The sequence below is a fragment of the Leptolyngbya sp. Heron Island J genome, from assembly GCF_000482245.1.
GTDB lineage: Bacteria > Cyanobacteriota > Cyanobacteriia > Phormidesmidales > Phormidesmidaceae > Leptothoe.
In genome coordinates, this window is the sequence record NZ_AWNH01000045.1 from 1 (window position 1) to 57,671 (window position 57,671).

Consider the following 57,671-nt stretch of genomic DNA (forward strand, 5'->3'; position numbering starts at 1 on the left):
GGAATTGACTTAGGACCTATGGTCCGTAAACAGTTTGCCGATGGTGAACTCTATGTGCAAATCCAGGAATCTATCCGTGGGTGTGATGTTTATCTGATTCAACCCACCTGCCGACCGGTCAATGATCATCTCATGGAGTTACTGATCATGATCGATGCCTGCCGACGGGCTTCCGCGCGGCAGATTACAGCCGTGATTCCTTACTATGGCTACGCTCGAGCGGACCGTAAAACCGCTGGGCGTGAATCGATTACGGCTAAATTGGTCGCTAATCTAATCACCAAAGCCGGGGCTAGCAGAGTACTAGCGATGGATTTACATTCATCGCAGATTCAAGGGTATTTTGATATTCCCTGTGACCACATCTACGGGGCTCCCGTACTCGTTGATTATCTCGCCAGTAAGCGGCTAAGCGACCTGGTTGTCGTCTCTCCCGATGTTGGTGGAGTCGCACGAGCACGCGCCATTGCTAAACGCCTCAATGATGCACCTTTGGCCATTATTGATAAACGTCGGCAGGCTCACAACGTTGCTGAGGTGATGAATCTGATTGGGGATGTCAACGGCAAAACCGCTGTATTAGTCGATGACATGATTGATACAGGCGGTACCATTTCTGAAGGAGCTCGATTGCTCCGGGCACAAGGAGCCCGACAAGTATATGCCTGTGCCACCCATGCCGTATTCTCTCCACCCGCCGTTGAACGGCTATCCAGCGGTGTCTTTGAAGAGGTGATTGTCACCAATACGATTCCTGTGCCATCAGAGCATCAGTTTGCCCAGCTCACCACCCTAACCATTGCCAATTTACTCGGCGAAACTATCTGGCGCATTCATGAAGAAAGCTCCGTCAGCAGCATGTTTCGATAAAGTGTAAAAATCGATATTGATAATAATTAGTGTGTAAGGGAGAGGTTTACTTAGACTTCTCCTTTTTTGCTAATTACTTATATCTGTAAGTAGCTGATGAAGGCTGGCAATCTTTCTCTATCTCCGGAAACTTTAGGATGACGTCGATGGACTGTGTAAGTAAGTTGCCGCTTAGAATCCATGGTTAAAAGCACATCTATTATTCAATTGGTTAGTGCTCTGCTGGCTATAGGTATCTTTAGTCCTAGCCTTGTTCAAACGCAATTAGAGCGTGCTACGTTCGCTGTGTCTGGGTCTATTGCCCAGATAGAGTCATTGAAGGCTGGGCTGCCTTCCCTTGACCAGCAACTGATTGAGGCCGTCCACAGTGGCGACATACAACAGGCAGAACGTGTACTCAAGCGGGGCGCTAGCGTAGATGCTGGCAATCGCTATGTGGGCTATCCGATAGCGATCGCAACTGAGCATGGCAATCGCGCTATGGTCCAGCTGCTAGTGGCCAATGGCGCAGACGTGGATGTGGTCAGTGCCGGGGGACAAACGCCTCTAGGCAGGGCCGTTGATATGGGTAATCTAGATCTGGTGCGCATCTTAATCAATGCGGATGCTTCGCCTGACCGTCGCACTAACTATGGTGTGCCGCTGCTTTACCGTGCAACTGAGATGGGCAATCTCGAGATTGTGAGACTGTTGCTACGGGGTGGAGCCAATCCCAATGCCCAGGTTGCTGGTACCACGTCGCTCTATAAAGCTGTAGAAATGGGCAATGTAGCGATTACTCAGCTATTGCTGGAGAGCGATGCCAATCCTGACCAAGCAACACCCTTATATCGGGCAGTAGAAGTTGGCAATGCCGATCTGGTCAGATTGTTGTTAAACCATGGGGCAAATCCCCAAATCAGTGAACGGGGAGTAAGTGTCCTAAGTTTGGCTCAATCCCAAGGAAACCGTGCGATCGCAACCATGTTACGACAGGCTATGTAGCGTTTTTATCCCATGAAGCATGCACATAGGGATGGCAGGTTTTAGGTACTAAATTAAGGCCCTCTGGCCTAATTTGCTCTATGGGTATCCAAATCGCGTTGTGTTTGTCCTTACCTTCCAGTAGGGTATAGACTTTGTTCACATCGTAGAATCCTTGATCCACAAAATCGCAGCGAAAAAGCTGGATCAGCTCATGCCCTGATTTGCCATGGCAGGTAAAGATATTTTCCAGACACGCTAAATACTCAACATTTGTAAGGTCTGCCTGGAGTTCTTCTTGAAATTCACGTTTTAGAGCATCAATGCTCGATTCACCAAAATCAATGCCACCTCCTGGAAAACGATAAAATACCTCTCCGCTAGCTGAGTCATTGCCTTGACTCACAAAAACATGCCCCTGGTGCTCAATCAAACCGAGGGCGATGGGTCGAATACGTTGTTTTCCCATAGTCTCTCCCTACTCATTAGGGTAAAACCCAAGACCAGAAAGATGATTATGGCTAACCTTTCTGGTCTCAAGCAGACACTTATACGTTTGCAGTGAAACGCGTCACCGTATGCAGCGCCTCTCGGAGGCTACGGACAGCCGCAACCATGGCAACTTCGTTGTTTAGTTTATTGACAGCAGACCCGACACCCACGCCAGCAGCACCCGCTGCGATCGCCATCGGCGCAGTCACATCCGAAATCCCTGATGCACAGAGAACAGGCATAGGCACAGCTCGCGAAATAGCATGGGCCGCCGCTAATGTCGGCGTCGCTTTTTCAATCAAACCAACAGTTCCAGGATGAGCAGGTTGGCTACTAACGCCTCCCTCAGTTTGAATGATGTCGGCCCCCGCTACGACCAAGTTTTCGGCCAATTGCACTTGTTCATCCAGGGGTAAAGTATGGGGCACAGTGACCGATAGAGTGATGTGGGGTAAAAGCTCACGGGTTTGCTGCGTGAGGGTCAACACATCAGCAGCTGTAAACGTCAGCCCCTGGGCGTAGAACATATCAAAGTTCCCAATTTCGATCAGGTTGGCACCTGCCGCAACAGGAGCGAGAAACGCTTTGGGATCGATGGCTGAAACACATACAGGCAGACTAATTTGCTGACTGACCTGCCGAACCAGATCGGCATCTGCGGCAATATCAACAAACGTGGCACCTCCTTGCTGAGCGGCTTTAGCCACGGCCAAAACATTAGCTGTATCAAAATTGGTCAAACCGCTAATAATCTTAAGTGCATGGCCTTGGGCAAATGCAGTCTGGAGGTTGGGGTGGATAGTCATAGGTCTTTTTCAGACAAGATCGATTCAGGGCTATTGTGCCAGAGGTTGGGCCAGACAATGGTAAAGAATCGATCTAATGAACTAGCGAAGCCTGGCCAAGATATCCCGTTTGACATCGTCGGGTGGCTGATTGCCATCAATCCGCAAAAGTCGTTGCCGATACTCGTAATATTCGAGCATAGGAATCGTGGTCTCAGCTAAAGTCTCAATGCGACGACGCAGAGCTTCAGGATTGTCATCGATCTCAGCTCGATACTCAGAACGTTCAATCAGACTATGGGCAGGCACTTCTAGCCAAACAGCATAGTTAACTTGAGTATTGAAACTCTCTAAAAAAAAGTCGAGCTCTTCAGCTTGAAAAGCTGTACGGGGATATCCATCCAAAACCCAACCGTTGGTAGCATCCGGCTGCTGTAACCGCTCTTTAATAAAATTAATCATCAGGTTATCGGACACCAATTCCCCTTTGGCCAGAGATTCTGCAACTTCCTGACCGAGTTGTGTGTCAGCGGCGATTTCTGCCCGTAGCACATCCCCGGTCGAAATCCAGGGAATAGCAAAATGTTCGCCGAGTTTCTGAGATTGCGTCCCTTTACCCGATCCTGGTCCCCCCAAGATGATTAGTCGCATAGCTAATGTCCTTTCTCTTGCTCTGCGTCTACCGTAGTCCGTTTTCTAAAGAAAATTACGATTAGTTCAGATGATTTTTACCTGGATGATTGAAGCAAGCCTGGCTGACATAGTAGACTGGTAGACCGTGTAAACATAAACACAAAATCATGCCCAAGCTTAAGACTCGCCGGGCCGCTGCTAAGCGCTTTCGCCGTAGTGGAAGCGGTAAAATCATGCGTCGTAAGGCGTTTAAAAACCATTTGCTGCAGCACAAGTCAACTTCTCGCAAGAGCCGTTTATCTAAGAAAGCGGTAGTCGTAGATGCTGACGTTCCCAACATCGAAGGAATGATGCCCTATTTGTAGAGGGTTTGACGTTCTTCCGAACGTCTGTACATGTTCAATAGTTTCTCAAATTAACGACCTAATATGGCACGTGTAAAACGCGGCAATGTAGCTCGCAAGCGCCGCAAGAAAATTCTCAAGCTTGCGAAGGGATATCGGGGAGCCCATTCTAAACTCTTCCGCACAGCTAACCAGCAGGTGATGAAGGCCCTGCGGTATGCTTATCGCGATCGTCGAAACAAAAAGCGTGATTTTCGTCGGTTGTGGATTACTCGTATTAATGCGGCGGCTCGTCTCAACGGCACTACCTACAGCCGTTTAATTGGCGATTTGAAGTCTGCAAATATTCAGATTAACCGTAAGATGCTGGCTCAAATGGCGGTTCTAGACCCCGACACCTTTACAAAGGTAGTTGAGCTAGCGGGCAAGAAAGGCTAATATCGCCGCATGTGGCGACTTATTGGGCGGTATTTGCTGGGTATAAGTTTACTTTTGGGGGCGCAGGTGACTGTGCCCCCAATTGTTGCATCTGCTGAATTAGCTGAGATTGAGTCACGCGGTCGGTTGATCATTGCAGTTAAGGACAATCGGTTTCCGCTAGGATATCGCGATGTCACGGGCGAGCTAAATGGGTTTGAAATTGATATTGCCCGCCGTCTAGCTCTTGATTTGCTAGGTGATGAAACAGCATTAGAATTGCGACCAGTAAGTAATTTGGATCGGATTAATGAAGTCGTTGATGGTGAAGTGGATATTGCGATCGCAGCCATCACCGTGACCGCCCAACGGCAGCGAATTGCTAGCTTTAGTGAGCCTTACTACTTAGACGGCACCGGGTTTATTACCACCTCGCCCCAAATCAATACCCTTGACGAACTTGCTCTGAGTCGTCTGGCTGTTCTGGCCGATTCCAGCACATTGGCCCATTTGCGCTATCGGCTCCCCAATGCAACGCTAGTGCCCGTATCGTCCTATCAGCAAGCCGTCACTGCATTAGACAGTGGTCGGGTAGATGCGTTTGCTGGCGATGTATCGTTGTTGACGGGATGGCAGCAACAGGACAGTCATTATCGACTGCTAGATGCCATCATTTCAGTAGAACCAGTTGCGATCGCAATTCCCAAAGGCACTCAATACAACGATTTACGTAGAGCCATTAACGCGGCCATTCGGCAGTGGGATGACGAAGGTTGGTTACAAGATCGAGCTACCTATTGGGGGTTACCGTAGCTACCATGGGAGAATAAAGCTACCGTACGCACTAATCGATTGAGCGAGTTCATGGAAAATAGCACCCTATTTTTGACATACCTGGGCATTCTTATCGCCCTACTGGGGCTTTCAGCCTTTTTTATCATTCGCCAGGTATTTAAGACTCGCCGTATTGAGAGCACCCTTGGTCGTTTACAAAAGAAGCTCACCAAAGAAAAAGGTACCGCTCAGGAATATTACGAGCTAGGCAGTCTACTGCTAGATAAAAAGCTCTTTTCCCAGTCGGCTTTATACCTGCAGCAGGCCCTAAAAGCGATGACAGACGAGGAAGAAACTGAAAACGCTCCGCTCATTTATAACGCGCTAGGGTATGCCTACTTTGCTCAAGGGCAATTTGACTTAGCCATTCGTCAGTACAAGGCAGCTTTAAAAATTGCCCCGGGCTATGTGACTGCCCTAAATAACTTAGGGCACAGCTATGAGAAAAAACAGCTAACCGTGCAAGCGCTCGAAAGCTACGATCAGGCCCTTAAGATTGAGCCAGATAATGCAACAGCCAAACGTCGAGCACAGTCCTTACGTAAGCGCGTTGCTATCCCCATGAAGCAGTAGGGCTTAAAGCGATTTACAGATCACAAGATGAGGTCATATCGTTACACGTATCACCGATATGACCTCAATTATTTAAGCGCAATCTAGACTCAGCGAACTGTCTATGAGCGCTGAGATTATGACAATACTGGGTGGCTCAAAGCAGCATTAACCTCCCTTAAGATACGGTCGTCATGCAAATAACAAAGCTGCCCTAGACCGCAGCTAACTCAGGTGTTCCCACAGATTGTGTAGCGGCAGGCTCCATCACCTCCTCGCAATAAACTTCAGCCGAGTTATTAGGACTCTCAATCAGCTTCACTTTATGTAAGCTGGCACCAATCTCTTTAATCGGCTCACGCAGCAAATCACGGATATGTACCGCAATATTTTCAGCCGTGGGCACTACCTCAGCAAAGTAAGGAATATCTTTGTTCAAAAATGTGTGATCAAAGGGCTTTACAACATGAGTGTTGACCGCATTCTGGAACTCCACCAGGTCAGCAATCATACCCGTACGAGGGTCCATTTCACCCTTGATAGTGACTTCTAGATGATAATTATGACCATGGCCATTGACACGAGCACAGAGGCCATAAGTTTCACTGTTTTGCTCCAGCGTCAGATGGGGCAAAGCCAAGCGGTGAGCAGCACTGAAATGGGTGGAGATGGTTAAATAAGCTTCCATGGCGTTTCCTTGATAGTCAGCCCAAAGGGTAGAGGTTTCAAATAGCTGAACGTTGGTAATGGGTAAGTGGGGCGCAAGCCGCTGCCAAATCACACGAGCAATGTTCTCTGTGGTCGACAGCCCTGCCTCAGGTCGATCAATCTGAAATTCGGGCCAGACGTCATTTAAGTAGGAAAAATCCAACTGGCTAGTAACTTCACGCTTAATCACTTTTTTGACATCAGACAAATTGAGCACCATGCCGTATTCGTCTAAATCTCCTTCCATAGAGACGAATAACTCATAGTTATGACCATGACCTGGAGCACGGGTACATAGTCCAAATTGGGCCTGATTTTCAGCGTCACTCAGCTCAGGCAGCCAGTATCGATGGCTGGCGGAAAACTGAGCCCGACGGTTAATGGTGCATTTCATAGCAATACCCAAAACTGCAAATATTAATTTTTGCTAAGTTCTTTTCTCTAAGCATAGACCATTGGCAGAGAAATAATGGTCTCAAGCATAGCTAAATCTGCTGAGAACAAGCCTGGCTAATAACAGGATAGCTTGGGTACAAACTCCGTAGGAGAAGCAGGAGCGCCACAAAAAAGTCATGAAGTTTTGACACAATTTTTAGAATCAAAAATACACAAAGCTGTAAAGCCTTGATAAGCCTGCTGTTCAGGATTTTCAATCAAAAATATCAGGAGTTGCTAATCTAAGCTGAAAACGGTAAAAATAGATACAGAACATATCCTCGTTCATCTCCAAGAATTCGTCCCTTGGTCGACGATGAGACGGAAGTAGGGGGTCCTGTACAGCTATTGTCCCATAGGTTGTATTGGTCTGCCCGAAGGAACGCACTAATACCAGTGCTTATTCAGGAGGAGATCACTCTGATGAAACTTACTTATCGTGGTGTTGAATATGACCACAACCCGCCTATGTTAGAGGTTTCTGAAAGCGATATTCTTTGCAAGTATCGTGGTCGCACTCATCACTATAACTATGTGCGCCACATGCCTTTCCCACAGCCTCAAGTGGCGTTAACCTATCGCGGTGCCACCTATCAAACTAATCGTCATGGTGAGCGTCAGACTGTTGCTCAGGCTGAACCAAAGTCAGTATTTTCAGCGTTTCAACGTAAGCTCGCTGAGCTCACCCCATTAATGGATGAGCGTCGCCAATTACTGCGTGAAGCAGCTCGCAGTCATAGTGAAAGTATTCAACGTTCGTTGGAGCATCGAATTGCAGTTGCTCGTGAGCAAGGAAATGCAAGTTTGTTGCAGCAATTAGAAGATGAACTGCGTCAGATGGCCTAGGGTGCCAGCTTTACGCCTGATTTCTCTGATTCGTGGCTAGAATGATTTGAGGAGGAGCTGATAAAGTTCCTCCTTTTTGTTTTTCCCCATGATGTTTCACAATAAGTTTGGTTTGATTATTCAGACCACAACTTATTTTTTCGAAGGGTGTTATGGGGCTATTTGATAAGGTGTTTGACCCGTCGCCAGAGTCGCTACCCTTAAGTCCAGCAGAAGCGCTGGCAGCGATTTGTTTAGTTGCGATCGCAGCAGATGGCTATCTCTCCGATCAAGAAGGCCGAGAAATGGACATGCTTCTTAGTCGTATGCGTCTTTTCAAAAGTTACTCCATAGAGATGGTCAACCGAATGAAAGACGAACTACTACAGCAGCTGCAGCAGCATGGTCCTGGTCGTCTCGTAGAAGCTGCTAATGCTGTCCTTCCTGCTGAATTAAAACCAACAGCCTTTGCCCTAGCAACCGACTTGGTCTTAGCCGATGGTAGTGTTACGCCTCAAGAACAAGCTTTTTTGGATGATCTCTACCGTATTCTTGAAATTCCCAGCGATCGAGCTCTGGCCATTGTTGAAGTCATGACAATTAAAAATCGAGGTTAATGTAACTTTGTGTCCACAGCCTTTGCTTCGTTCGGTAAAGCCTGGCCCTCATTCTCTGACAAATACGAGATAATAAACTTTGCATAGTTCCAACCGAATCCACCATTAACATTCTATGACTGCCACGATATCAGCCCCATCCAAGCAAATGGATGACTCCAAGCATGGCTTACCTGTAACCATCATTACTGGCTTTTTAGGTAGTGGCAAAACCACCTTGCTCAACCATATCTTGACCAATCAAGACGGGCTTAAAACAGCGGTGCTAGTCAATGAGTTTGGGGAGGTCGGTATTGATAACGACCTGCTCGTCACAACAGGGGACGACACCATGGTGGAACTCAATAACGGCTGCATTTGTTGCACCATCAATAATGACCTGTTGGAGGCGGTTTACAAGATACTCGAACGTAGAGACAAAATTGATTATCTAGTCGTCGAGACCACTGGTCTAGCCGATCCCTTACCTGTAGCCCTGACATTTCTTGGCACTGAGCTACGGGATCTAACTCGATTGGACTCCATTGTGACGCTGGTGGATGCAGAAAACTACAGTGTTGATTTGTTCAACAGCCAAGCAGCCTACAATCAAATCGCCTACGGCGATATTATCTTGCTCAACAAAACAGACCTGGTAGATGAAGGCGATTTGGATTCGTTAGAGCTGAAAGTTCGGGACATTAAAGAAGGGGCTCGCATTTTACGGACCAATCAATCTCAGGTTCCCTTGCCACTGATTTTGAGTGTAGGTTTGTTTGAATCCGATAAGTATTTTGAGCCCAATGAAAATGAAAAGGAGGCTCACCACGGTCATGACCATGGACATTCAGCCCACGACCATCATGATCACGAGCATGATCACGGACATTCAGCCCACGACCATCATGATCATTCCAACTGTGATCATGACCATGACCATAGCGAACATGAGCACGAGCATGGCCATGACCACAGCCACTCTCATCTAGATGTAGATGGGTTTACATCGATCTCCATTGAGCGAGATCAACCTTTAGCCATCCGCAAATTTCAGTCTTTCTTGGACAATAAGCTGCCAGAAAATATCTTTCGAGCTAAGGGCATTTTGTGGTTTGACGAAAGTGAAAAGCGTCATATCTTCCATCTCAGCGGTAAGCGCTTCTCCCTGGAGGATGAAGAGTGGAATGGCCGAGTTCGCAAAACTCAGTTGGTGTTAATCGGCCAGAATCTTGATCATGATGTGTTAGAAGCTGAAATTGAAAAATGCTTTTGTCTAGAATCTAACAAGCGTGGCAGAGGGTTTGGGGACTAGTGCGCGTTGTTATTCAGCGGGTTACAACCTCCCAAGTAGTTATAGACAGCCAGGTGATGGGTCGTATTGGCCAAGGCCTGAATCTGTTGGTGGGGATCGCTGAAACCGATACAGAAGCAGAACTAGATTGGATGGTATAGAAGTGCCTATCCCTTAGGCTATTTCCGGCTGACGAGTCTGGTCGATTTGATTTATCAATTCAGGACATTCAGGGATCGTTATTGGTGATTAGCCAATTCACGCTCTATGGGGACTGCCGTAAGGGTCGACGTCCTTCATTTGTTCGAGCAGCTCCACCCGCCCAAGCCGTTAAGCTATATGAACAGTTTGTAGCGAAACTCCAACAGAGTGGGTTAAACGTAGAGACAGGGCAATTTGGTGCTCACATGCAAGTCACCATTGACAATGATGGCCCGGTAACTTTGGTGTTAGAACGAGATGCCGGGTAGTCTAAATTTGGTACTGACCGGCATGTTGCGATCGCACAGACATCAATTTGTCAGAGTGTATCGGGGGACCCAAGGGGGATCGTTATTCTCTAGTCGAAAGAGTCACTACATAAGTAATACAGATAACGTGACACTTTATTTTCTTTTAATGCGATTGTGCAGGTTCCGGTGTCCCTTGATAAGGTAAAGAAACATTAAGCAGACTAGCAATCATCCATAGAGACGATGCCGGAGTACAACTATCCCAATTCCCTTTATGCTGCACAGTATTAATCCAATGTCCTCGTTTCAAGCACCTTCTAGGCAGGTGTTGTTCTGTGATTTTGATGGTCCGATTGTGGATGTTTCAGAGCGCTACTATCGCACTTATCGGTTGGGTCTTTCGACTCTGGAGGCAAGCCATCAGGAAAAGCACGGTGAAGTACTATCACTGCAAGTGCTGGCTAAAAATCAGTTTTGGGCTATGAAACGAAATCGTGTAGCCGATACTGACATTGCGATTCGCTCCGGCGTACCGACGAGCCTAGTGGAAACATTTTTACAGCAGGTTCAGCGTATTGTGAACCATCCTCACCTACTGCAGTGGGATGCGTTACAACCCGGTGCTGACAGGGCCATCCATCAGCTCAGACAGATGGGCATACGACTAGTATTAGTTACACTGCGTCATCCGCGTCAGGTACAAGCGTTTTTACAATCCCATGATCTTAGTCAGTATGTTGATGAGATCTTTGGGGCATCGGATATGAATGCAGCTCATCTCAACCGGGCTGAGCAAAAGGTAACGTTGTTGGAGCGCGCGATCGCAGCGCAGCGTGGTCAAGGCTATCAGACAGAGCCTACCTGCATGATTGGGGATACCGAGGCAGATATTATTGCTGGGCAGCGAGCTGGGATCACCACCGTAGCCTTAACCAGCGGCGTTCGTAGCCATGCTTATCTTGAACGCTATCAACCCACATCGATTGAATCGAATTTACTTAAGGCTGTGCAAAGCAGGCACATGACTCAAGTTTTGCAGGCAGCCTAAAACCAGCAGTCATTTCATTCCTAGGGCAATATTTTAGAAAACCATTAATCTGGACTGGCAGTTTAAAATTAAACGAAAAAAAGGAGCTGAGCACACCAAGTTATCTTTTCCACCAGCGGTGCAGTGGATAATACAGCGCTGGTGTCCAAAGACTACTGAGGATAGCTGAACTGAGGGCAACGCGCTGATGGATACGCCAAATTTGCCAGAGACTCAGATAGGGTGAATCAGGCCAAAGCAAGTGGCGAGCACTCATTTGCAGGGCTATGACGGTAGCAGCAACCACAGCCATACCAAAGACAATAAAGGCAATCAGAACAACATTTTCTTGAATGATGCGTTGACGCTGAAGACGGGCAGTCAACATGCCAATAATGGCCAGACTCAAGGCATGGGTAGGAAAGGGCCCTGTCAGACCATCTTGTAATAGACCTAAAACAATACCTGCGATCGCACTATCAAAAATGGGGTGATGGATACTCCAAATCACAACCCATATCAGCAACCAGTTAGGGGAAACACCTAGGAGTTCAATTCCAGGGAACCGCATCGGTGATAAAAGTAAGCAAAGCAATCCCGACCCCACCACAATTAAGACATTGAGGCACGTTTTTTGAAAATCGGAAAGGGTTTCCTTGCCTTTAGATGCAGTCATCGTCAATTAGCCAAAACTAGGGTAGCGACTCGCTATCTATAATTTCTGCTGGGGGAGCATTTACATCAGTTTTGGCTTCAAACGGATGAATCGTCACCCACTCAAGGATACTGAGTGGAGCAGAAAGTTGGATAACCGCTTCAGGAGCAGGACTCTTCTTCAAATCCATACTCTCAATACGGCCAACGGGAATCCCCTGGGGAAATAAACGGCTGTAGGAAGATGTCACAATAACATCACCAGGCTTAACATCAGGCGTTGTTTCAAAAAACTGCATCACAACACGCCCATCCACATTGCCCCGTACCACACCTAGAGAACGGCTACGGCTAACTTTTACCCCCATTTGACTGGTCGGATCAGTGATTAGCAAAATCTGACTCGTATTGGGAGAAGCACTAATAACTCGACCAACCAAACCTCCTGGGCCGGTAGCCATATCTCCCTCGGTGATGCCATGTGAGCTGCCCTTATTGACGGTAATTTGCTGCCACCAATTATCCGCACTGCGGCCAATCACAGCAGCTACTGCCACTTTGCCTTGACCATCAGCATAGTCAATATTCTCTCGCAGACTTTGGTTTTGATTTTCTAGCTCAATAACCCGCTGCTGCAGCTCCAAAATATACGCATTTTCCAAACGTTCTGCCTGAGTTAGACCAGGTTGTAGCGGTGCCGTCAACACCTGATAAATCTCATAAATGACTGCTCCCTGACTCTGACGCATCGCCCAGGCTAAAACGATAACAAGGGTAGCAATACCTGCCCTTGTCGCGTATCTATCCCACCAGCGTCTCAGTGCAAACATAATTTGCAAACAGTAGTCATCAATCGCCTACGGAGCCTTTACAGATCGCGAGAACGAGCACTGAAGACCCGTTCCATCTGACTAAAGTTCTCAAGGACACGACCCGTTCCCAATACAACACAACTCAGCGGGTCAGCTGCAACATGAACCACAATTCCCGTTTCATGGCTAATCAGAGTATCCAGGCCTTTGAGCAAAGCTCCGCCTCCCGCCAGCATTATGCCCCTATCGATAATATCAGCTGCTAACTCCGGAGGAGTTCTTTCCAAAGTCCGTTTGACAGCCTCAACGATGACCGACAGTGGCTCTGCCATGCTTTCGCGGATTTCAGCACTTTTTACAGTGACTGTTCTCGGTAGCCCGGATAATAAGTGCAATCCTCTAACGTCCAAAACAATTTCGCCATCGTTGGGACTTGGATAAGCAGAACCGATATTAATCTTGATTTCTTCAGCAGTGCGTTCACCAATCACCAGGTTGTGCACTTTTTTCATGTATTGAGAAATAGAGTCACTGAGTTCGTCGCCAGCCACACGCACCGACTCACTCAGTACGGTACCTTGCAAACTCAGCACAGCCACCTCTGTAGTGCCGCCACCAATGTCGATAATCATGTTACCTGTGGGTTCAGCAACTGGTAACCCAGCTCCGATAGCAGCCGCAACGGGCTCATCGATCAGGTAAACCATGCGAGCTCCAGCCTGTAGTGCTGCATCCATAACGGCTCGACGCTCAACCCCAGTAACACCGCTGGGAATACCAATCACAATGCGAGGCATTCCTAGGGCACGACCTTCATGCACTCGTTTGATAAAGTGCTTAAGCATTAATTCGGCCGTGTCAAAGTCAGCGATAACACCGTCACGTAAAGGACGTAGGGCGGTGATATTACCCGGAGTACGCCCTAGCATACGCTTTGCTTCTTCACCAACGGCTAAGGGTTTACCATCCTTATCCCTAGCTACGACGGAGGGCTCTTGCAAGACAACGCCTTTACCCGAGACATAAACCAGGGTGTTAGCTGTCCCCAGGTCTATGCCCATGTCACGGGAGAATGAAAAGCGATCGAGTAAACTCACTGTTAGACGTGCCCCCAAACGAGCTATGAAAAGACAAATAAACGGTTGATAAGCCGATGTGGATTTTATTACGTTTTATATATGTACGTCCAGTCCGTAGTTCTGAACTTACATAGAGGCGTCTCCACTGAAGTGATATCCCTTAGCATCCTGAGGGCACGCTGATAATTGATCACTCCGTACCAGTCAACCATACTCCAAGGTTACACGGTCTGAAGTTTTAATGGATAGGGAGATGGGGAGAGCTGCTCATGATTACAAAGAGGATGAAATTAAAAGAATAAGGCTAGATAGTCAGTATATCTCCCATATAAAGTAGTCCTATTAGGAAGTTATCGGTAAAAAGCGATGAGTCTAAATGTGGTAAATCTGGTAGGCCGAGCCGGACGAGATCCTGAAGTACGTTACTTTGAGTCGGGTAATGTACTTTGCAAATTCACTATTGCCGTCAACCGACGCACTCGTAATAGTGATCAGCCGGATTGGTTTAATTTAGAGCTTTGGGGGCGTAATGCTGAGGTCGCTGCTAACTATGTTAGAAAGGGTAGCTTAGTAGGTATAGTAGGTGCGCTTAAGCTTGATAGTTGGCAGGACCGAACAACCGGTGCGCAGCGCTCCAGCCCTGTAATTCGTGTTGAGCGACTCGATCTTCTAGGGTCCAAACGGGACAATGCAGCCCCTATGCAGGGAAATTACGATGATGAGCAGTTTTAGGTAACCCTTCATCCAAAGGAACCCCAAGAGCAAAGCTATAAGCGAGCAGTGCAGCTCAACAGCATTAACTCGCTAACCGCTTGCTCCTGTCTCTTTCCTTATCACTGGCTTCCCCATCAACTTTAATATTCGCCTGAAAGCCGCACCAGGCAGATCCTGGCACCACTTCAATCTTGCCACGATTAGGGAAGTCCAATTCTTCCACAGAAGTTACACCGTTTGTGTAGAGGTACTCACGCAGAAGCTGATAGGCTTCATCCACACTTTTGACAGTGTAGTTAGCCGCATATAAATAGGGCTTTAAACGGTCGTGATTACGAGGCGCAGTTTCTCTAAAAGTTAGGCGAGTAGCCTTGTGGGAGTTATGTTGGCAGCTAATACGATACTTGATGGTGTGGCAAGCTGTGTTCGGGAACATTTCACTATGGAAAAACGGCGTTCTGTAAAGGCTGCCAAGACTGACAAACTAGTTAAACGAAATATAGGGGGTTTCGAGAATATTCTTCCTAGCACTCAATAAATGAGTACAAAACCAGTACCAATAAACGAACCCTAGTTCATATTGTCTAAAGTTGTCAAAAGTAACATTGAGTTGATGGTTACTTTTGATCACTTTTGCCGATGCACCGAGTGTTCATTATAACGTGCATTTAATTTGATATCTAGCCTTTTTGTTTGATTGGATCTCCTCACCTTAGTATTGATTGTAATTAGATCACGACCATAGTTCTAGTATTTGGCGGTTTTAGTGTTTATCCTTTCTGGATTTAAGACTGTGGGTCAAATGTAGGCCAACGTAATAGCTAGCAATAGCGAGCACAATGCCAACGATAGTGCTGCCTGTGAGTAGAGCAATAGTGATGTCAAAGCCCAGGCTCATCCACTCTTGAGGAGAACGACTAGCCAGGACTGTTTCAGTGGATTGTCCAAGAATGAGACGGCCAATTTTATAGTTGAAAGCATAAATAGGAACGTAGGTGAAAGGATTGCTAATCCATGTTCCTGCCGCGGCTACAAGCTTATTCCCACGGACAGCCGCTGCGATCGCAATACCAATAATTGTCTGTAACCCAAACAGGGGATAGCTACCGGCGAAAACCCCTGCTGCTAGACCTCTCGCGATAGCTCTGGGATGGCCTCGGAGACGGATAAAACGAATATAGATATATCTAAACAGACGCTGAAGTTTTGCTCGTTTACGACGTGTAGGAAAATGTGATCTTTTGTGAGATCGAGAGGGGCTGGATTGTTTGTAGTCAAAATGACCGTTGGGAGCCGCCACGGCTGGATTCCTTATAAGTGATTCTGTAATGAGGCAGGGCCGCCGTCTAATCGGCTACTAGCATCAATTATGACAACATAGGCAATTTTGGTCATTCCTGATGGGCCTGATGGGGAGGCGGCATAGGGTATCGTTACAACTTGAGACCGCACTCCAGGAGCAAATACGTGATAGAGGCAGGAGCAAAAATTATCCAGGGGGAGACGATTGCTGCGATCGCAACTGCGATTGTGCCTCAGCAGGGCAGTGTCGGCATTGTGCGGCTATCGGGCACCACCGCTATAACCATTGCTCAGGGATTATTCCAGACATCAGCCTCTTGGGAGAGCCATCGTATTCTCTATGGTTACATTACCCATCCTGATACCCAACAAACTATTGACGAAGTACTGCTGCTGCTAATGCAATCCCCTCGCTCCTACACCCGTGAAGACGTGGTGGAGTTTCACTGTCACGGTGGCATCATGGCAGTGCAACAGGTGCTGCAGCTATGTATTGCCCAGGGGGCACGCCTGGCAGAACCTGGGGAATTTACCCTAAGAGCATTTCTCAATGGTCGTTTAGATTTGACCCAGGCCGAGGGTATTGCTGATTTGGTCGGGGCCCAATCGCCTCAAGCTGCGCAAGCCGCCCTTGCGGGCATTCAAGGCAAACTCACTAAGGTAATTCGACACTGTCGTAGCCGTTGTTTAGATGTACTGGCTGAAGTGGAAGCTCGCATTGATTTTGCGGATGATCTGCCCCCGTTAGACGAAGGGAGTATACGCTTACAGCTAGAGGATATTCTGGCCGAAGTTGGGCAAATTTTGTCAACAGCACATCAGGGCGAACTGCTGCGTACAGGACTCAAGGTGGCGATTGTTGGTCAGCCCAATGTGGGGAAATCCAGTTTACTCAATGCCTGGAGCCGTTGCGATCGCGCCATTGTAACAGCCTTACCAGGAACTACTCGCGATGTCGTCGAATCTCAGCTAGTGGTGGGGGGAATTCCCGTTCAGGTACTGGATACGGCTGGGATTCGAGATGCCACCGACCAAGTAGAGCAGCTTGGAATTGAACGGTCGCAGACAGCAGCTCAAAGTGCCGATTTGGTGTTGCTGACCCTGGATGGAACCCTAGGTTGGACTGGAGCCGAAGCCACTCTTTACAACGACATCCGACACAAGCCTCACATTCTAGTCGTCAACAAAGTGGACTTAGGTGCTCCAGTGAACCTGCCTCAGTTTGATGCACCCATGGTAGAAACAGCCGCAGCTCAGGGTCAGGGAATTGAGGATTTAGAGAACGCCATTCTCAAGATCGTGCAAGCAGGTGACGTCAGCGCTGCCAATTTGGACCTGGCTATTAATCAGCGTCAGGCTGCTGCCCTGACGCGTGCCCATAGCTCACTGCAACAGGTGGAAGCAACCATTGAGGCACAGCTGCCGCTAGATTTTTGGACCATCGACCTTCGGGATACGATTCACGCTCTGGGGGAAGTCACAGGGGAAGAAATGACTGAGTCTATGTTGGATGAGATTTTTAGTCGTTTTTGTATTGGCAAATAATGATTAGGGATGACTCATATTAAATCTGGGCGTTAGTGAGGCAGGAAAAGTGGGCAGTATTCACCCAATTAAAATTCAAGACGCGTTCATAACGCTTGCCCATGAAGATCTACAGACTCTGGTGGAGTTTTATCAAGGTCTATTGGGTCAACCCCCTCAGGTTTATATACCTCAGCGCTATGGGGAATTTGGGCTGCCAGGGCTCAAGCTGGCGTTGTTTAAACCGAGCGATATTCAAGAATTTGCCGGGTCAGCAGCCAGTATGAGCATGTGTGTAGAGGTGGAGGATTTGGAGGATGCGATCGCAACTCTGACACAGCTCGGCTACCCACCATCGGATAATATTATCCATACCAGCCACGGGCAAGAAATCTACGCCTACGACCCTGCTGGCAACCGCCTGATTCTGCATCAGTCTCCTAAGGTCGTATGAAAATCACCAAAGATACTGGTTGGTCCCTGACCATCCAACTTTGAGGAGCTGTAGTTATGAGACACTCAACATCTAAAACATTTGCCGTTAATCCATCTGGCTAATGCGCTTAAGTTTGAGAACATCGGTCATTTTACGCAGCTTTTTAACTGTTCGATCAAAATGAGCATGGTCTTTCACATCAATCCCCAGATCAATTTCAGCAATTTGATCCGGAAACGTAGTCACTGTGGCTCGGTGAACATTAATTTTAAGGTCTGATAGATGGCTCAAAATATCTTTTAGCACACCCACTCGATCGATCACTTCAAGCTTCAGCATGACCGGGTAGGTCTGAGGTCTGCCAGTTGTAGAGTCGGCTGAATTCCAACACACTGGTATCAAACGATCACCAGGCACAGAGGACACATTTGGACAGCCTTGACGGTGAATGGCAATACCTCGCCCTGCTCTAGAAACAGCTCCAATAATCGGTTCACCCGGTAGAGGGTTACAACAACCTGCAATATGATGCAATAGCCCTTCAACACCCATGATGGAACTATCAGAACCGCCTTTACCAGCGTCTCCACCCCAGCGAGTGCGTACAACCGCACCTTCGTTAATATTTTCTGCAAGGGTATCATCATCGATATCGGCTACGGGCTGTAGCTCTTTGGTAGCCTCCTGGAGCCGGTTCACCACCGCATTGAGGGTAATTTCGCCATATCCCAGAGCAGCTAACATATCCTCCACACAAGGATAATTACTGCGTTGGGCGGCAGCTTGGGCTGGCACTGATTTAAGTAATGAGTCCAGTCCATCTCGTCCCATGACCTTCTCAAGCATGGCATGGCCGCGGGCCATATTTTCTTCATGATGAGATTGCTTATACCAGTGACGAATACGATTACGCGCACCCGCAGAAACCACAAAATTTAACCAGTCGAGACTAGGGCGACAATTTTTATTCGTCAGAATTTCAACAATATCACCGTTATTGAGTTGCGTATCCAGGGTAACGATGCGCTCATTAACCTTGGCACCAGCGCAGTGATGCCCAACCTCAGTATGGATACGATAGGCAAAGTCAACCGGGGTAGCACCTTGACTGAGGGCAAAGACATCACCACGGGGACTAAAAACATAAACCTCTTCATCAAAAAGGTTGTCTTTGACATCGCTGAGATACTCTTGGGCATCTTTTAGATCGCTCTGCCATTCCAGTAGCTGACGTAGCCAGGTAAACTTTTCATCTTCAGCATTGACCTTAGTATTACTATTGCCTGTCTCCTTATATTTCCAGTGGGCAGCAATGCCATACTCTGCAACACGATGCATTTCCATGGTGCGAATTTGCACTTCAATAGGCCGCCCTTGTTCACCGATCACAGCGGTGTGGAGTGACTGGTATCGGTTAGCCTTAGGCAAGCCAATGTAATCTTTAAATCGCCCAGGAATCGGTTTAAATCGGTCGTGGACGACCGCTAGAGCGCGATAGCACTCTACTTTAGTCCCCACAATGATACGTACGGCTGCAATATCGTAGATTTGATGGAAATCCTTCTGCTGACGTTGCATCTTACGGTAGATGCTGTAAAGATGCTTGGGTCGACTGCTAATGTCAAGACAGTTGATCCCATCGTCTGCGAGATGGACTTTTAATAAATCTGCAACTTGTTCGAGTCGCGCCTCTCGATCCGTACGTTTTTCAGAAATCAAGCTTTTGATATCTTGGTAAGCCAGCTCGTCAAGATACTTAAAGGAAAGGTCTTCTAGCTCCCACTTGATACGTCCTATGCCCAATCGATTGGCTAATGGAGCAAAAATCTCAATGGTTTCACGGGCCTTTTGCACCTGCTTTTCGCGCGGCATATGCTGTAGTGTTCGCATATTGTGGAGACGATCCGCCAGCTTGACGACAATCACCCGAATATCTTGGGCCATAGCCAAGAACATGCGTCGAAAGTTCTCAGCCTGGCGTTCAGTTTTGCTATTGAACTGAAATTTTGAGAGCTTAGTGACTCCCTCAACCATTTGGCGAACTTCTGCCCCAAAGTGGGCTTCAATTTCATCGGCTGAAACATCCGTATCTTCAACAACATCATGTAAGAAACCGGCTGCGATCATAGCGCTGTCTCCTCCCAGACCGCGCAAGATATTCGCTACAGCAACTGGATGCGCAATATATGGCTCACCAGAAGCCCGCATCTGTCCCTTATGTAATTGATAGGCAAACTCAAACGCTCGACAAACTAGCTGATTGTTATCTTTAGGCAGTTCAATTGAAAACTTACTGTCTCCATCCACCTCAATAGGTTGACTATGTTCCAGAATGCAGGACCTAAGCCAGGTGGGTAAAGTGCAGTCATTGGGGAGAACAGGAGCTGCTGAGGTCATGGTAAGTAGAGGGGAGGATAAAGACTGGAAAGACCAAATTCTGCTCTGGATAGCTTGAACAGCGCAACTACCGATGCTTGCTTATCGGTCGGTAATTAACACATCGGCCACAGAGACTCGGCATCTAGCGGTCACGCAAGATCCGCAATCATTTGTTCCATGTAAGAAACCATTCCTGTGGCGCAAAATATCAACCCTTCGGAACTGATTTTGCCCAGGATATTCGACCTCTTATTCGTAGGATAGATTAAGAGTATAAATTCTTACAACTATAGCTTGATGCTAAATCTGCCAATGGCTGCCAAAGATAATTCACCCTAGTGAGCTAGGTAAATTCATCTCAAATGCTTAGATTAGCCCCCATGTAATTTTGCTTGTTCTCTAGGTTAAGCGCCCAGCTGCAGAACGGTAAAACTCTTATATAAAAGCTATAGATATAAAAAATTGGGTTTGATTAGCTTTATTAAAATCTTACATTATCACTGAATCATGACATTCACTGCTACGGTCGATGCGCTGCATGCTTACACGCAGCAGTTAGCTCAATTCCAAGGGGACTTGGGGCAGGCGGACATCCTGCAACAGGCTAAAGAGTTACAGCGATTTTTTAATCAAACACTCTGGCCTAATATTAACCAGTTAGAGCTCTCTCAAAATCAACCACAATGGCGTTCGGCAATCACTGAAATGCATCGCCACATGAGGCTTTTAGCTGTGGAAGTTAATTTTATTCAGTCAGCCCGTCAAAGTCGGACATACCAGCAGCGTTTAGGCCAGATTAGCCATCGCTTGGAACAGCTGCAGGGGTTTACTCAAGTCTTAATCACCCTTTGTGCGCAATAACCTTTGTGCGCAGTAAATATAATCAGCTGAAAAATTCTGGGCAGCCTAGTGTATCCCTGGGGCTAGGTGATTTTAGATGAATGCTTGAGTTTTCCTGTACTACCCCCTACAGTGCTGAGGGTGGGTATGGTAAGTATTCTCATCCGGTGTTTGTGTACTTTATTGACGGAGAGCGATGTTCTGTCCGAAACATCCACAGGAAGCGCTGCTAGCAGGTCAGTTGGTAGATGATCTAAAAGCCTATAGTTGTCCAACGTGTCATGGCTCCTGGATTCGATCCGAAGATTATCAAGTGTGGCAACAGCCTCAGGCAGATCCGTCTTTTGAAGTAAACAGCTTAACGGTGCCCATCAACCGTGATATTAGTTATCAGCCCTCTCGCTACGATAGTCGAGCTGGACTCTGTCCTAGCTGTGGGTTTTATCTGGTCCGCAGGCGCATCACACTCAAACAGGTGACATTCTTTATTGAACGCTGCCCTGGCTGTAAAGGGATTTGGTGTGATGACGGAGAATGGGAAATGCTAGATAAATTGGGGTTGAGTACCTGTGTTCCGGTGTTATTTACAGATGAGTGGCAGAGTCATGCTCGTATTGCTGAAGCTGACTACCGTGAACGAGTGGCAACTGCGGAAAAATTAGGGCCAGAGATCGCCGAGAAACTGTTTGAGCTGGCAAAACTGCTTGAGGAGCATCCGAGTGGTGATTTTGGGGTGGCGTATTTGATGAGGCGTTTTGAGAAGTAAGGGGACGTAAAGCTAACCCATCTCATTATTTAATGGGTTAGACGTTGTCTTCCTTTTTTCATGACTTCTCCCCTGTTACAGCTCGATAGCTTTTGTGTTGCCTATCCGCGGCAAGAAAGCTGGGCCGTTGAGAATGTGTCACTGGCTCTAAAGTCTGGAGAAATTCTAGGGTTGGTTGGGGAGTCGGGCTGTGGCAAATCGACCTTAGGTCGGGCAGCGCTGCGATTACTACCTGGAGGCAGCCGCACTCAAGGCAAGTCACTGTTTGAGGGTCGGGATGTATTTGGATTTTCGAATCAGGAGATTCGCCGGTTCCGGGGGGAGGCGGTATCGTTGGTGTTTCAAGATCCAATGACACGGTTAGACCCGTTGATGACGATCGGGGATCACTGTGTGGAAACTCTACGTGCCCATTTTTCAGATCTATCGAAACAGGCGGCTAAGGAAGTTGCGATCGCAACCCTCGAATCCGTCAGCATTCCTGCCAACCGTTGGGAGCAGTATCCCCATGAATTTAGCGGCGGCATGCGGCAGCGGGTAGCCATTGCCCTGGCATTACTACTCAACCCCAAGCTGATTGTGGCCGATGAACCCACCACCAGTTTGGATGTAACCGTCTCAGCTCAAATTTTGGATCTGCTTACCGGGCTCTGTCGCGAGCGCGGCATGGCCCTAATTTTGATTTCCCACGATCTGGCCCTGGTGGGGGAATATTGCGATCGCATTGCTGTGATGTACCAGGGTAAATTAGTTGAACTGGGGCCAACGGAGCAAGTCCTGTACCATCCCCAGGCAGATTACACCCAGTCATTACTACGGGCAGCCCATCAGCTCCAAAATTATGAAGCCACCCCTGAAACAGTCGCAAACAACGCTGCCGATCCACTGCTCAAGGTGCAGAACCTGGTCAAGCATTACACTCTAGAACCAGGGCTGCTCTCCAAGCTATTTAACCGCACCCCCCCGGCAACCATTAAGGCGGTGGATGACATCTCTGTGGATTTATACCCAGGTGAAGTTTTAGGCCTGGTTGGGGAATCCGGCTGTGGTAAAAGTACCTTTTCGCGAACACTGATGCAGATTATTCCACCAACATCCGGTCGGGTGGAGTTTATGGGGCAAAACCTGGTAGGCATGTCACGGGCGCAACTACAGACGCAGCGTCGTAACTTTCAGATGATCTTTCAAGATCCCCACGCCTGCCTCAATCCAATGATGACCATCGGTCGCGGAATTGCTGATCCATTGATCATCCATGGTTTGGCCAGTGCGACAGAGGCTAAGCAGCAGGTCCATGCCATGTTAAAGCGGGTGGGCCTGACACCGACGGATGCCTATTACCATCGCTACCCAGGTGATTTGTCAGGGGGGCAGCAGCAACGGGTAGCCATCGCCCGCGCCCTGATTACGCAACCAAAACTGGTGATCTGCGATGAACCTGTCAGCATGTTGGATGCCAGCGTTCAAGCTCAGGTACTGGAATTGATGCTAGAGCTCAAAACTGAACTTGATCTAACCTATTTATTTATCACCCATGATTTGTGGGTAGCCCGCTATCTTTGCGATCGCATTGCCGTCATGAATGCGGGCAAAATTGTCGAGTTAGGGCCAACAGAGAAGCTATTTACCTCACCACAGCACCCGTACACTAAAACACTACTAGCAGCAGCGCCCCTACTAGCCAAGCAGGCTTAGATGTAGCAGATAAAGGGGTTGGACAAGTGAGAGCCCGAAAACGTCAACACTTCAAGCGTCCTCCGTCTTCAAACTTCTACCCTTCACCACACCCACAGTTTAACTTCAGCCAAGCACAACTTTAAAAACAAAGGAGGGCCGACCCTAACAAGTCAACCCTCTCTCACGTTTAGATAGCCCTACGGCCAATCAAACACTTACTCAACGATAATTTTACCGACCATGCCAGCACCACGGTGGGGAGCACAGAAGTAGCTATACTCGCCAGGCTCAGAAAATGTAGATGAATAGGACTCACCAGGAGAAAACGTCAGCTGCTCCTGGGATAGCTGATCAGCAACTTCTTTGCCGCCAGGCACCTGAGCTGCATCAAAGATCACGTTGTGGGGGGCCATTTTGTTGTTAACCCAAGTAACCGTATCGCCAGCCTTGATGGTCAGAGTTGCTGGTTCAAACGCAAGCAGACCCGCATCGGACCCCATTTTTACTTGGTACTCAGTAGCATAGGCAGGAGCCGCATTGAAAACAGTGCCTGCGAAAACCAAAGCAGCTGTCACTAGCAGCGCACCCACGGCTCGCAAAACGCGATTAATAAAGGTCATAGTGATTCTCTCAAGGTTGAATTTGGAGGCAGTTAAGCACGCTTAACTACGAATACCTAGTTATTTTAGAATGCCGGATGTCTCCGTAGGCAGATAAACAAAAAATAAAGCCTGGGTTCTACATAGCTATCCCGACACCCCAACAATTAGATGACTTGCATGGAGTGATCACCGTCGATAACAGCTCCTCTTCTCCAGAAAATCATCAGGATAATAACCCTGGTATATATAGGTTTCGGCAAAAGTTTAACTATTTGGCAAATATTACGCACCACGGTCACAGGCTAAATGTAGAGGACCAAGGTGGATGGCCCTTCCACTTTACAGTTGTTAATGTTTGACCTGCCGTCATTTGACGCGGCCTAAAAAAACTGGAGAGGATAATTTTTGGTCAAACTTTCAAGCTTTTGGCTGAAATGGTTTGATTTCAGACTGTGACTTTTTTTGAGAGGAGTATCCGATGAAGTCTATTTTGGCTACAGTGACGGCATTTGTAGCGAGCGCTCTTTTCCTAGTAGCTTCTCCTGCTATGGCAGCTGATGCTGGCGCTGGTGCTCAGGTGTTTTCTGCCAACTGTGCTGCTTGCCACATTGGTGGTGGCAATGCAGTTAACCCCGCTAAAACTTTGAAAAAAGATGACTTAGTTGCCTACGGCAAAGACACCTCTGAGGCAATCGTCTATCAGGTCAATAATGGTAATGGTGGGATGCCTGGTTTTGGTGGTCGTTTGACCCCTGAGCAAATTGAAAATGTTGCAGCTTACGTACTGTCGCAAGCTGATAAAGGCTGGTAATTTTAGATTGTACTTAAACCAGCTACCGGTGAGCTAGCTTTGGATTTTACCTGAGCTACGCTTACTTTTTAATCTTTAAAGCCTGTTTTCAGGGGTATTCCCCCTCTGGAAGCAGGTTTTTGTATTAGGTAACGTAGTTTTGAAGGTTAAAGAAAATCTCAAGAACTCTGAGTAGGATGTCACACCTGTGTAAAAAATAATACTTGGTCGATGGGATGCTGCTCGTATGCGTGACCGATGTTGGAGACACTTTGAGGCTATATGATGCTTGTTTGGCCAGTTGAAATCATTCGTTTCCCTGCGATCTCAGGTCGTTCAGCCCAGTGGCTTCCCTGGTAGCGCGGCTGGCATCATTCGCCAGTCGTTCAGTCGCTGTAGCCTATGCCCTGGGGCTGGCAGGTTGCCAAGTAGCTGCCCAGTTACCAGCAACCTCGGGTGGACGACAGGTAGCGAGTTCCCGTTCAGTGATTGTTCAACTATTTGAATGGCGCTGGTCAGATGTTGCCCAGGAATGTGAGACCTGGCTAGGGCCTTATGGTTATGGTGCCGTACAGATTTCGCCACCCCACGAGCATCGAGTCATTGCGCAAGAGACAATGCCATTTCCCTGGTATCAGCGCTATGAACCGGTGAGCTATAGGCTATCAAGCCGCAGCGGCAATCGGGCAGCGCTTGCTAATATGGTGAGTCGCTGCCATAGCGCTGGGGTAGACGTGTATGCCGATGTGGTCATCAATTCTCTGGCTCTAGCGAATGACAGCACTGCCCAAATGGTGGACTATAGCAGCCGCTGGGAGGGTTCTCAAGGTGTTGATGACGATACCCTCGACATCAGCAGTGATTTAACTGATCCCTATGCTACCGAGGTCTATGACAATGCTGAAGCAGCTACTAGAGCAATACACACCAGCCAGTTAGATTATCCCCAGGATCTGGATACGGGAAGTGAGCAGGTGCAAGCTGCGATCACAGCTGCCATGAATGAGCTACTATCCCTGGGTGTGGCAGGATTTCGTATTGATGCAGCCCACCGTATTCCACCACAGCATTTAGCTAAAATTTTGCGCCGTTTGCATCCGCTCAATAGCAAGTTTCATCCCGAAGGCGGTCGACCTTTTATCTATCAAGCCGTCAGTGGCACTGACGCAGCCCAACCTAGTGATTATTTTAGCAATGGAGCAGTGACCGAATTTCGCTATGGTCGTAATCTCGGTGAGCAAATACTCTACGGCGAGTTAAAAAATCTGGTGCTCTTTGGCGAAGCCTGGGGACTCATCCCCAGTCATAAAGCAATCGTGTTTACGGATAACCACATCACTCAGCGGAGTCGCGATCGTAATATCGTCACGTTCTATGCACCGGCAGACAACGGAGCCAGCTACCGCCTAGCCAACATCTTTATGCTAGCCTGGCCCTATGGCACCCCCAAAATCATGTCCAGCTATGATTGGCCACGAGAGCAGGGTAATTGGGTCGGCCCACCAGCCGATGCACAGGGGCAAACCTTACCGGTGAACTGCGGTGACGGCTGGGTGTGTGAACATCGCTGGTCTGATATCGCCAATATGGTGGAATTTCGCAATGTCACCCAAGGCAACCCTAGCGTCATTCATTGGTGGGATAACGGCAATAACCAAATCGCATTTGCCCGAGGCAATCGCGGCTTTGTTGTGATCAATAACGACAATAGCGTCCTGAGTGAAACATTAATGACGGGTCTGCCAGCTGGCAGCTACTGCAACATCTTATCCAAACCGACCTCGGTTGATTCGGTCGGAGATACCCTAGCAAGCTGCGATACAGTCATCGTCGTCGATACCGAAGGCAACGCCACATTTGCAATAGCACCACAGCAAGCAGTCGCACTGCATATCAAAGCCCGTCTCTAGCCTGGGTTGGTTCACAGCTATGTTGTGACTCCGTATAAATAAGCGTTGAAAACCCGACCGACTATGTACGGTTTTCAATCAATTTGTTTCTCTAGTTGCGTTGATACGCTAAAGCTAAGGACGTATCTGTAAGGAATCTCAACTCATGCCCGTTAATAAAGATCCGCGCCCACCGCGCTCTCGACAAATTAGCAACCTACTGTTTTTGTTAGGAGCCATTTTGTTGACAGCAAATATCTTTCTACCGATTCAGCGCACACCGCGTACTCCTTACAGCATGTTTCTTCATCAGGTGCAGGAGCATGAGGTTATCCAAGCATCGGTCGGCCAAAATGAAATTCGCTATCAGGTCAAAAATGAGCTAGGAGAGCCTGGTGCGGTTTATTCCACCACACCGATTTTTGACCTAAAGTTACCCGATTTGCTCGAAGCTAATGGTGTGGAGTTCGCAGCAATGCCACCCCCTCAAAATCAATGGATTGGTAGTTTGTTGAGTTGGGTGATTCCACCGTTAATCTTTATTGCTGTATGGCGCTTTTTCTTAGCCAGAGGCGGTGGTCCCCAAGGAGCCCTCTCCATTGGTAAAAGCAAGGCTAAGGTATATGTAGAAGATGAAGCGACCAAAATCACCTTTGAAGATGTTGCAGGGGTAGAAGAGGCCAAAACCGAGCTAGTAGAAATTGTTGACTTCCTCAAAACCCCCAAGCGGTTTACTGAAATTGGGGCCAAAATCCCTAAAGGTGTCTTGTTAGTCGGCCCTCCAGGAACGGGGAAGACATTGCTAGCCAAGGCAGTAGCAGGCGAAGCGGGAGTTCCCTTCTTTAGTATTTCGGGGTCTGAGTTTATTGAGCTGTTTGTGGGTGTGGGTTCTTCACGAGTACGAGATTTGTTTGAGCAGGCTAAAAAGCAGGCTCCCTGTATTGTCTTTATCGATGAGCTTGACGCCATTGGTAAGTCTCGGGCGTCCGGTGGTTTTTATGGTGGTAACGATGAGCGTGAGCAGACTCTCAACCAGTTACTAACAGAAATGGATGGGTTTAGTGCAGGTGACAATACTATTATTGTTTTAGCCGCAACAAACCGTCCTGAGACCTTAGACCAAGCGTTGTTGCGTCCGGGGCGATTTGATCGTCAGGTGCTAGTAGATCGTCCAGACTTGAAGGGCCGCGAAGCAATTCTCACAATTCATGCCCAAGAGGTAAAGCTGGGAGATGATGTTAATTTGAATGCGATCGCAACTCGAACTCCTGGATTTGCCGGTGCCGACCTAGCAAATCTAGTCAACGAAGCGGCACTGCTGGCCGCTCGCAACAATCGTCAAGCCGTCATCCAGGCCGACTTTGCCGAAGCCATTGAGCGCGTAGTCGCCGGCCTAGAGAAAAAGAGCCGCGTTCTCAACGAGAAAGAGAAGAAAATTGTCGCTTACCACGAGGTAGGCCATGCCATGGTAGGTGCCCTAATGGAAGATAGTGGCCAGGTCGAGAAAATCTCTATCGTGCCACGCGGCATGGCAGCCTTAGGCTATACGCTCCAGCTCCCAACTGAAGATCGATTTCTTCGAAGTGCCGAAGAACTAAAAGGTCAAATTGCCACACTGTTGGGCGGGCGATCTGCCGAAGAAGTTGTCTTTGGTTCAATTACGACCGGTGCCGCCAATGACCTACAGCGGGCTACAGAAGTAGCAGAGCAAATGGTCACCACCTACGGTATGAGCGAAGTACTAGGCCCCTTAGCTTATGACAAGGGGCAGCAAACCTCATTTTTAGACAGCGGCATGCCCAATGCACGTCGTAATATGAGTGAAGCCACAGCTAGAGAAATTGATGCTGAAGTCAAAGGTTTGGTAGAAGCAGCCCATGAGCAAGCATTAAATATTCTGCGAAACAATCGAGAACTGTTAGAAAGCATTTCACAACAGTTACTCAAAGAGGAAGTTATTGAAGGAGATGAACTCCGATCCATGCTTGCACAAGTCAAGCCACTGGTTACGGCCTAACTTCTTGTTGATCTTCGTTCTCTCTGCTTGGCATGAGATTTAGAAACTTTTATTCTTTGCCCCAGGGAGTTCCCTGGGGCTTTTTTGTTATCGCAGTTGAGAGAATTGTTAGGGTAACTTAGAAATCCTGAAACTTTGATACCTCAGGTATCTTCCTCATTTCTCCGCCCTCATTCTTCCGACCTGCACATAATGGCTGTGGCTCACCAATCCCATACCCTTGCCCATAATTAATATTTAACTTGCGGAGTCTGGCCAAAATCATATCGTCCTCAACAAACTCCGCAATTGTTTTCATGCCCATCATAGTAGCGACCTGATTAACCATGTCCACAATGGTTTGAATATAAGGTTCTTTATCGATATTGCGAATCAAATCTCCATCAATCTTCAGATAGTCAACCGGCAGACTTCGCAGATATCCAAAAGAAGAAACACCGCTACCAAAGTCGTCTAGAGCAAAGCTAACTCCCAGGTTTTTCAAAGTGGTAATGAATTTTAGAGCCTGGTCAAGCTGAGAGATCGTAGTTGTTTCAGTGATTTCAAAACATAGCATTTCTGCTGGCATCGAAGATTGTTGCAACAGTTCTATCACAAATGCAGTGAACTGTTCATCACTCAAGCTACTACCCGAGAGATTAATTGCCACCATAGTTGTTGCCTGAGGATAATAGTGATAGTAATTTGTCAGCACTGTTTTAACCACCCAGCGGTCAATCAGCCCGACCATATCATAGCGCTCAGCCATAGGTATAAAAAGATTGGGGTGCACAACCTTACCCTGTTCATCAGTTAACCGTAATAAGATCTCAACGTGGTGATACTCCTCATCAAAAAGCGAGATAATTGGCTGCGCCATTAAGTGGAATCGATTTTCTTCAATGGCCTGAGGAATATTAGCAATCTGAACTAACTCAAGATGCCGCCGATCAAGCTCTGTATCGTCATAATCAGCAAGATAAACCCGACCCCGCCCTAAATCCTTAGCCTTATAACAAGCCAAATCGGCTCGACTGAGTAATTCAACAACATTATAAGCATCACCTAAGATCGGCACTAGCCCAATGCTCACACCTACCTGGAACTGACGCCCTTGCCATGTGAACTGGTAGTCTTTTATTTTGTCCACCAAAGCCTGAGAAATTATTTTTCCCTGCTCTAAGGAACATCCTTCCAACAATAATCCAAACTCATCTCCCCCCAGCCGACCTAAACTATCAGAGCTACGAATATTCTGTTGTAACAACCGAGCCAGTTCTGCCAACAGCTGATCACCCACTAAATGACCCGCTGTATCGTTCACAACTTTAAACTGATCCAAGTCCAAGTAGCCCAACACCGACTGAATCCTCTGTTCTCTGGCACGTTTGATCGCCTGTCGTAGACGTGTATCAAACTCATTCCGGTTAATTAGTCCTGTGAGTGGATCGTAAGTAGCTTGGTAAGCAATGGTTTGCGTGAGGTTATACTCTTCTGTTATTTCTCTCTGTACACCCCGATAGCCCTGAAATTCATTATGCTTATCAAATAACGGACGGGCATTGAGCTTAAAGATGCGCAAAGCTTTATTCGATGTATGTAAGCGCAGGGTTAAATTTTCAAGCGGCTGGTGTTGATGTAAGTGCTCATCAAATCGCTCCCAGTCTGCCTCTAGATTAGGAATAGGAGCCAGGGCTTGACGGAGAGTTTTATCGGTTAGGTCTTCGTCTTGAAGATAATGGAAATTACCAGATAAATAGGAAATCCTCAAGTCTTTATCTAGCTCCCAAAACAGATCGGAGCCCAGATGCGCTAAATCACGATAACGCTCTTCATTTTCTCGCAGGAGCCTTGCCTGGTAAGTACGGCAACGATAAACAATCATGAGCAACACGCAAACCCATAGACTGGTTAAGAATAAACTAATTGTCAACCATATAATCATTGGGCTGTGTCGTGACTCTTGCCTAGGTAGCTGAACCAAAGAGGAGGTGTTTGTTACTTCCAACACCTGAGAAGCAATTTGTGCATTTGTAGTTTGCAATGATGCAGTAATCTTTAACTGCAAGTAACAAGGCTTAGGTGAGACTGTATGATACCAACCGTGGACTCCGAGCGAATTGCTGTATGTGGATAACAACAACCAAAGATTAAGAGCAGTCGCACCAGCCAGAGGAGTCTTGAAAAGGTGCCATAAAATGACAGAAAGATTAATCACAGGTTCAAACAAATAATGGCTAATGCTGGCGAGAAACTGGCGCTCCTTGAGAGCCTGACCAGTACTCAAAAATTTGAGCTATAATCTCATATCAGCTATCATCCGCAGTAAACTGTACTCAAAATAGTACAACTTGGTTGATGTCTCCCATAACCATGGTTCGTATTTAAAGTGAATGGGCTTTTCAATAGCCCATCCAAACTATTGGACTCCTCGATCAAAACTATAGTAGCTGCATTACACAGACCAGTTGTATGCTGCAAAGATGTATTTAATTTTCACGAATAGTGGCCGCTTGAGCGAGCAGTGACTCAGCAAATGCAATCCCTTCTTGATGGGAGCGACCACCTGCCAGCTGGGCAAGTTCTTCTCGGCGAGCCGTAGCATCAAGATCCGTAACCCTCACAACTGTACGCTCGCTCGCCTTCTTTTTACCGTCAGTAACAACTTGTTTATCCACATGAAAGTGGGCATCCGCCATGGCTGCAACTAAGGGTTGGTGGGTGACACAAAGAACCTGACGATGCTGACTGAGCTGATAGAGCTTTTCTGCAATAGTTTGCGCTACACGTCCTGAGACGCCTACATCAATTTCGTCGAAAATTAGGGTACCAATGGGATCCACCTTCGTAAAACAGGCCTTGAAAGCGAGAAGAAATCGACTCATTTCTCCTCCAGAAGCAGTTTCAGTCAGGGGCTTTAAGGGCTCGCCTGGATTAGGACTAAAGAGAAATTCAACTTCGTCGGCACCATGGGACTGGGGGGTAGTCGCCCGTAGCTCAGCTTTAAACTTGACCCGTTCCATAGCCAAGGGCTTAAGTTCTTCAACCAGCTGCGATTCCAAACGTTTAGCTGCTTTTTTTCGAAGTTTTGTAAGCTTGAGACATTCAGCATTGAGTGTGGCTTGGCCCTGCTCGTGGGTAGATTCTAGGACCTCAATAGACTGACCATCACCATTAAGGGCATCTAGAGCCACCTGTATTTCTTGATAATACTCAATGAGTTCAGGTAAATCACGGCCATATTTCCGGCATAGCTGTTTGAGGTAGCTCATGCGAGCCTCAACATCGGCTAAGCGCACTGGATCGGTTTCCAGATTTTCACCATAGGTATTGATCTGCCGACCCGCTTCTTCCACCTGAGCCAAAGCATCACTCACTAGATCAAGCATGGGCGTCACTTGCTCGTCAAAGCGCTGCATCGAACTGAGTAGCTGTTCTACACGTCCCAATAAGTCAGAACAGCTATCAAAGCTACCATCACTTTCGTAGAGAATTTGATAAGCGTCATAACTCTGCTTCTGCAATTCCACACTGTGACTGAGGCGCTGGTGCTCCTGCTTTAAGTGATCTAGCTCATCAGGATCTTCTAAGTTGGCACTGCTCAGGTCCTGGGCATGATACTCAAACAGATCTAGCTGTTGCTGCCGTTGCTGTTCAGCACGACGTCGGCGATCGAGAGCTTGTTTAGCATTAATGGCAGCGGTATAGGCCTGAGCTACTACCTGACGTTGTTGCAACTGCTGGCTACCGGCAAATCCATCGAGCCAATCCCGCTGCGCATCCAAGGAACCGAGCTGCACAGTTTGGCCTTGGGCGGTAATTTCTACTAGAAGACGACGCAACTCTTCTAATTGATTTTTTTTGACAACAACATCATTTAACCAGCTACGACTGCGAACACTGCCTCTTCCTGTGGTTAGTTCTCGACTACAGCGGACACCATCGCCATTGAGTGGAATATCGTTAGCTGTTAACCACTCGGCAACGGGAGCAGGAGCTTGAAATATAGCTTCAATTAGGGCTTTTCTTTCGCCTGTGCGTACTAGACGACCACTGGCTTTTCCGCCTAATACTGTATCAATAGCATCAAGAATAATAGATTTACCAGCTCCTGTTTCGCCAGTCAGAACATTGAGGCCAGGCTTTAGCGATAGTTCTAGCTGATCGATCAGGGTGAAATTATCGATTTTTAAGGAGGTTAGCATGGCCATTGCCTCCTGAGCCAATTGAATTGTGGATAGGTGTGACGACTAGAGCAGATCACAGTTGAGGATAGCCAAATAACGGAATTGCTCGGCGGCCGAGCTTATCAATTTTACTGCGGATTTTTTACTGTGAAAATTAAGTGGAATATCCAGCTAGCGCTTCTCTGAAGCAATTTTTATGGAATTTTGTATAGGCTTAGTCAATGGGAGGATCAGCAAAATGGATGTGGTATGGACAGGCATCTGACGGATTATGGCCAAGGACTTCGGTTTCTGCGACTGTCATTCTTCCACAGCGCAACCTATCCTGGCATTAGCGCTGGCATTAACAATAGTTGATGAGGATCAGGGAGAGTCACTTGTTACAATAGTTAACAATAGATATGCTTGATGCTAGATTGAGGCGTCAATGCTGGTCCAGTCATACTGCGACCGTACTTATTTAGAAGCCTTATTACAAAAGGATAGAGTCTATGCATGCTGCACCAACGTTCTCTAGCTTAGATGACCGTTCAGGGTCGCCAGTACAGTCTGTCGATCAGTTGCTGACTTATGACCCAGCTGCGATCGCACATTACTATCGCTCACGCCCTCTACAGATTTTTCTACGCCTAGTCGAACTGGTGTGGACCTTCCTTGGATTTAGTTTAGATCTGCTGTGGGATCGACAGACAGGACGCCAAGCCTCCAATGAGGTTAAGCGAGCCATCCAGTTGCGCGAAGTACTGACTAAGCTAGGCCCTGCGTACATCAAAATTGGTCAAGCTTTATCAACACGCCCCGATTTGGTGCCTCCCGCTTTTATGGGAGAGTTAGTCAAGCTGCAGGACCAAATCCCTCCATTCTCCAACGAAATCGCTTTTCGGCTGATTAAAGAAGACCTGGGGCAAATACCTCAGGATATCTACGCAGAAATTTCGCCCAACCCTGTAGCAGCTGCTTCCCTAGGACAGGTCTATAAAGGAAAACTTAAAACTGGCGCAGAGGTCGCCATCAAAGTTCAGCGGCCCGGACTTACTGCACAAATTACCCGTGATATTTATCTACTGAGACGATTAGCCCAATGGGCCTGTAACAACCTCAGCGTAGTGCGCAGCGATTTAGTCAGCATCATGGATGAATTTGGTGCTCGCATTTTTGAAGAGATGGACTATACCCACGAAGGGGAAAATGCCCAACGATTTGAGTCTCTCTACGGCTATCTGCCTAATATTATTGTGCCGAAAATTTATACAGAGCTGACCGCTCGCCGGGTACTTACCATGGAGTGGATCAATGGCACTAAGCTCACCGAACCGGAAATACTCGAAGCCAAAGGCCTAAAAGCAACTGAGATTGTTGAAATTGGTGTGCAATGTTCCCTTAGACAGCTTTTGGAACATGGCTTCTTTCATGCCGATCCTCACCCCGGCAACCTGCTAGTAACCGACGATGGTCAGCTAGCCTATCTAGATTTTGGCATGATGTGCAGCGTAGAAAGCTATCAGCGCTACGGTCTAATCGAAGCGATTGTCCATATGGTCAATCGTGATTTTGAAGGGCTTGCCAATGATTATGTCAAGCTAGAATTTCTTACCCCAGAAACGGATCTCAGCCCCATTATTCCAGCGCTGGCTACTGTATTTAACAATGCTTTAGGCGCTTCAGTAGCAGAGCTAAACCTTAAAAGCATTACGGATGAATTTTCCGCCCTAATGTATGAATATCCGTTCCGGGTACCGGCTTACTATGCACTGATTATTCGTTCTCTAGTAACTTTAGATGGCATTGCTATCAGCGTTGATCCGGACTTTAAGGTACTGAGCAAAGCTTATCCCTATGTCGCTAAGCGGCTGCTCACCGATCCTGCACCTGAGTTACGCCAGTCTCTGCAGGAGCTATTGTTCAAAGATGGTGATTTCCGCTGGAATCGTCTAGAGAATCTACTGCGCAATGCACGGTCCAGTCAAGACTATGACCTGGAAAAGGTTTTACAGCAGACAATTGATTACCTGTTCTCAGAACGGGGCAACCATATTCGTGATCACATTGCGGACGAATTGGCCAAAAGTCTGGATCAATTCGGCCACAGCTTAGTTCAACGGCTGCAAGCAGCTGTCAGCAATGAAGAATCAGCCAATGCATCCGTTGCCCCAGGTCAATCTGGTAAAGAATGGGAGCACATCAGTCGTATTGTGAGCCTTTTGGGAGAAACCAAAGGCATGAGTGGCGGCACCGTTGTCAGACTGGTACCCCAAGTGCTCAGCAAACCAGAAACTCGTCAAATGGGACAGCGGGTCGCTCGCAACCTGGCTCAGCGTGCAGCAGCTAGATTGCTTCGCACCCTGTTTCTCCACAACACCAGCACCCCCCAAGTGGCGGTGAATACGCCGCTACTGTCTGCACAAAAGTCAGCCTAAAATCTGACAACTGCAACCGTTAGAGAAATAAAAAATATTGGGAGCTGATTTAGGGCGTAAGCATCAGCTCCATGGGTTCTAACTAGGGTGACTGTGTCTCGTTCTGCCGCTCCAGTTCTTCTTGCTCTAGCCTCAGCTTTTTTTCTAACGCTTGAATTTCATCACGTCGGGCCGCGGTTTCCAAGGCCCGACGTCTAATTTCTTGACTCTGCAGAGTGAGAGACTGACGCCACTGCTCAGCCCGTTCTACTTCCTGATGAAAGAACTGGGGAGTGACCCCCTGTGTCAAAAACTGAGAAACTAAATCTAACACCCAATCTGTTGCTTCTTGGATTTCAACCACCTGATTAGACGCATCAAGTTCAACCAAGACCAAGGTGCCTTCGTTAAAATTTACCGGTAGCGTAGATAAAATTTCTTGATCCCCGATCGATAGTTCCCAAAGATAGTCTTCGAGCTGACGCGCTAGAAACTGTAAAACAAGCGCGCCCTCAGACGTTGTGTGGCAAACCTTGGCCAAGTGCTGCATGGTTGGATAAGCAAACGGCTAAAACCTAGTATACCCTTACCCCCTACGCCCTTTATCTGCTCTGTCGGGGAGGTTCGTCAAGATTTCGCACGTACCCCGTATAAAGGAACACAATCTTGATATTACTGGCTTCACAAAACAGACAATATGTCTAGCTGAGAATTTTCGTCAAATTGAACTTTGTCAATGACTAGGACTGTTTTAGTTAAATATGATTTAAATTCCATCAAAAAAGTCTTTGCGTTCCGGATACTTTTTGCTAGGCCCAACGTCTGGGTAAATAGAGTGCACTACTTCAGGTACTTCTTCCTAGAAGTAAGTGGTCTGTTTGGCCAAATACCTCCTCATGTCGCTAATGGATGTAGGAAGTATTCTAAACAGGCATGCGAGTAGACGCCCCAAGGCAATTGCCTTTAGGGACTACGATACTGGTAGATTAGGGTTCCAAACGTTATGTCTTTCCATAATGCACAGCCGCATAAAAGTAGCTCGTCCGATAGTCATAAGACTTTAGCTGGTTGGTCACCACCTCTTGAGCTCACCTGTGAAGAGTCGGCATCGGTTGCAGCCTCTGATCAAGGATTATCGGCCTCTTCAGGTTATGACGAAGAGGTTCGGTTTGAGCTTTTAAGCGCTTATATCGATGATGAGGTGTCCTCTGAGGAACGGCAACTGGTTGCCCAGTGGCTGATGTATGACCCAAATATGCAGCAGATGTATCAGCGTCTGCTCAGACTACGCCAGGCTATTCGCACAGCGCCTGTGCCAGAGCAACCACCGTTACAGGTACCTGGCCCATCCCATCAATCTTGGGCAACGTTGTCGACAAGGACACTGCATCGGGCTTTGGTATGTGCCCTTGCGATCGCGCTTCTTGGCGGCTTTACTCAATTCAGTACTACCACCGGACGTCAGCAGCTCAAAGAAGCTTGGCAATTCATCAAATCTTTACCCCAGGGAACCTTGATAGAACTCGCGTCCACCACGAATGCTCCATCGGTAGGCTCCATTAAGTGAGCACTACCATCCAAGAAGCATCGCTCAACAAACAAGTTGATCTGATTAGATAGTCTGGATTTTACTGTTCTAACTCCCGGCAAATACCAAAAACTGAAGTAAATCCATGTAAAAACGTTGTGTTCCCAACCGGCCCAATTTCACCACTGCAAAAGAACCCACCCAAAGGTATGGGCCCTAGCTGCTGATTAAACTGCTGAGTGTCACAGCTAGGTAAATCAAATAAATTAGTACCCCGGCCATTACAGGCAAACAACAGCGCCCCAGCGGGAGAAACACGAGTTTGATTATCTAGGCGGTAGGTTTCCAGTAGCGTTTTCAGTTCGTCCTTAGCCGTATGAGCATCTCGCAAATGAAATTGGATGCGTTGGCCTGGGCGAATCCGGTCAGCAATAGCAATTGCTCCCACTTTTGGATCAACCCCTACCAAATTACGAATCAAAAAATCGCCCTGGCCCAACGCCTGCTTAAAACTACTTTGGGCTAAACCAATAAATAATGACTCCTGGGCCAGCTGACGATCCGTTTCATCCAAATCCTGGAACAGCTCTTGTAATGCTTCAAGGGGGGTTTGAGCATCTGCTTCGTCTTGGGAAGCCTGAGCAGCGACTTTAGTAACCACATTACGATCCCCTTCGACCACACGAAACGTTGGACCAATAGGTCGACAACCTTGAGCCACAATGGCATCAATCACAATGTTGCCAGAAAGGGCCACCCCAACTACACCTTGGCGATATAGTTGCTGCCCACAAAATAAACCGCAGCTCCGACTAATACTCTCAATACCGGCAAGGCCACCAACCTTGATTGACTCTGGGTAGGCAAAGTCTAACCCTTGTAATAGATCATTCATACCGGAAGCAAACGGGTCCGCCATCAGCAAAAAATGAGGTTTGTCTGCTGGAGAGACCCCAATGATTTCAGTCCATTCACTCGGGGGACTGTCTAGATCCGGCAACTCTTCAATGGATAAATGGAACCCCTGTATATTGACATCGGGTAAACAGGCAACCGTCAGGCTGATCCCTGCAGTTTCTTCAACCTCAAGCAAATGACCTGCACCGGTTCTACCAATGACACCACTACCACTGCAACCAATAATATGCGCTCCACCAAGCGGTCCTTTTAACAAAGGTAAGACTCGGGAATACTCGCTGGCGAAAGCTGATGAAATAAAGATAATTGCTAAATTAGGTGCCGCCTCTAGCTGAGTTAATACCCGTTCAACTACCTCTCTCAGGGCTAACTCTAGTGAAGGATGGGTAGAGACAGCATTAGCCCATTTCATGGCGTTTAGTGGCGATGATGGCAAACTCAATACTCTAAAAAATAAAGATAGTAACAGTCTAGCTCCAGGGATACAGGCTTAAGACCTAATAGCAGGGGCCCCTGTGTAAACCCAACATCATAATCCCAGGGTTAAGACAGCATACCTAAGGTATCGGTGGCTCCCACAAGTAGGTCTTTCCCAATAAATCTGGGTATTTGATGCAGGGCTTTAAGCATACCTTGGGCATGCATCAGTTCTATTAATTACAAAATGCTTCTTTAGATACAACTAGTTTGAAAAAACCGAGGCTACCATAGAAAAGTAGACCACCTCTAACGCTATGCTACTTTTGGTGGGGACCTCCAAGCAGGCCACGAAAAGTCAGCTATAAGCACACTTTCAAGTTCAATACTTCGTTGAAAGTAAAGGTAAATAACTTAAAGCTATGAGCGATATCCAAGAAAAAATTTCTGAAGAGATCAAAGCAGCCCGCGATGTCTGCAGCACTGATGGCGGTAACTCCGAAACCTGTGCAGCTGCGTGGGATGCAGTGGAAGAACTTCAGGCTGAAGCTTCACACCAGCGTGAGGCCTCTAAGCCCAAAACCAATTTTGAAACATACTGCGATGAAAATCCCGACGCAGATGAATGCCGTATCTATGAAGACTAAGCGCCATCTAGCCTGGTCCAACCAAGCTGATTGATGGCCCTAGCACTGAAGATGTAATTGTCTCAGATATATTGAGGCCGAGTTTTCTTACACTAAGGACTCGGCCTTAGTTATAGGCGGTTTCAGGCCTGGATAATGGCACGCTCACTTGCTGTGTTTGGGCTCTACGATGTTAATCTAGAGGGCGTTTTGATAACGCTTCATGATGTTTATGCCGAGTTCTGCACTACTACAGTCACTAGTTTGGACAGACTATCGGCTGGCTGTAGTCTTCACAGTGCTGTTGCCGCTGGTCCTTTTGGTGTGGGCACTGGTAGCCCAAGCAGAGGTAATACAGCAGCTGCTAGTGATTTATTGGAAGGTTTCCAGTCTCCTAGCGATCACTGTATATCTGATGATTGCTGGTCTGCCCTTTAGTTTTTTAACGGCTGCCATGGCACGGGTCATGATGCCCATATCACTGTGGTTTTGGGCTGATCTTAATGAGGAAATTCGGGAACAGCCATTTTCCTGGCTTAAGCTTATATTTACAGCCTGGCGTTGGGCATTAACGTTTTATTGTGGTGCAGGAGTACTGTTTCAACTGCCATTTCTGCGCTGTGGGTTTGCCCGGACAGCCTTTGCCAGTGATAGCTGTCAGGTTTGGTTAGAGGCCCCAAAATTGTTTAGACAGTCCTTTCATGCTGGTTTTACACCTGGGTTTCTCGGATTTTGGGCAATTTTAGCCTTAATTATCTATATACTCACCCTGAGCTACTTCATCTTTTTCAAACTAGGGCGTCAAGGACGGTCAGCCTTAAATCAGTAGGTTATGACAATTTCAATTGAAAAGCAGCTTGAACAGTACACGCTTCAGCATCCACAAGAGGTTTTGCTAGTAGCTGCTGAGGTGAATGGAGAATTAGATGAAGTCTTAATATTTAGAGGATTCTCTAGTTCTTTGATGCGACCAACATCTTCAGATCCTGATGTGCCTGTGTTACCTGATAGTGCAGTAATTACTGGCATCGATCGTTTACTAGGTCCTTACCAGCCAGAGCAGCCTAATTACATTGAACGACAGCTAAGCTGGGCAGAGTTTTCACAACGGTTAACTCCTAACTAGTTCTCCAGTCTACACGCGTTACGTTCAAGACCTGTCACAATGGATACCAGCTACGATACCCTAGAGCATTCTTGCAAATGGTCTCCTCTGCAGGTTTGACATATTGATAGCTCTAAAGCGCGATTTTTCCTCTGTTATGCATCAAACGCAAGATTTACATGTGGTTGAAACTCGACCACTGATCAGTCCCGCTCTGCTTCATGCGGAACTGCCTTTAACCCAATCGGCGGCAGCCCTGGTGGCTGGAACTCGAGATCGCATCCGCAACATTCTCTACAACGAGGATCGTCGTCTGCTGGTAATCGTCGGCCCCTGCTCTGTGCATGATGTTGAAGCAGCCCACGATTACGGTCGGCGACTTGTGAAACTACGACATGCCCTAGCCGACCAACTAGAAATTGTCATGCGGGTCTACTTTGAAAAACCCCGCACCAATATTGGCTGGAAAGGTCTGATCAACGATCCTCACCTCGATGGCAGCTATGACATTAACCAGGGGCTGCGGTTAGCGCGTCAGCTCTTAATTGATTTAGCTGAAATGGGTTTACCAGCCGCCACAGAACTTTTGGACCCAATCACTCCTCAATATATTGCTGACGTCATTTCCTGGACAGCCATCGGAGCCAGAACCACTGAAAGTCAAACCCATCGAGAAATGGCATCCGGTCTATCGATGCCCATTGGTTTCAAGAACAATACTGATGGCAGTTTACAGGCAGCCACCAATGCCATGATGGCCGCAAGCCGTGCCCATCATTTTCTGGGAATCAACCACAGTGGATTGGCCAGCATTGTTGCAACGACTGGTAATCCAGACGGACATTTAGTGCTGCGTGGCGGGAAAAATGGTCCTAACTACAATCTGCAAAACGTTGAACAAGCTGTAGAGCAGCTGGCTCAAGCCGGTCTCAATCCTCGTTTGATGGTGGACTGTAGTCATGCAAATGCCAATAAACAGCATCAGCAACAGGCTGTAGTACTCACCAACATAGCGGAACAGCTAAAGACAGGTTCTCGCCATATTCTCGGGATAATGATTGAAAGTCACATCAAAGCTGGTCGACAGTCAATTCCCGAGAACTTAGATGAGCTTGTTTATGGTCAGAGCATTACCGATGCCTGTGTTGATTTTGAAACTACCCAAGGCATGCTAGAACAGCTGGCAGCCGCAGTAGAACCTCATTTGTCAACCGCATCTCTTTAGAAAAGTGGCAGGGTGATATTAATGCTGACTCCATAAATCGTGTCGTCAAAATTAACGTTTGAGCGAGACGAACGACCAAATCGAAATCCGGTAAAAAGACTAACACGGGTAGTGCTAGACAGATCGTGGCTGAACTGGGCAAGCACTTGATGGTACGTGTCATGGCGAGCTGTTTCAGTGTAATCGTCTAGAAACAGCTGGTAAAGAAGGCTAACGCGGGTTTGAGGATCAAATCCATAATTCAAAGAACCTGTGGCAATCTGGCTAAACCGGCTAAACTCTTCTGGATCGCTGTAGCTTAAACGTGCCTGATAGTAGGTATCTAGCCAAGTGCGGTTGTTTAGAATGTCACGACGGCTCAGTAGCAGTTCAATGTAGTCAGCCGTAAAAAAGGAGTCGCTACCAGGTGTACTGAGGTTCTGGTAGCGCCAGTTAATTTGACCGTAGCTACGCTGACCCAAGCGCTGACGAATACCGGCCTGGAACTGTAGTTCGTTGTAATCAACTACAGATAAATCTTCGTATCGAGCCAAATTAGCTTCAGCGCTCAGAACTAAATTGGTGGTGTCAGAAATACGAGGAAAGGCAAAAATGCCAATACCTGTTTGGTAAATACGATCGTCAATGGGATCAGGGGTACGAAACAGGTTGTTCCCCCCATAAATATTGCCGCGTCCAGTTAAAAAGACGGTGGTTTGACGGGTTGGCTCCGGCTCTACCTCCAGAGGCACATCTTCTGTCGGGCGAATACGTAATACGCCGAGTTCGCTATCAATACCGATGGGTTGCGATCTCAATCGCAAAATCCCTAGCTCATCATCGATTACATCACTATCGTCACTATCGTCATCAGTTTGCTGCTCATGCTCCGACTCTAGCGGCTCATTATCATCAGCCTCCTCACTAAGGCTGCCATCGCCATGATTATCAGCCAACACCTGTAAAGATTCATCAAGATATCGCGACCAATACCGACAGAGTACAGACGATGACGCTAGTAGAGGTGATGCACAGTCCCACTGCGTAGAAGACTCTGCATCCTCCTTACCTAAGGAATCTGAGTGAGCAGATGCAGGTATTAACTGGGCTGAAATATCGAGCTGATGTGAAGTCTTGGCACCTTTTACCAAAGCCATCGCATTGGAGCGGTCAGCAACATCTGCGACCCCAATCACTTCATTCTGAGCATTAACGCCGTAGCCCAGCAATCCCCAGCTGCCCAAACACAGGGCCAAAACTCGGATACCTGCCAATTGCCTAGACAACAGCCCCATCATTTATGTTCCATAGCAAGTATTAGCCCGCTTATCCATCTGCCATCATCCAGCACACGAGACAGTGCTAACCAACTGTTGTGCCCCAAAAAACACGCATTTGTCACTATAGTTCATAGGAACCACTCGATTAGTGGTTTGGGTCTAACGACTGCAGCTTAAGTACTGAAACATATTGCCCAGACGTAAGAAAATACTGAATGTTCAGGAAAAAGACTAAGTAAATTACAAGATTTGAGGCTTTCTTTAAAGAAAGGGTAAATAGAACTATGGCCATCACCCCAGAAAGTTAGGTACTATTACTAATGGAGCAGAGTAAAAGTACCTGCTCGGTGCATTGCCCAGTACTTCTGCCCATTAGCCCCTGCCTTACTATGTGCAAAGTTTCTGCTCGCTGGTATTCCCTTCTACTGGGTGCTGCATTTGTATTTGGCGTTCCCAGTGTGGCTTTTGCTCAAACGTCACTTACTTGGGCTAGAGTCGAGCGCTTGCGTAATCGGGTTCATCTTATCCCCAGCAATCGTTCAGCACGATTAGCCAGAGTTGAAGACGTGCTGAACGTCGGTGATGCCCTACGTACAGCTTTATCATCACGGGCTGAACTTCGCTTTAATGATGGCTCCTTAGCACGGGTCGGCGAACAAGCTACTTTTCGCTTCACTCCTGACACTCGCAATTTTCAACTTTCCAACGGGACTGTCTTACTATTGATTCCCCCCGGTCGTGGCCGTACCACCATACAGACACCCAACGCCGTTACAGGAATTCAAGGCTCTGCATTGTTCGTTCGAGTTCGTTGCCTGGCTGACCTGACTGCTGAAGGTTATTGCTCATCGCCGGTGACCCTAGTTGGTGCTCTGACGAATAATCCAGCTGGGCCAATGATTGCTTACAACGAGAGCGGTTCACAGCAACACTCCATCTATGCTGGACAAATGATTGTCATTGAAGGGGACACCATTACCCAGCGACACGAGTTTGATCTGAGAACGTTTTATCAAACCAGCGGCTTAGTTGAAGGTTTACAGCTAGACAGCCCAACCCCACCTGAAACCTTATCTGAAGACCTTCAGGGCGTCTGGCAGGAAATTCAAGATGCCCTTGAGCTTCAAGGCGACTTTGATCAAGGCGACTCAGCGGAAACAGTGGTAGTAAATCCAGGTTTTGTTGCCCCAGGAATTGTTAGTGCTGCTGATGTAGATGGGTTGAACGAGTTTATCTTTTCAGAGTTCCCTAATTTTGACGCATCACCGGCAGCGATGTTCCACAACCAGAATACCGAAGAACAAGTTGCCACATCCCAACCGGTGCAGACATATCCAACCTCGGCTGAAATAGTAGGTAGTAGTAGTACTGAAGACGGCTCAGTGGTCCCCGTAACCAGCTCTAGAGTTAGAAATGCCCTGAGCACAGATTCGCCTGTAGGGCAGCCTGCTCAACCATCTGCTGTTGAACAGCCTCCAGTTGTCACCGTGGAACCCAGACCTGTAGTACCTGAAGTGCCATCAGAACCTGTGGTTGATCCAACTCCAGTGGTTACTAATCCAGTTGACCCTATTGCTAATCCAGTTGACCCCATCACTAAACCAGGAGGGGAATTGGCTCCTACTGTTCCACCTGAACCTGTAGCGCCACCTACGGTTACACCAAATCCAACTGTTCCCGAAACACCCAACATACCTAACGAGACACCGAATCCTGGAGCAGGCCCCACACCAATTGCGGCTGATCAAGACGTTGTACCTACAACACCCCCACCCATTGCTCAACCCAACCCAGATATTACACCCAATGAGCCGCCACCCAATGTAGTTCCTGAAGCGGATCAGGTGCCAGACCGTGAAATTCCTCCAGATGGTTCATTTGATTGGGCTCAGCAGCAACCACCAGACGGAGCGAATAATCCCGAAGCTGTATTTCCTGGATTAAATTAGCTTAGCAACAGCCATCACTCAGTTCAGACTTCTAGCAAACACTTAGCCCAGAACTGCTTGCTCACCTGAAAGGAGCTGTGGAGCTAACCTTTGCAGATTAGGATTCGTTCTCTTTATTATCCAGGGCCGTGGTAGCATCTGGTGGTTTATAATTCTTATCCCAATCCGTCGGCAATATCACTGTCGACACTTTAGCGTCTGTATTATTCACTGGTTCTATTGCAGGCAACTCTTTATCGGGAGACTCTTCTGACAACCCCTCTATTTTTAACTGCCGCAGATCTTTAAGCACGGCTTTTGCAGTTGAGTAGCGCTGGTTAAAATCATAGCGCACCATTTTCTCAATGACTTTAGCCAAACCGGGCTCCAAGTTAGGTATTTTATCAGTCCACAGTATCTCGCCGTGAGAGTTTCGTTGAAGAGTGTGGGGAGGCAACCCAGTAAGCGCTTCGATAGCAGTAATTCCAAGGGCATATAGATCGCTACTAAAGTTAGGTAGCCCCGCAGATTGTTCACTGGGCATGTACCCCTGGGTACCAATGCCAACGGTCGAAGTAATGCGGGCATTGGTATCTGTTAATTGATTGGAAATTTGCTTTACGGCACCAAAGTCGATTAGCACATAGCGACTATCACTATGGCGAGCAATAATGTTGGATGGCTTGATATCTCGGTGAATCACACCTTGCTCGTGGACGGCTTGAATTACCGGTAAAAGATCGAGTAAAAATTGTGCGGCGGCCCGTTGTGACATTGGCTGCTGCGGGTCCAGCACGTCCTTAAGTAATGTTCCTTCAATCATCTCTTGCACCAGATAGAAGGAATAGTTAACTTCAAAATACGCTAGTAGACGTGGAATTTGATCATGCTCACCTAACCGCTCCAAAGTGGCTGCTTCTGATGCGAATAAACGCTGGGCTAGCTGATGTGCTCGAGGATTATCACTGACAATTTTTAATTGTTTAACGACACAGATAGGACAGCCGGGCCGCTGCATATCCTGGGCCAGATAAGTATCGCCAAATCCCCCTGCGCCTAAAATTTTAGTAATTCGATAGCGATCGCTCAGGAGAGTGCCGATCATTTTACTCTCATGGGTTGTGAGCAAATCTTTAAAGTCATCCTGTTGACTAATAATCTCTTGCACAATGGGAGATGTCACATAGCGTGCCAGTGTACTGCGTAATGTCTTTTTATGCAGTTGTTCACTAAAGAACCCAATCACAAAGTCTGCCGTTGCAAAACCTAATACACCTACAACAGGTATTGCGATAGGAATAATCAGCCCCCCTGTCGTAAAAATAACAAAACTAACTACCCCCCAGGCAATACCTGCAACTGCGGCAACTATTAGACGACGAAAGGGGGTTTGAGAGGAGATTTTACTGATAACAGCTGCCATCCCTCCTAGCCAAACAGTGACGATCAGAGCACTTAACCAGGGTTTTTGAGCAACAGAATAAAGTGCTAGATCATCGCGAAGTGTTGCAACAGTATTCGCTAAGATTTCCACCCCGGCCATGGGAGTTGGGTATAATAAACTTTTAGAAAATGGAGCTGCATGAAAGTCTTGATGCAGTGAGGCAGTAGAACCAACTAGAACAATCTTATTCTCAAAAAACCGACCATTATCCAGCTGAGTTTTCCAAAGCTCATCATCCAAAATGTACCAAAAAGGGACATGCTGAAAAGTTTTGGCAGGTCCATGGAAGAATATGTGATCGCCGCTATTTCTGTAGTCCGTAATTTCGGCAGCTTCAAGGGTTGCTTCAGGAAAACTCAACACATCAGGTTCGGCACTGTCGTTTACGGTAAGTTCTTCCCCTAAGAGATTGGCTTCCAGGACTTCAAGGGTCTTCAAAAATTCCCGACTAATACGATGAATTTTGCCATTGGGCTCAATGGGAAAGTTAATGGCTCCGACTTGAACTGGTAGCTCACGAAATTCAGGTAAGGGGAGTGTCGGCTGCAATAACGAACCTTGCCTCAAATCAATATCGCCATACTGTGCAGCCAAAACCACTTGTGAGCCTTGTTTGGCTAGGACTTCAGCAAAGATTCTGTCATCCTCTGGACCATAGCTACTGGGTTGGGCAAAAACGATGTCTAGTGCGATCGCATCTGCTCCCGCATCCACAAGCTTTTGCACAGCGAAGGCATAGGTCGAGCGTGGCCATGGCCATGAACTAATGGCGGCCAATTCGGGGTATGACTCAGGCTGATCTAAATAATGTTGCCCTTGGGATAGAGATTCTTCATCAATGGCCAAGATAACGATATCTTCGGGTGCTGGCATCACTCCTCGAATTTCCCACATTAGAGCCTGACCTTGATGCTCCAATGAACGGACGATATTCAAATTGCAACCTGTGACTAACGCAGTTGAACCAATCAGTACAATATTTAGACAAGCTCGCCATCGTCGCGCAAGATGTATCTTCGGCATAAATCTACGCAGACGATCTTGGGATGTCAGCGTAGCCGTGATGTCTGCTCCATCTTGTTTCATCCGTATAAAAGCAAATATCTAGATACTGTACAAATCAACACAAAAGATGATGCACCCTGTATAAAAATAAAACTTGATTCTGCCCTCAGCAGCCACTTAATCTGAATATTTTCAGTATTTATAAAATGCAGTGTATAAAATTACATAAACTGTGGGATAGTAATACGGTCTTAGCTCAGAAATCTAACACTATGATAGCTTGAAGCCTTTATAAGCAGTCTATATCTGTGGTTCCTGGAAGCCGTCGATAGGCTATCTGAAACACCCTACAGGTAGGTGTCAGTTCTATTTTAAGTGGGCTATGGATTTAATAGGCTTGAGCGCAGCTAGAGGAAGGTAAAGAGGCATCCACACGATAGTCAGATCTGCCTTATAGTAGTAACCTGCCCTTTCTGCACAGAGGTTGTAAATGTAAGTTTCAATATGTTCGATACATGACCAGTCTAGGTTACGAAGCTTTCTTAGATAGTCATTGTGGTTCGCCGAATCAGTTGTCCGTACAACAAAGCGCGTTTATGTGCTGAAATTGAGCATTCTAAATGAAAAGGTATGGATACAAAGCTCTATGAATTTTTATGAGTGTTCTACATATACGAGGCAGGTGATGAACGTCTAGTCGACTAATCAATTTAAGTTGAAACAGTCAAGCCCATCTAAATTTTGATTTTTGATTATTTATATATCGTCACCCACAAACCCTACATGAGTTGGTTTTAGTTATCTATCATGAATTAGTGGCCTGTATATTTTCTTACATCGTTGGTTACGTACAGGCGATTGATGACGAAATCAAAGCTTGTAGTTGCTCTTCTTATATTAGCTTCTGGACTATTTCTAAGTAGCTATTCCGATTGTTTGATCCTCGGCTACAGCTATTGAGTTTCCAGTTATTGTTATTGTTTTACTTCTATGCATACGCAACCGCTAAGCCGACTTTCTATATTTGTAGACGGGAATAATATGTTTTACGCCCAGCAAAAAAACGGCTGGTTTTTTGACCCTAAGCGTGTTCTTGAATACTTTACAAACGAAACAGTCCCCTCGACTTTAATCAACGCTTTTTGGTATACGGGACTCAAAGATCCGCAGGATCAGCGTGGTTTTCGTGATGCCCTGATTAGCCTCGGGTATACGGTACGTACAAAAATTTTGAAAGAGTATTACGACGACAACTCTGGACGCTATTCGCAAAAAGCGAACCTAGATATTGAAATCGTTGTTGATATGTTTAATACAGCCGCACAATATGATCGAGTCGTCCTCTTCAGTGGTGATGGAGATTTTGAACGGGCTATCGAATTGCTGCGGTCTAAAAATACGCACATTACCGTAGTATCTACGGAAGGTATGATTGCGCGAGAATTACGAAATGCTACGGATCGCTATATCGATCTAAATTCAGTTAGAAATTATATAGAAAAGGATTAACACCTTAATTTTAACACTTTAACTTTAAAGCACAACGCTGGCCATCAGAGTTGTTCACGACCGTGTGGAGCCTTCAGGGCTACAAGGTCTGGCCCTACAGGGATAATTCCTCCTGGATTTAGTGGAAACAGATTACCAAAGTAATCCCGTTTGATGGCCTCAACGTCACAGGTGGCTGCAATATTGGATAGCTGATAAATGTCCCGCACATAGCCACTAAGATGCTCATAGTCAGCAATACGACGACGGTTACACTTAAATAAACCGTAATAAGCTACATCAAAACGAATCAAGGTCGTGAATAAACGAACATCGGCCAGCGTCAATCGATTGCCACAAAGGTAGCGCTGGCTCGCCAATGTATCATCGATTACATCTAATGTCTCAAACACTTCATTGCAGGCTGCTTCATAGGCCACCTGGGTTTGAGCAAATCCACACCGGTAAACACCGTTATTGACGGTGGCATAAATGCGTTCATTCCAGACATTGATGTCACCTTGCAACTTAGCAGGGTACAGGTCTAGCTCAGGTTGAGTTGCCCAATCGTTAAATGCGTTATTTAGGATTTCGATAATTTCTGCACTCTCGTTGTTGATAATTGTGTTTGTCTGGCTGTCCCAAAGAACGGGAACCGTAGCTCGCCCCTGGTATCCTGGCTGGGCTTTAGCGTAAAACTGAGGCATGGTACGACAATTCAAGGACTCTATTGCAGAGGGATGATCAAATACCCAGCATCCTTCATCCCCTGAGGGGGAAACAACAGTGATCGGGATAATCGTGTCTAATCCTTTAAGAGCCCGAACAATCAGGGTACGATGAGCCCATGGGCAACCCATGCCGACGATCAAACGATAGCGTTGAGCCGTAGCTGGAAACTTCTCGGAGGGGATGCGATCGCAAAATCCACTGTTCGGTCGCTGATACGCCCCTGTCCGATCACTCGGTGCCATCTGAGACATCATCATGCGCCAAAGGGTAGTCCAAATAGTCTTGGCAGTGCGGATGAGTAGAGTGGGAGGAAGAGCCATGGAATTATGGACGATGGAGAGGATGGGTGAGCAATACCCACCATAGTTATATCTTGAGGCCTAACTACGCCGTTTCGACCAAGCCCGCAGAATCGGGATATTGGCAATTTGGTCCGGTTGAATACTATCCCAATCTAACCCTTGAGGTTTGGGATGGTTATTGTCAGTAGCCAAACAACGTGTGGGGGTGACAATCAAATCCAACCCCCAGTCGTGGGGCTGCATCGGTAGTAATGCTGTATCAACGACCTGTAAATCATGGACAGTGGTCACAATGGGGGTATCTTCTGCAATCAGGTCACACTCTCGTAGCATAGCTAGTTCCAAATCAGCAAAACCGGCCCCTTTACCGGTACGACCACCATTTAGAGTCACAGCTACACACCCCACCACCACTAGCTCAATGGCCTGCATTTCGGCATACGTCATCAAGCGTCCATGGCTCATAGCACCGCCCATAGAAGCGGCCTCTTTTAGGGCCACACCTTTTTGTTCAAGGGCCGTCGCTGTTAATTCCACAAAACACTTTTTGCGAAACAGTCGAGGAACGGCCATATATAGGGTTTTGCCATCTACTAAAGCCTTCAACCGCACAGCTGTATGGGGTGAGTCAGGGTTGCACTTGATCACCTGAGCCCGTTGCCAAAGGCTAGTTTCCGCAAGTCGAGCGGCAGCCACCTCAGCCCCCAGAAAGTTAGGAATGTGACCAACTGGATCACGCCGGGTCGCCTTGTGGGCCTTCAGGGTAGACCAAATCCTCTGGCGGAGGGCATCTTTGCCAGTATGGCGACCGGACCAGGTTGAGTTGGACATGGAAATTACGTTTGCAGGATAGGCACAGACGGGAGTTGAGTTTAACACTTTTGTCTCCGCATCAATTTTGGCTGATCTCAAACCCATAGCCAACTGCAACCACTTGCTGAATGTTTTCTAAACCTTTGGGCTGAGTCATGCCACTGGAATCTAAGGTGAATACATCTACTGGGAATTTCCGATGGCAAAGCAAACAAAGAAGAAAAAGAAGCAGGCTGGATTCAGCCGTGGGTTTGGCAACCAATCGTTGACCACTGAACTGGCCCATGCGAAGGCTCTGATCCGTCGGGAACAGTGGACAGATGCACATTCTCTCCTCACGCGCTTAAAAAGCTCTCATCCCAAGGACTTGGATGTGTTAACGCATTTGTTGGAAGTGTATGACGAGATGGGCCAGCTACATCGGCATCAGGCCACCTGTGAAGAGTTTTTAGCGATAAAGCCTAACGATGCACGGGTTAATTTCTTGTTGGGTTATGCCTACATGCTGAATTACTATCCGTTGCTAGGAGTACAACAATATCGCTATGCAATTGAGCGCTGGCCAGATTATGAGAGCAGCGCTGAGGCCAAAGAACATCTGGCAATGATTGAGCCTAATTTACCTGTAGTATTGGAGGAATTGGGACTGAGCTATCCAGATGATTGGGATTTAGGGATTCTCCATGAGCAAACTCGAGCCTACACAACCACTGGCCAAGCTCAAAAAGCAATTGATACAGCCCAGTCTCTGATTCAACAGCGTCCTGATTTTGTGCATGCTTACAACAGTTTGGCTTGGGCATATGTAGCCAACAATCAGTATGAGACTGCGATCGCAACCTTCCAAACAGCTCTAGAGCAACACCCAGAGAGTATTTCTCTACGGGCTGATCTGATCCAGTGCTTCTGTTTTCGCGGCAACTTTGCTGCAGCTGAACCCCATAAAGCTCCATTGCTAGCAAACTCTAGCCTTGACCCTGATGAAATGACTCGTCAAGCCAAAGCACTGGCCTATCTGGATGATATGGCCGGAATTTTGAACCTGTTGGCTAGCGTGCCGCCAGTACCCGAAAAAAATAACCAACCGGTAGTATCAGGACTTTTTCACCATTTAGTGGCTGTCGCTCTAGTACGGCAGGGAGACCTAGCAACCGCCAGAAAACACTGGCAGTTAGCCCTAGAGCTATCCCCAGATATGGCCATAGCCAAAGAAAATCTGGATGATTTTGATATGACACCCACCTTTAAAGAAGGCCCATGGCCATTTGAACTCAATAGCTGGGTAGCAACTAGTGTGTATCAAGATCTACGTCAGGTAGCGTTTGCCCTGACTCCCGATCGCACCCCCCAGCCAGCTTTAGTAACAGCGGTGAATACGCTCCTGGAGACTCATCCGTTCATTAGTCAACTCGTACCAGTATGGCTGAAGCGAGGTAGTCCTAGAGCCCGTATGCTTGCCATAGCGATCGCCAAAAGCCACCCCAATGCTGAGCATCTAGCAGCACTCAACACATTTGCTGGCAGTACCCACGGCAGTGAGTCACAGCGCTATCACATAGCATCTTACCTGGACCGTCACCAGCAACTAACGATCACACAGCTATGGCTAAATGGCAAATGGCAGGAGAGACTACCCCTGGCAAACTATGAAATTGTGCCAGAACCAGCTGCCGTACAATCATCGGACACACAGGCGCTATTAGATAAGGCTTTAAAGAAGATTGCTCTGGAATCACCTAAGGCAGCAGAAACGGCAGAAGCATATTTGCAGCAAGCTTTAGCAATAGAGCCTCACAATCCCATATTGCTGAATAACTTAGCGTTAGCCTATACCCACCAAGAACGATTGACTGAGTCACGTCAGTTAACCCAGCAAATTATTGACGAGTATCCCGAGGATGTAGATAGTCGGATTGCATTGACTCAGCTCTACTTACAAGAAGAGAATTTAGATGCCGCCGAAACCGTTCTCAATCAGCTACTGCAGCAATCTAGTTTTACCGAAGACAGCCTAGTAAGTCTCATGTTAACTCGCAGTCGTCTACTGATGCTACAAGGACAAGAAGACATGGCTCGCCTCTGGTTTCAAGAAGTTTTACCAATGGTGAAAGAGCATCCATTGCTACGACAACTAGGCTTTGGACAGCGCTAAACAGCTATCGCGAAAACCAGAAGCATGAGGACGGACGAGTGAGAAAAACACTTTAACTACCGAAGTCTCAGGGCTTTGTCCTAACCAACCTTCCCTTGATGTACAAAGAAGCCCCCGCTAGTAGCGAGGGCAAGAGTACAACTTTGCGCTTACCTGAGTTCTATAAAAGCAGTCAAAGCCTATTCAGAAGAAAACCGAGGGCACACATTGACGGGTTTTCCCTTGGTCTTGGAGTGACGTTCATTCCCTTAGTTACCAATCAAGGTACTGGAATAAGCATCACCGCTAAATGTTGACACACGCGCATTGTGGTCGGTATCGCGGCCAGTCACAACCTTAGCAATAGTATCGAAGCCGTCTGAGCTGAGGTTGCGCTCATGAACAGGCTTGGATTGCTCACCGAGAAAATAAGCCTGGGTGCCAATAATGGCGGCACCAACCCAACCAACAATAATGACAGCTAACAAAATACCAAACATAGATTTAGCTCTCCGAAATGCAAAGCAAGCATTTATTTGTAAACAAATATAACGCAATTTACGTTTCGAGACTTGTCGTCTTGACAAAAATGAATTTATGCATTCCATAAATACAATCTATGAGTAGCACAACATTGCCCTCAGCATCTTGCATAACGGGTAGATGCAAAGTTAGCAAGAACATCAAAGTGCTTATTTGAATTTCCGATTTTTCTAGATCGCCATAGTAAAACTGGGCTCCCAAAGCGATCCCAGTCATCGTAATATTGCTTAACGGTGAGTTCTCTGTCTTAGAGCACTCTAAAACTTAGCAATGATGAATTTTGCATTGTTACATCATTGCCCGTGCTGAAACAGGTTGCAAATCTATGAATAATTGACCCTGTATTGGCTATATCCCTATTTGTAAGCCACCTTGCGGGATAGCAAGATGCCTCTTTTTGGACACTGCTAGACATAATGAACTCACATACTTGGCGCTGGAATCCGCTATTGATTCTGCTATTTGGGCTATCCTTACTAGCCTCCATTACCCTGAACTCGTTTACGCCAGCAGCAGCTTTGGTCCGACCTACAGCTGCTCAAGAAATTCGTGGGGTATGGCTAACCACAAATGATACGGATATTTTGATAGATCGTCCTAAGCTCCACGGGGCTATTGATGAGTTAGCTGAGCTCAATTTCAACACTCTATATCCAGTAGTTTGGAATGGTGGCTATACTTTTTTCGATAGTGGGATTGCACAGCGAGAAGGTATCCAGCACTTTGTACGGCGCGGTATACAGGGTTATGACATTTTGGCAGAACTATCAGCTGAAGCCCATGCCAAAGGAATGTCAGTAATCCCCTGGTTTGAGTTTGGGTTCATGGCACCGGCCACCTCTGAATTAGCCACAATCCATAGTGACTGGCTAACTCAAAAACGCAACGGTAACCCTATAGATATGAGTCGAGAGGGGGGTGATATGGTTTGGCTTAATCCGTTTAAGCCAGAAGTACAAAGGTTTATCACCAACTTGCTGCTGGAGCTGATCAGCCGCTACGATGTCGACGGAATTCAGTTTGACGATCATTTTATTTTGCCAGTGGAGTTTGGCTACGACAGCTACACCCGCACTTTGTATAAAGCAGAAACTGGTAGAGATGCCCCCAGCGACCCTCATAATCCCCATTGGGTAAAGTGGCGAGCCGATAAGCTAACGGCATTTGTCAAAGCGCTCAATGCTAACCTTAAAGCTCGACAACGCAACCTTATATTTTCGGTAGCGCCTAATCCTTACAACTTTGCTTATAAAGGACAGCTCCAGGACTGGCTAGCCTGGGTGCGTCAGGGCTGGGTGGATGAGCTAATCGTACAAATTTATCGCAATGACCTGGGGGTTTTTCGTCGGTATCTCTACTCGCCATCCATGCGTGAAGCTCAACGGACTATTCCAACAGCCGCCGGCATTCTGACTGGACTGCGTAATTCCCCTGTTCCCATTAGCCTCATCGAAGCCAAAGCTAACTCTGCTCGCTCCGCTGGGATGGGAATGGCTTTCTTCTTTTATGAGAGCCTCTGGGAAGATACGCTTGAACCTGCAGATACTCGTCAGGCTAGTTTCCGCAATCTGTTTGCAACACCTATGCAGCGAGGGTTCCGGGCAGAGGCTTCATAGTGACAGGGGAGACTTGATCCCCCTTGCCCCTGCCAAGCAAGTTATCCTAATAAGCTATAACCCACACTTATTAGCGATAGCTCAATGGCAGTATCAAATCAGCGTGTTGTGATTTTGGGAGGCGGTTTTGGCGGTCTTTATACCGCCTTAGCTCTGAGTAAATTGCCATGGGATAAGGTAACGAAGCCAGAAATTACCCTGGTCGACCAGCGCGATCGCTTTTTGTTTGCACCGTTGCTATATGAACTTGTGAGCGATGAGCTACAAACCTGGGAAATTGCGCCACCCTATGCAGAGTTGCTGGCCGGAACCGGCATTAAGTTTCATCAAAGTGGCGTAGCCGGGATTGATGCAGCGGCTAATTCCGTATGTCTAAAGGACGATACTGTACTCCCCTATGACTATCTGGTGCTAGCCCTTGGCGGTGAGACGCCCATGGATATGGCACCGGGGGTCAAGGAGCATGCGATCGCCTTCCGTACCCTCAACGACGCTTACGCCTTAAAAGAACGTCTGCGAGAAATTGAAAACTCAGATGCGGACAAAATTCGAGTAGCCGTTGTAGGTGGTGGCTACAGTGGTGTGGAGCTAGTATGCAAGCTAGCAGAACGGCTTGGGGAGCGCGGTCGGCTCCGAATTATCGAACGAGGTACCGCCATTTTGCAAAATTCCCCCGCCTTTAATCAAAAGGCCGCTCAGGATGCGCTCACAGAAAAGGGAATTTGGATCGACTACGAAACCACGGTGACTGAAGTGGGTGTGGATACGATTTCGCTTGAATATAAGGATCAGACAGATGTACTACCTGTGGAGTTGGTGCTATGGACCGTGGGCAATCGTGTCAATTCATTAGTCGCCAGCTTGCCATTTGAAAAAAACGAACGACAACAGCTTAAAATTCAGCCAACTCTACAGTTACTGAATCAAGATCATATCTTTGCCATTGGAGACCTGGCCGACGGCAAAGATGCGGACGGCAATATGGTCCCAACCACGGCCCAGGCTGCTTTGCAGCAGGCCGACTATACAGCTTGGAATATTTGGGGCGCGCTAACAGGACGGCCCCCGCTACCGTTTAGATATCAGCATTTAGGGGAAATGATGACCTTGGGTAGCGACAGTGCTACCCTGGCGGGCCTGGGGCTCAAACTGGATGGCACAGCAGCTCACATTGCGCGTCGCTTAACATATCTGTACCGCATGCCAACCTTTGAGCATCAGCTACGTGTGGGGCTAAATTGGATTAGTCAACCTTTGCGAGAACTGCTGTCAGTGTCATAATCCAAACTTGATTGAAATCTACCCACAACGTCCATTGTCACCCTTATGGCAACGCCTAAAGTCATCTTTCTCGACGCCGTTGGCACCCTGTTTGGAGTCAAGGGTAGTGTCGGTGAAGTGTATCAAACCCTATCGCAGCAGGCAGGAGTCAATGCCTCTGCACAGGATCTAGACAAAGCGTTTTATCGTAGCTTTGCGGCAGCCGATGCGATGGCCTTCCCGGATATACCTCCTGTTGAAATTCCCCACTGTGAGTATCTGTGGTGGTTAGCGATCGCAAAAGACACCTTTCAGCGAGCAGGCATATTACAAGAATTTTCTGACTTCGAAAGTTTTTTTGAAGGCGTCTACCAGCACTTTGCCACATCTGCCCCTTGGGTAGTCTATCAAGACACCCTCAGTTCACTAAAACGCTGGCAGCATATGGACATTTCCCTTGGGATCATTTCCAACTTTGACTCACGCATTTACGCGGTGCTAGATGCACTGGACCTGCGGCAATATTTTCAGACAATAACCATTTCCACCGAGGCAGGGGCTGCCAAGCCTGATCCGTTCATTTTCAAAACTGCCCTACAAAAACATAGTTGCAGTGCTCAGGAAGCATGGCACGTCGGAGATAGTCGAAAAGATGATTTAAAAGGGGCACAAGCAGCCGGATTACGGGGTATCTGGCTCAAACGAACCAATCAGACCAAAATCCAGTCTCCTCTCCTCCCCTAGCATGCATCAAAAGGCCTGCTGCCTGGTAAGCTCAAGTACCAGCATTTTCTATCAGGCAATTAACTCCAACCGTTGCAAATCGTTAGAGAAATTGAAAGACAACCACCCAATGGGCATTTTGACACCAAGGTTAGAATCAGCCAGCATGATCAGCTGGCCAAAGAGCAATAAATCCATCTGATAGCTAATCTAAACTAGAGATAGAGATGAGGTTTGAGCTTGAAGTTAAGAGATATAAAATCTCCGCCGAATGCAGGACTTAAGCCTCATCACTCACTCACCCACCAGCTACGCTTGTCATCATTACCCTCTACTGTTTTTAACTGTTTCTAGTCGTCAACTGTGTCTCAAAAACAGCAAAATCCCTGGATTGAAGGTCTGCAAACCATTGGCCTCAGTATTGCACTTGCCCTAGGTATTCGGCAGTTTGTGGCAGAAGCTCGCTACATCCCATCTGAGTCAATGAAGCCTACCCTGCTTATCAATGATCGGCTGGTCATTGAAAAAATTAGTTATCGGTTTCAAGAACCCCAGCGCGGCGACATTGTGGTTTTCTGGCCACCGTCAGAGATTGTGCCAGATGGACAGAGGCGAGATGCATTTATCAAACGTATTGTCGGTCTACCAGGGGATACGGTAGAGGTAACAGACGGTACCGTTTTAGTAAATGGTGATGCCTTAGATGAAAGCTACATTCAATCCCCACCGACTTATGAACAAGACCCACTAACTATTCCAACGGGCAGCTATTTTGTCCTTGGCGATAACCGTAATGCCAGTTACGACAGTCATGCCTGGGATATTTCTCAACCTTTTGTACCCGAAGATCAGATTATTGGTAAGGCCGTTGTGCGGTTTTGGCCTCCCAAGCGTCTTGGTGGTTTAGATTAAATTGATTATGATTTCCTCAGATGTACTAGGGTGCCCCTACTCGCCTGGGGCCAGTTGCTGTGGTTAATCAAAAAAATCAAGGCGCAAATATTTGGGTTGAGAGTCTGCAAACGATCGGCCTCAGTGTGGTTTTAGCCCTTGGAATTCGACAGTTTGTGGCTGAAGCTCGCTATATTCCTACCGGATCTATGGAGCCTACATTACAGGTCAACGATCGATTGGTAGTCGAAAAGTTAAGTTACTATTTCAATTCGCCAGAACGGGGAGATATTGTTGTTTTTTGGCCACCAGCAGAACTAACCCCTGAAGGCCAACCACGCAATGCGTTTATCAAACGGATCGTCGGATTACCTGGAGATACGGTGGAAGTTTCTGACGGTCAGGTATTTATCAACGATGAACCCATAGAGGAAAGTTATATTAAAGCTC

Annotated in this window: 54 protein-coding genes, 1 pseudogene and 1 riboswitch (1 of these 56 running past the window's edge); of the genes and pseudogenes, 34 read left to right on the forward strand and 21 right to left on the reverse strand. The window is 47.3% G+C overall.

The window, feature by feature from the left end; genetic code table 11:
• Together N836_RS52680 and N836_RS52685 are read left to right on the forward strand one after the other, a co-directional pair.
• The coding region (locus N836_RS52680) for a ribose-phosphate pyrophosphokinase (RefSeq protein WP_023072894.1) at positions 1–870 on the forward strand (870 nt) is incomplete at its 5' end.
• Positions 871–1,050: 180 nt separating this feature from the next.
• Complete coding sequence (locus tag N836_RS52685; RefSeq protein WP_023072895.1) at positions 1,051–1,854, forward strand: ankyrin repeat domain-containing protein; 804 nt, start codon at positions 1,051–1,053, stop codon at positions 1,852–1,854.
• Here N836_RS52685 and N836_RS52690 read toward each other — a convergent pair.
• From N836_RS52690 to N836_RS52700, 3 genes are all read right to left on the reverse strand, one after another.
• Positions 1,847–2,302 (reverse strand): NUDIX hydrolase, encoded by a 456-nt coding sequence (locus N836_RS52690; protein WP_023072896.1) that lies wholly within the window; start codon positions 2,300–2,302, stop codon positions 1,847–1,849. The genes N836_RS52685 and N836_RS52690 overlap by 8 nt on opposite strands.
• Positions 2,303–2,381: 79 nt before the next feature.
• Complete coding sequence (locus N836_RS52695) at positions 2,382–3,131, reverse strand: DUF561 domain-containing protein (RefSeq protein ID WP_023072897.1); 750 nt, start codon at positions 3,129–3,131, stop codon at positions 2,382–2,384.
• A gap of 81 nt (positions 3,132–3,212) precedes the next feature.
• Positions 3,213–3,761: an adenylate kinase gene (locus N836_RS52700; RefSeq protein WP_023072898.1), complete on the reverse strand. Its 549-nt coding sequence runs from the start codon at positions 3,759–3,761 to the stop codon at positions 3,213–3,215.
• Between the two features lie 149 nt (positions 3,762–3,910).
• Between N836_RS52700 and rpmI the strand changes: the two genes are divergently transcribed.
• From rpmI to N836_RS52720, 4 genes are all read left to right on the forward strand, one after another.
• Complete coding sequence (gene rpmI / locus N836_RS52705) at positions 3,911–4,108, forward strand: 50S ribosomal protein L35 (protein WP_023072899.1); 198 nt, start codon at positions 3,911–3,913, stop codon at positions 4,106–4,108.
• A 63-nt stretch (positions 4,109–4,171) separates the two neighbouring features.
• A complete protein-coding gene (gene rplT / locus N836_RS52710; RefSeq protein WP_023072900.1) occupies positions 4,172–4,525 on the forward strand; it encodes a 50S ribosomal protein L20 in 354 nt (117 codons plus the stop codon).
• A gap of 9 nt (positions 4,526–4,534) precedes the next feature.
• Positions 4,535–5,317, forward strand: a complete 783-nt coding sequence (locus N836_RS52715; protein WP_023072901.1) for a transporter substrate-binding domain-containing protein — start codon at positions 4,535–4,537, stop codon at positions 5,315–5,317.
• 51 nt (positions 5,318–5,368) lie between these two features.
• Entirely contained in the window at positions 5,369–5,911 is a 543-nt protein-coding gene (locus N836_RS52720) for a tetratricopeptide repeat protein (RefSeq protein WP_023072902.1), read from the forward strand.
• Between the two features lie 193 nt (positions 5,912–6,104).
• Here the strand turns inward: N836_RS52720 and N836_RS52725 are convergent, their stop codons facing one another.
• Positions 6,105–6,992 carry a 6-carboxytetrahydropterin synthase gene (locus N836_RS52725; RefSeq protein WP_023072903.1) on the reverse strand — a complete coding sequence of 296 codons (888 nt, stop codon included), beginning with the start codon at positions 6,990–6,992 and terminating at the stop codon, positions 6,105–6,107.
• A gap of 321 nt (positions 6,993–7,313) precedes the next feature.
• A riboswitch (Glutamine riboswitch) is annotated at positions 7,314–7,422 on the forward strand.
• A 34-nt stretch (positions 7,423–7,456) separates the two neighbouring features.
• On the opposite strand from N836_RS52725, the gene N836_RS52730 reads away from it, so the two are divergent.
• The 5 genes and pseudogenes from N836_RS52730 to N836_RS52750 all read left to right on the forward strand — a co-directional run bounded on the left by N836_RS52730 (position 7,457) and on the right by N836_RS52750 (position 11,245).
• Positions 7,457–7,879 carry a DUF4278 domain-containing protein gene (locus N836_RS52730; protein ID WP_023072904.1) on the forward strand — a complete coding sequence of 141 codons (423 nt, stop codon included), beginning with the start codon at positions 7,457–7,459 and terminating at the stop codon, positions 7,877–7,879.
• 152 nt (positions 7,880–8,031) lie between these two features.
• Positions 8,032–8,475 carry a tellurite resistance TerB family protein gene (locus N836_RS52735; RefSeq protein ID WP_023072905.1) on the forward strand — a complete coding sequence of 148 codons (444 nt, stop codon included), beginning with the start codon at positions 8,032–8,034 and terminating at the stop codon, positions 8,473–8,475.
• A gap of 115 nt (positions 8,476–8,590) precedes the next feature.
• Positions 8,591–9,766 (forward strand): CobW family GTP-binding protein, encoded by a 1,176-nt coding sequence (locus tag N836_RS52740; RefSeq protein ID WP_031292767.1) that lies wholly within the window; start codon positions 8,591–8,593, stop codon positions 9,764–9,766.
• Positions 9,766–10,215 (forward strand): annotated as a pseudogene (gene dtd, locus N836_RS52745) (D-aminoacyl-tRNA deacylase). Before N836_RS52740 ends, dtd begins: the two are co-directional and overlap by 1 nt.
• A gap of 277 nt (positions 10,216–10,492) precedes the next feature.
• Positions 10,493–11,245: an HAD family hydrolase gene (locus tag N836_RS52750; RefSeq protein WP_023072909.1), complete on the forward strand. Its 753-nt coding sequence runs from the start codon at positions 10,493–10,495 to the stop codon at positions 11,243–11,245.
• A 100-nt stretch (positions 11,246–11,345) separates the two neighbouring features.
• On the opposite strand, the gene mreD is transcribed toward N836_RS52750, so the two are convergent.
• From mreD to N836_RS52765, 3 genes are read right to left on the reverse strand one after another with little or no spacing between them, the layout of a single operon-like run.
• Complete coding sequence (gene mreD / locus N836_RS52755) at positions 11,346–11,900, reverse strand: rod shape-determining protein MreD (RefSeq protein ID WP_023072910.1); 555 nt, start codon at positions 11,898–11,900, stop codon at positions 11,346–11,348.
• A gap of 16 nt (positions 11,901–11,916) precedes the next feature.
• On the reverse strand, positions 11,917–12,708 hold the full coding sequence (gene mreC, locus N836_RS52760) for a rod shape-determining protein MreC (RefSeq protein ID WP_031292769.1): 792 nt from the start codon (positions 12,706–12,708) through the stop codon (positions 11,917–11,919).
• 38 nt (positions 12,709–12,746) lie between these two features.
• Complete coding sequence (locus N836_RS52765; RefSeq protein ID WP_036053271.1) at positions 12,747–13,787, reverse strand: rod shape-determining protein; 1,041 nt, start codon at positions 13,785–13,787, stop codon at positions 12,747–12,749.
• A 348-nt stretch (positions 13,788–14,135) separates the two neighbouring features.
• Here N836_RS52765 and N836_RS52770 point away from each other — a divergent pair, with 348 nt between their 5' ends.
• The gene (locus N836_RS52770; RefSeq protein WP_023072913.1) at positions 14,136–14,501 is read left to right on the forward strand and encodes a single-stranded DNA-binding protein; all 366 of its coding nucleotides are present in this window, start codon (positions 14,136–14,138) and stop codon (positions 14,499–14,501) included.
• Between the two features lie 64 nt (positions 14,502–14,565).
• On the opposite strand, the gene N836_RS52775 is transcribed toward N836_RS52770, so the two are convergent.
• Entirely contained in the window at positions 14,566–14,919 is a 354-nt protein-coding gene (locus tag N836_RS52775) for a hypothetical protein (RefSeq protein ID WP_023072914.1), read from the reverse strand.
• A 327-nt stretch (positions 14,920–15,246) separates the two neighbouring features.
• Entirely contained in the window at positions 15,247–15,783 is a 537-nt protein-coding gene (locus N836_RS52780; protein WP_023072915.1) for a DUF2062 domain-containing protein, read from the reverse strand.
• A 167-nt stretch (positions 15,784–15,950) separates the two neighbouring features.
• Here N836_RS52780 and mnmE point away from each other — a divergent pair, with 167 nt between their 5' ends.
• Together mnmE and N836_RS52790 are read left to right on the forward strand one after the other, a co-directional pair.
• Positions 15,951–17,330, forward strand: a complete 1,380-nt coding sequence (gene mnmE / locus N836_RS52785; protein ID WP_023072916.1) for a tRNA uridine-5-carboxymethylaminomethyl(34) synthesis GTPase MnmE — start codon at positions 15,951–15,953, stop codon at positions 17,328–17,330.
• A gap of 49 nt (positions 17,331–17,379) precedes the next feature.
• Entirely contained in the window at positions 17,380–17,763 is a 384-nt protein-coding gene (locus tag N836_RS52790; protein ID WP_023072917.1) for a VOC family protein, read from the forward strand.
• An 87-nt stretch (positions 17,764–17,850) separates the two neighbouring features.
• Here the strand turns inward: N836_RS52790 and N836_RS52795 are convergent, their stop codons facing one another.
• Complete coding sequence (locus tag N836_RS52795) at positions 17,851–20,142, reverse strand: RelA/SpoT family protein (RefSeq protein WP_023072918.1); 2,292 nt, start codon at positions 20,140–20,142, stop codon at positions 17,851–17,853.
• Positions 20,143–20,631: 489 nt separating this feature from the next.
• On the opposite strand from N836_RS52795, the gene patD reads away from it, so the two are divergent.
• From patD to N836_RS52810, 3 genes are all read left to right on the forward strand, one after another.
• The gene (gene patD, locus N836_RS52800; RefSeq protein ID WP_023072919.1) at positions 20,632–20,985 is read left to right on the forward strand and encodes a heterocyst frequency control protein PatD; all 354 of its coding nucleotides are present in this window, start codon (positions 20,632–20,634) and stop codon (positions 20,983–20,985) included.
• Between the two features lie 175 nt (positions 20,986–21,160).
• A complete protein-coding gene (locus tag N836_RS52805) occupies positions 21,161–21,730 on the forward strand; it encodes a TFIIB-type zinc ribbon-containing protein (protein WP_023072920.1) in 570 nt (189 codons plus the stop codon).
• Between the two features lie 60 nt (positions 21,731–21,790).
• Positions 21,791–23,425, forward strand: coding sequence for a dipeptide ABC transporter ATP-binding protein (locus N836_RS52810; protein ID WP_023072921.1), 1,635 nt, complete (start codon positions 21,791–21,793; stop codon positions 23,423–23,425).
• A gap of 197 nt (positions 23,426–23,622) precedes the next feature.
• Here N836_RS52810 and petE read toward each other — a convergent pair whose 3' ends face one another.
• Positions 23,623–24,027 carry a plastocyanin gene (gene petE / locus N836_RS52815; RefSeq protein WP_023072922.1) on the reverse strand — a complete coding sequence of 135 codons (405 nt, stop codon included), beginning with the start codon at positions 24,025–24,027 and terminating at the stop codon, positions 23,623–23,625.
• Between the two features lie 460 nt (positions 24,028–24,487).
• Between petE and petJ the strand changes: the two genes are divergently transcribed.
• The 3 genes from petJ (at position 24,488) to ftsH (ending at position 28,705) form a co-directional block, all read left to right on the forward strand.
• Positions 24,488–24,820, forward strand: coding sequence for a cytochrome c6 PetJ (gene petJ, locus N836_RS52820; protein WP_023072923.1), 333 nt, complete (start codon positions 24,488–24,490; stop codon positions 24,818–24,820).
• Positions 24,821–25,143: 323 nt separating this feature from the next.
• On the forward strand, positions 25,144–26,709 hold the full coding sequence (locus N836_RS52825) for an alpha-amylase (RefSeq protein ID WP_023072924.1): 1,566 nt from the start codon (positions 25,144–25,146) through the stop codon (positions 26,707–26,709).
• Positions 26,710–26,854: 145 nt separating this feature from the next.
• Positions 26,855–28,705: an ATP-dependent zinc metalloprotease FtsH gene (gene ftsH / locus N836_RS52830; protein ID WP_023072925.1), complete on the forward strand. Its 1,851-nt coding sequence runs from the start codon at positions 26,855–26,857 to the stop codon at positions 28,703–28,705.
• A gap of 118 nt (positions 28,706–28,823) precedes the next feature.
• On the opposite strand, the gene N836_RS52835 is transcribed toward ftsH, so the two are convergent.
• Both N836_RS52835 and recN read right to left on the reverse strand, forming a co-directional pair.
• Positions 28,824–30,569: an EAL domain-containing protein gene (locus N836_RS52835; protein ID WP_235071093.1), complete on the reverse strand. Its 1,746-nt coding sequence runs from the start codon at positions 30,567–30,569 to the stop codon at positions 28,824–28,826.
• A gap of 604 nt (positions 30,570–31,173) precedes the next feature.
• A complete protein-coding gene (recN, locus tag N836_RS52840; protein WP_031292775.1) occupies positions 31,174–32,889 on the reverse strand; it encodes a DNA repair protein RecN in 1,716 nt (571 codons plus the stop codon).
• Between the two features lie 473 nt (positions 32,890–33,362).
• Between recN and N836_RS52845 the strand changes: the two genes are divergently transcribed.
• Positions 33,363–35,288 (forward strand): ABC1 kinase family protein, encoded by a 1,926-nt coding sequence (locus N836_RS52845; protein WP_023072928.1) that lies wholly within the window; start codon positions 33,363–33,365, stop codon positions 35,286–35,288.
• Between the two features lie 82 nt (positions 35,289–35,370).
• On the opposite strand, the gene N836_RS52850 is transcribed toward N836_RS52845, so the two are convergent.
• On the reverse strand, positions 35,371–35,817 hold the full coding sequence (locus N836_RS52850; protein ID WP_023072929.1) for a hypothetical protein: 447 nt from the start codon (positions 35,815–35,817) through the stop codon (positions 35,371–35,373).
• 453 nt (positions 35,818–36,270) lie between these two features.
• Between N836_RS52850 and N836_RS73335 the strand changes: the two genes are divergently transcribed.
• Positions 36,271–36,834 carry an anti-sigma factor family protein gene (locus tag N836_RS73335; RefSeq protein ID WP_023072930.1) on the forward strand — a complete coding sequence of 188 codons (564 nt, stop codon included), beginning with the start codon at positions 36,271–36,273 and terminating at the stop codon, positions 36,832–36,834.
• Between the two features lie 61 nt (positions 36,835–36,895).
• Here the strand turns inward: N836_RS73335 and N836_RS52855 are convergent, their stop codons facing one another.
• On the reverse strand, positions 36,896–38,125 hold the full coding sequence (locus N836_RS52855; RefSeq protein ID WP_023072931.1) for an FIST signal transduction protein: 1,230 nt from the start codon (positions 38,123–38,125) through the stop codon (positions 36,896–36,898).
• Positions 38,126–38,552: 427 nt separating this feature from the next.
• Between N836_RS52855 and N836_RS52860 the strand changes: the two genes are divergently transcribed.
• The 4 genes from N836_RS52860 (at position 38,553) to N836_RS52875 (ending at position 41,086) form a co-directional block, all read left to right on the forward strand.
• Positions 38,553–38,777, forward strand: a complete 225-nt coding sequence (locus N836_RS52860; protein ID WP_023072932.1) for a Calvin cycle protein CP12 — start codon at positions 38,553–38,555, stop codon at positions 38,775–38,777.
• Positions 38,778–38,988: 211 nt separating this feature from the next.
• Positions 38,989–39,585 (forward strand): DUF3177 family protein, encoded by a 597-nt coding sequence (locus N836_RS52865; protein WP_031292777.1) that lies wholly within the window; start codon positions 38,989–38,991, stop codon positions 39,583–39,585.
• 3 nt (positions 39,586–39,588) lie between these two features.
• Complete coding sequence (locus tag N836_RS52870; protein WP_023072934.1) at positions 39,589–39,882, forward strand: DUF7734 family protein; 294 nt, start codon at positions 39,589–39,591, stop codon at positions 39,880–39,882.
• A 136-nt stretch (positions 39,883–40,018) separates the two neighbouring features.
• The gene (locus tag N836_RS52875; RefSeq protein WP_023072935.1) at positions 40,019–41,086 is read left to right on the forward strand and encodes a 3-deoxy-7-phosphoheptulonate synthase; all 1,068 of its coding nucleotides are present in this window, start codon (positions 40,019–40,021) and stop codon (positions 41,084–41,086) included.
• Here N836_RS52875 and N836_RS52880 read toward each other — a convergent pair.
• A complete protein-coding gene (locus N836_RS52880; RefSeq protein ID WP_152532141.1) occupies positions 41,083–42,351 on the reverse strand; it encodes a hypothetical protein in 1,269 nt (422 codons plus the stop codon). The two genes, N836_RS52875 and N836_RS52880, sit on opposite strands and share 4 nt — an antisense overlap.
• Positions 42,352–42,734: 383 nt before the next feature.
• On the opposite strand from N836_RS52880, the gene N836_RS73340 reads away from it, so the two are divergent.
• A complete protein-coding gene (locus N836_RS73340; protein ID WP_023072937.1) occupies positions 42,735–44,294 on the forward strand; it encodes a FecR family protein in 1,560 nt (519 codons plus the stop codon).
• A 97-nt stretch (positions 44,295–44,391) separates the two neighbouring features.
• Here the strand turns inward: N836_RS73340 and N836_RS52890 are convergent, their stop codons facing one another.
• Positions 44,392–46,803, reverse strand: a complete 2,412-nt coding sequence (locus N836_RS52890) for a serine/threonine-protein kinase (protein ID WP_023072938.1) — start codon at positions 46,801–46,803, stop codon at positions 44,392–44,394.
• Between the two features lie 909 nt (positions 46,804–47,712).
• Here N836_RS52890 and N836_RS52895 point away from each other — a divergent pair.
• Positions 47,713–48,231 (forward strand): LabA-like NYN domain-containing protein, encoded by a 519-nt coding sequence (locus N836_RS52895; RefSeq protein ID WP_031292780.1) that lies wholly within the window; start codon positions 47,713–47,715, stop codon positions 48,229–48,231.
• Positions 48,232–48,275: 44 nt separating this feature from the next.
• Here the strand turns inward: N836_RS52895 and N836_RS52900 are convergent, their stop codons facing one another.
• Positions 48,276–49,262 (reverse strand): glutathione S-transferase family protein, encoded by a 987-nt coding sequence (locus N836_RS52900; RefSeq protein ID WP_023072940.1) that lies wholly within the window; start codon positions 49,260–49,262, stop codon positions 48,276–48,278.
• A gap of 60 nt (positions 49,263–49,322) precedes the next feature.
• Positions 49,323–50,075: a 5-formyltetrahydrofolate cyclo-ligase gene (locus N836_RS52905; RefSeq protein WP_031292782.1), complete on the reverse strand. Its 753-nt coding sequence runs from the start codon at positions 50,073–50,075 to the stop codon at positions 49,323–49,325.
• Between the two features lie 181 nt (positions 50,076–50,256).
• Here N836_RS52905 and N836_RS52910 point away from each other — a divergent pair, with 181 nt between their 5' ends.
• The gene (locus N836_RS52910) at positions 50,257–52,209 is read left to right on the forward strand and encodes a tetratricopeptide repeat protein (RefSeq protein WP_023072942.1); all 1,953 of its coding nucleotides are present in this window, start codon (positions 50,257–50,259) and stop codon (positions 52,207–52,209) included.
• A gap of 248 nt (positions 52,210–52,457) precedes the next feature.
• Here the strand turns inward: N836_RS52910 and N836_RS52915 are convergent, their stop codons facing one another.
• Positions 52,458–52,688: a photosystem II protein, Psb35-related gene (locus tag N836_RS52915; protein ID WP_023072943.1), complete on the reverse strand. Its 231-nt coding sequence runs from the start codon at positions 52,686–52,688 to the stop codon at positions 52,458–52,460.
• A 459-nt stretch (positions 52,689–53,147) separates the two neighbouring features.
• Between N836_RS52915 and N836_RS52925 the strand changes: the two genes are divergently transcribed.
• From N836_RS52925 to N836_RS52935, 3 genes are all read left to right on the forward strand, one after another.
• Positions 53,148–54,347, forward strand: a complete 1,200-nt coding sequence (locus N836_RS52925; RefSeq protein WP_023072945.1) for a glycoside hydrolase family 10 protein — start codon at positions 53,148–53,150, stop codon at positions 54,345–54,347.
• Between the two features lie 84 nt (positions 54,348–54,431).
• Positions 54,432–55,628, forward strand: a complete 1,197-nt coding sequence (locus N836_RS52930) for an NAD(P)/FAD-dependent oxidoreductase (RefSeq protein WP_023072946.1) — start codon at positions 54,432–54,434, stop codon at positions 55,626–55,628.
• A gap of 45 nt (positions 55,629–55,673) precedes the next feature.
• A complete protein-coding gene (locus N836_RS52935) occupies positions 55,674–56,351 on the forward strand; it encodes an HAD-IA family hydrolase (protein ID WP_023072947.1) in 678 nt (225 codons plus the stop codon).
• A 51-nt stretch (positions 56,352–56,402) separates the two neighbouring features.
• Here N836_RS52935 and N836_RS77880 read toward each other — a convergent pair whose 3' ends face one another.
• On the reverse strand, positions 56,403–56,528 hold the full coding sequence (locus tag N836_RS77880) for a hypothetical protein (RefSeq protein WP_023072948.1): 126 nt from the start codon (positions 56,526–56,528) through the stop codon (positions 56,403–56,405).
• 165 nt (positions 56,529–56,693) lie between these two features.
• On the opposite strand from N836_RS77880, the gene lepB (N836_RS52940) reads away from it, so the two are divergent.
• Entirely contained in the window at positions 56,694–57,242 is a 549-nt protein-coding gene (gene lepB / locus N836_RS52940) for a signal peptidase I (protein ID WP_023072949.1), read from the forward strand.
• A 59-nt stretch (positions 57,243–57,301) separates the two neighbouring features.
• Positions 57,302–57,671, forward strand: partial view of a signal peptidase I gene (gene lepB, locus N836_RS52945; protein ID WP_023072950.1) — the 5' portion only. Its footprint extends 188 nt past the window's final position; 370 of the gene's 558 nt are visible here — the first part of the coding sequence; its start codon is at positions 57,302–57,304; its stop codon lies beyond the right edge, outside the window.

Bases quoted from the DNA above. Each gene is read 5' to 3' on its own strand.
- N836_RS52685 (WP_023072895.1), top strand. From the start codon at position 1,051: ATGGTTAAAAGCACATCTATTATTCAATTGGTTAGTGCTCTGCTGGCT.
- N836_RS52690 (WP_023072896.1), bottom strand. From the start codon at position 2,302: ATGGGAAAACAACGTATTCGACCCATCGCCCTCGGTTTGATTGAGCAC.
- N836_RS52695 (WP_023072897.1), bottom strand. From the start codon at position 3,131: ATGACTATCCACCCCAACCTCCAGACTGCATTTGCCCAAGGCCATGCA.
- N836_RS52700 (WP_023072898.1), bottom strand. From the start codon at position 3,761: ATGCGACTAATCATCTTGGGGGGACCAGGATCGGGTAAAGGGACGCAA.
- rpmI (WP_023072899.1), top strand. From the start codon at position 3,911: ATGCCCAAGCTTAAGACTCGCCGGGCCGCTGCTAAGCGCTTTCGCCGT.
- rplT (WP_023072900.1), top strand. From the start codon at position 4,172: ATGGCACGTGTAAAACGCGGCAATGTAGCTCGCAAGCGCCGCAAGAAA.
- N836_RS52715 (WP_023072901.1), top strand. From the start codon at position 4,535: ATGTGGCGACTTATTGGGCGGTATTTGCTGGGTATAAGTTTACTTTTG.
- N836_RS52720 (WP_023072902.1), top strand. From the start codon at position 5,369: ATGGAAAATAGCACCCTATTTTTGACATACCTGGGCATTCTTATCGCC.
- N836_RS52725 (WP_023072903.1), bottom strand. From the start codon at position 6,992: ATGAAATGCACCATTAACCGTCGGGCTCAGTTTTCCGCCAGCCATCGA.
- N836_RS52730 (WP_023072904.1), top strand. From the start codon at position 7,457: ATGAAACTTACTTATCGTGGTGTTGAATATGACCACAACCCGCCTATG.
- N836_RS52735 (WP_023072905.1), top strand. From the start codon at position 8,032: ATGGGGCTATTTGATAAGGTGTTTGACCCGTCGCCAGAGTCGCTACCC.
- N836_RS52740 (WP_031292767.1), top strand. From the start codon at position 8,591: ATGACTGCCACGATATCAGCCCCATCCAAGCAAATGGATGACTCCAAG.
- N836_RS52750 (WP_023072909.1), top strand. From the start codon at position 10,493: ATGTCCTCGTTTCAAGCACCTTCTAGGCAGGTGTTGTTCTGTGATTTT.
- mreD (WP_023072910.1), bottom strand. From the start codon at position 11,900: ATGACTGCATCTAAAGGCAAGGAAACCCTTTCCGATTTTCAAAAAACG.
- mreC (WP_031292769.1), bottom strand. From the start codon at position 12,708: ATGTTTGCACTGAGACGCTGGTGGGATAGATACGCGACAAGGGCAGGT.
- N836_RS52770 (WP_023072913.1), top strand. From the start codon at position 14,136: ATGAGTCTAAATGTGGTAAATCTGGTAGGCCGAGCCGGACGAGATCCT.
- N836_RS52775 (WP_023072914.1), bottom strand. From the start codon at position 14,919: ATGTTCCCGAACACAGCTTGCCACACCATCAAGTATCGTATTAGCTGC.
- N836_RS52795 (WP_023072918.1), bottom strand. From the start codon at position 20,142: ATGACCTCAGCAGCTCCTGTTCTCCCCAATGACTGCACTTTACCCACC.
- patD (WP_023072919.1), top strand. From the start codon at position 20,632: ATGACATTCACTGCTACGGTCGATGCGCTGCATGCTTACACGCAGCAG.
- N836_RS52805 (WP_023072920.1), top strand. From the start codon at position 21,161: ATGTTCTGTCCGAAACATCCACAGGAAGCGCTGCTAGCAGGTCAGTTG.
- N836_RS52810 (WP_023072921.1), top strand. From the start codon at position 21,791: ATGACTTCTCCCCTGTTACAGCTCGATAGCTTTTGTGTTGCCTATCCG.
- petE (WP_023072922.1), bottom strand. From the start codon at position 24,027: ATGACCTTTATTAATCGCGTTTTGCGAGCCGTGGGTGCGCTGCTAGTG.
- petJ (WP_023072923.1), top strand. From the start codon at position 24,488: ATGAAGTCTATTTTGGCTACAGTGACGGCATTTGTAGCGAGCGCTCTT.
- ftsH (WP_023072925.1), top strand. From the start codon at position 26,855: ATGCCCGTTAATAAAGATCCGCGCCCACCGCGCTCTCGACAAATTAGC.
- N836_RS52835 (WP_235071093.1), bottom strand. From the start codon at position 30,569: ATGATTGTTTATCGTTGCCGTACTTACCAGGCAAGGCTCCTGCGAGAA.
- recN (WP_031292775.1), bottom strand. From the start codon at position 32,889: ATGCTAACCTCCTTAAAAATCGATAATTTCACCCTGATCGATCAGCTA.
- N836_RS52845 (WP_023072928.1), top strand. From the start codon at position 33,363: ATGCATGCTGCACCAACGTTCTCTAGCTTAGATGACCGTTCAGGGTCG.
- N836_RS52850 (WP_023072929.1), bottom strand. From the start codon at position 35,817: ATGCAGCACTTGGCCAAGGTTTGCCACACAACGTCTGAGGGCGCGCTT.
- N836_RS73335 (WP_023072930.1), top strand. From the start codon at position 36,271: ATGTCTTTCCATAATGCACAGCCGCATAAAAGTAGCTCGTCCGATAGT.
- N836_RS52855 (WP_023072931.1), bottom strand. From the start codon at position 38,125: ATGAAATGGGCTAATGCTGTCTCTACCCATCCTTCACTAGAGTTAGCC.
- N836_RS52860 (WP_023072932.1), top strand. From the start codon at position 38,553: ATGAGCGATATCCAAGAAAAAATTTCTGAAGAGATCAAAGCAGCCCGC.
- N836_RS52865 (WP_031292777.1), top strand. From the start codon at position 38,989: ATGCCGAGTTCTGCACTACTACAGTCACTAGTTTGGACAGACTATCGG.
- N836_RS52870 (WP_023072934.1), top strand. From the start codon at position 39,589: ATGACAATTTCAATTGAAAAGCAGCTTGAACAGTACACGCTTCAGCAT.
- N836_RS52875 (WP_023072935.1), top strand. From the start codon at position 40,019: ATGCATCAAACGCAAGATTTACATGTGGTTGAAACTCGACCACTGATC.
- N836_RS73340 (WP_023072937.1), top strand. From the start codon at position 42,735: ATGTGCAAAGTTTCTGCTCGCTGGTATTCCCTTCTACTGGGTGCTGCA.
- N836_RS52890 (WP_023072938.1), bottom strand. From the start codon at position 46,803: ATGAAACAAGATGGAGCAGACATCACGGCTACGCTGACATCCCAAGAT.
- N836_RS52895 (WP_031292780.1), top strand. From the start codon at position 47,713: ATGCATACGCAACCGCTAAGCCGACTTTCTATATTTGTAGACGGGAAT.
- N836_RS52900 (WP_023072940.1), bottom strand. From the start codon at position 49,262: ATGGCTCTTCCTCCCACTCTACTCATCCGCACTGCCAAGACTATTTGG.
- N836_RS52905 (WP_031292782.1), bottom strand. From the start codon at position 50,075: ATGTCCAACTCAACCTGGTCCGGTCGCCATACTGGCAAAGATGCCCTC.
- N836_RS52910 (WP_023072942.1), top strand. From the start codon at position 50,257: ATGGCAAAGCAAACAAAGAAGAAAAAGAAGCAGGCTGGATTCAGCCGT.
- N836_RS52915 (WP_023072943.1), bottom strand. From the start codon at position 52,688: ATGTTTGGTATTTTGTTAGCTGTCATTATTGTTGGTTGGGTTGGTGCC.
- N836_RS52925 (WP_023072945.1), top strand. From the start codon at position 53,148: ATGAACTCACATACTTGGCGCTGGAATCCGCTATTGATTCTGCTATTT.
- N836_RS52930 (WP_023072946.1), top strand. From the start codon at position 54,432: ATGGCAGTATCAAATCAGCGTGTTGTGATTTTGGGAGGCGGTTTTGGC.
- N836_RS52935 (WP_023072947.1), top strand. From the start codon at position 55,674: ATGGCAACGCCTAAAGTCATCTTTCTCGACGCCGTTGGCACCCTGTTT.
- N836_RS77880 (WP_023072948.1), bottom strand. From the start codon at position 56,528: ATGGATTTATTGCTCTTTGGCCAGCTGATCATGCTGGCTGATTCTAAC.